A 57,671-nucleotide genomic window follows, 5' to 3' on the forward strand; every position below is an offset into this window, starting at 1 on the left:
TTCATAACTGTATCTTTTTAGTTGTCTTGCCATATTCATCCCCTAATTTCTATCTTTTTCTACTATAAGATTATCAAATGAATAGGACACTTTCTAAAATTGTCTACTTTACTGATACAATAACAAATAGAACAATAAGAAATTGGTCACTCATAAAATTCGATGAGTGACCAATTTTGATAGAACGGTAAAAGACCGGGAACACAAAAAAATCATTACGGATGCTAAACTTTCTAATACTTCCCCAAAACCTCCCAAATCGGTTTATTCCGTTTCTCCATTTGTGCATATCTTTTTTCAAACACGTCACGTTCAGATTCAGAAAAAGATGTCTCTACTATTTTCTCACTAAAATTACGTAAGGCAGCTTGTACTCTATCCTTCATTTTCTCTACTGTCAGATTTGTTTGAAGTAGTTTAGATAAAGAAGCCATCACATTTGGGTCAACCTCAGGATAGGTGAATTTTGTTTCTTCCTCTTTTTTGCTAATTCGATAAAAATCTCGAATAAGGTTTGCCCGTTCGTAACTATTTCCTTCTACATCTAAATAAATTTGCACGGCTGCACCATCTCGTACTCTTCGTTGAGAGATTCCAGCGAATTTCTTTCCGTTAATACTTAAGTCATAATCACCAGGGCAATAGGAATGAACAATTTCATATGCTTCAATCTCATTCGTTAAATCTTGAAGCATATATTGGACAAAACTTACCATTGCTTCATAGCAATCATGAATAGAAACCTCATGGATCCCCGGAATAACGAGAGAAAGATTTAAGACCCCGCCATCTAAGGCAACGGCAAGTCCGCCAGAATTTCGTATCACCACGTTGTATTCTTTATCAGCCAAAAAACGAACCCCTTCGTCAATATACGGAAGTCGAGCATCAGGTATCCCTAAAACAATCGTTTTTGGGTGAACCCATAGCCGCATAACAGATGGAGAATCGCCATTGCTTACGGAAGTTGCTAAAGCATCGTCTATAGCAAAGGAACTTAAGGCTGTATAAGGTTTTCCGGAAAATGTTTCTATCTCGGAATGATCTATATATCTAAATGTCGTTTGCTGAATTACTTCTTTCCAATTTTTCATTTTCTGCACCTAACCCTTTTTATAAGTCCAGACTCAGTGCCCAGCGACTAGCAAGACTTCCCTCATCTCTGTATGTCGTTAAACGGACACTTCCTCTTTTCCACTAAGTATTATATAATATATATTAAAATTGTCGAAAAGAAACGGATGGAGAAAATGGCATATAAGGATCAGCAACTGTCGGAAGAAAAGGTTTTTAAAGATCCTGTACATCGGTATGTTCATGTTCGGGATCGAGTTATATGGGATTTAATCGCAACACCAGAATTTCAGAGACTGCGTCGAATAAAGCAACTTGGAACAACGAATTTGACTTTTCATGGGGCGGAACACAGTCGCTTTAATCATTCTCTTGGTGTATATGAAATTGTTAGAAGGATAATCAATAATTTTGAAAATCAATCACATTGGAATAAGGAAGAGCGGTTGCTTTGCTTATGTGCTGCTTTATTACATGATTTAGGACATGGGCCATTTTCACATTCCTTTGAAAAAGTATTTAAGCTTGATCATGAATATTTTACCCAACAAATTATAATTGGCGACACAAATATCCATAAAATATTGGAAAGAGTAAGTCCTGGCTTTTCGAAAGAAGTAGCTGACGTCATTGCAAAAACATATGAGGACAAGCTTGTCGTAAGTCTTATCTCCAGTCAAATTGATGCGGACCGAATGGATTATCTGCAGCGTGATGCGTATTATACAGGGGTAAGCTATGGCCATTTTGATATGGAAAGAATTCTAAGAGTAATGCGGCCGATAGAGGATCAAGTTGTCATTAAGTCAACGGGAATGCATGCGGTCGAAGATTATATTATGAGTCGATACCAAATGTATTGGCAAGTATATTTCCATCCCGTGACAAGAAGTGCGGAAGTTATCCTTTCTAAAATTTTACATCGCGCAAAAGAGTTGTATGAATCCAAAGAATTCACATTTAAATTAAAACCTATCCACTTTATTTCTTTTTTTGAGGGTAAGGTAAAGTTAGATGAATACTTAAAATTAGATGAATCGATTGTTTATTTTTATTTTCAAGCGTGGCAAGAAGAACAGGATGAGATTTTACGAGATTTATGCGAACGATTCATGAATCGAAGGCTATTTAAATACGTGGAATTTAATCCAAACTTACAAATGAAACAGTGGATGGAACTATATCAATTATTTCAAAACGCTGGTATAGATCCAGAATATTATCTGGTTGTCGACTCCTCATCCGATTTGCCATATGATTTTTATCGTCCAGGTGAGGAAGGGGAACGCCTGCCTATTCACTTAGTGATGCCTGATAACTCATTGAAGGAATTGTCTAGACATTCCGATATTGTAGAAGCGATATCAGGGAAAAAACGTACGGATCACAAATTATATTTTCCAAAAGACCGCTTGGATGCATTAGAAAATGAAGAACTTAAAAATAAGATTATGGAAATTTTATATGGCCAAGGAGAGGTAAGAGATGTTAGATAATCATGCAAAGTTAATGCAGTTTTTTTCAGTTGCCGAAAATGTAACGGGACGGAAAAAGTTGCAAAAGATGATTTATATCTTGCAAAAATGTAATATTCCATTTGAAGAAAAATATAATTTTCATTTTTACGGTCCTTATTCGGAGGAATTAACTTTACGGGTGGAGGAACTTTGTAATCTAGGTTTTCTCCATGAGATAAAAGAAGATAAAAGCAATTATTATCAATATAATTATACAATTACGGATGATGGTAAAGAATTTTTGCAGCAATTTGCATTAGATATGCCTAATTACGAAGAAAAGGTAGAAAAATTAAAAGAAAAAAGCTCGCGTTTCCTTGAATTAGTAGCCACTATGTTTTACTTTGATTATTTACCAATAGAAGAGATGATAGGAAAAGTTCATAAAGTAAAACCAAAACAAAACTATAGTGAAGAAGAAATAAAAGAAGCAATCCAGTTTATGAAAGAAATCACGCTTAACTAAGACCTATGTAGGATGATGCTGTATCCTGTTCGGTCTTTTCTTTTTTTGAGCCTACGCAAGAAGTCAGAACAGAGTGTATTTGGAATGCGAACGATTTGTATAAATTATAGTTTGCAATAAGTGAAACGAAGTATGAACTCTGGTAAAATTAGTGAAAATAGGAATAGAATAGACGCGAGTAAAAAGGGAGGATTTCTTTTTATGAGTAATGATAAAGATAAGAAAAATGCTTTTACCATTATTAAAGATGACTCGACGGATGGTCATGGTGGCTATGGCGGCGGAGTAATAAGTTTAGAAAACATGTCATCTGTTATTGTCGATCCGAATGAAAATGAAGCGTATGTCGATATGGATGCGATGCATGCACGTAGTAAAATAGAGCGTCGTGTAAAATGGACTCACGTAAAAGAAGAAGTACCAAATGGAAAGTTATACTGGATTGTCTGGGTGAATGTGGAACGTACTGAAAAAGGCAAGTTTTATAGTGGGGTAGCGGCAAGTGAAATTCTAGTTGATCGTGAAAATAAAAGAGCCTATAAATTCATGCCAGAGCATATTAAACATATGGAAAGCTCTTTAAAAGGTAAAGTTATGGTAGACCACATGGATGACCATTCCAGAAAACTATTAAAAGATTATCTAGAGAACTTTGATAAGGAAATGTGGGAACTATCATCTGACGAGTTGAAAGAAGAATTATCAAAGTAAGAAAATATGAATATTTTGTGAACGTATTGTACTTTGTGATGGAAATTTGTAAAATAGGCTTACACGGACAAACATGTATTACTAGGACAAAAAAGAAACTGACAACGATATCGTTGTCGGTTTCTTTTTTTGCCCACTTTATCAAGTTCCGAATAAGGAATCGAAAATTCTCTTAAAAGGCCCATCGTTACTATCTTCTTCTTTTGGTTTCATATCATGGGGAAAATGATCTGTACAATACTGTTTAGGTTCAGAGCCTTTTTCAAAATACATGACACGACTAACCTTGCAATACGGTGTGGCAAGATTGCCTGTTTGTGGATCGATTGCAACCCCAACAACTCCATTCGGTACTTCAAATGACTTTTCAGGTAAACCTTCATGGGCTTTTTCCATAAAGGAAGCCCAAACCTTTTTCGGATATCCTGATTCTGCTACTACTTCCATCACGCGATTATCATCATATCCGCCCCAAACACCGGCCACTAGCTGAGGACTAAATCCAATCATCCAACTGTCTGATTTTGTTGATCCTGACTTTCCCGCATACACGCGAGATAATTGATTGGCAATGGGAGCACCGGTTACAGAGGCATAGCCATCCAGTTGTCGATCGAACACTCCGGTCATCAAATCTGCAAGTATAAAGGTTTGCTTAGGATCAAGGACTAAATCTCCTAGATTATTATCTTTTTCGTAAATCGTTTTTCCATCACGGTTTATAATCCTTTCAATTGTGTAACTATTGATTTCATGGCCACCATTCGCTATCATTCCATATCCTGTAACCATTTCTTCTAAGGAAACGGAAGCAGATCCTAAAGCTAGTGATGGGACTTCTGGAAGTTCCCCAGATAAACCGAATCTTCTCGCAGTATTTACGAGCTTTTTAGGGGTTAGATATAAATTGGTTTTTACAGCATAGATATTATCTGATAATGCTAGAGCTTGTGCTAATGAAATAGGTTCGTAAGCATAATAGTCATTAAAGTTACTTGGACGATATACTTCTCCGTCCTCTAGCTCGAACGCAGTCGGTTTACTCATTAGCATGGTACTTGGGGTATATCCATTTTCTAAAGCAGCATAGTATAAAAATGGCTTGAAAGTAGATCCAGCCATTCTTCTTGCATTAACTGCACGATTAAATGGACTTTCTGAATAATCACGTCCTCCTACCATTGCTTTAATTGCTCCAGTTTTTGGATCCATAGCCAATGCACCAATTTGCATTTCACTTGCTTGATCTATCGTTTTGGAGACAGAATCTTCTAATCCAATTTGCATCTCACTATCGAGAGTAGTATATATTTCAAATCCACCGGAGCGAATTTCTTCTGTATCCAGTTCTAATATTTTTGCAGCCTCTTTCAAAACGGCATCTTGGAAATAAGGCCCAATCGAATCGTTGTCTTCCTTCTTCGTCTTAGAGTAAGCAAGGGTGGTTGTTTTGGCATTCTGATATTCGTCAGGTGAAATCATATTGTTCGTTAACATTAACTGTAATATTTGTTCTTGACGTTGTTCAGCATTTTCCTTATCATTTAACGGAGAATAATAGGTCGGTCCCTTTGGTATTCCCGCTAACATGGCCGCTTCGGCAACATCCAGGTCTTTAGAAGATTTATCAAAGAAATAGTTACTTGCTGCTTCAATTCCATAGGAACCATGTCCGTAATAAATGGAGTTCAAATATCCTTCCAAAATTTCACCCTTGGAGTAATACATTTCCAAACGAACGGTATAAAAGGCTTCTTTTATCTTTCGGTCCCAAGTTTTTTCATGGGAGAGGTAGAGGTTTCTAGCTAATTGTTGTGTTAATGTACTAGCCCCTTCTTTTAATGTTCCGGAAGTTACATTTTGAAAAATTGCACCAATAATTCGTTTATAATCAAATCCATTGTGTTCTTTAAAATGCTGATCCTCCACAATCAATGTTGCATTAATAATATGAGGAGACATATCGTTTAAATCAACCCAATATCGATCTTCCGCACTACGCTCTTCACCAATCACCTCATTGGAGTTATTGTAATAAATCGTATTCTCTTCATTCATAAGGGGTGGAGGACCTAATATAAAACTAATCGTATAGATTCCAATGATAGAGAGTAGAACAATGCCTACTAAAGTAGTGATTAATTTAAAAATAAGTCGGTATTTTCTAAGTCTGCTTTTATTCATCACAAAACCTCATCATTCTAGTTTAACGTGTGTATTACTACCATTATGGGAAAAGATAAATACAAATAAACATTGAAATACGAAGGGAATTAGCTTTAGGTTAGGCAAACGCTGGATGTGACCTTTCTTAAGACCTTCTAATTCATTTAAAAAAATACTTGTTTTTTTCAAGAATTTCTCTATAATTTAAAAACGATTTAAAAAACGGTTTTTTACGGAAAAATAGATTTCTACATTAGGAGATGAACGAACGTTGAGTATTTGGTTCACAGAAAAGCAAACGGACAATTTTGGGATTACTGCAAAAATAAAGCAAACCTTTGTTTCTGAACGAACAGATTTTCAAGAATTACAAATGGTTGAAACAGAAGAGTGGGGAAATATGCTCATTTTAGATGATATGGTAATGACAACGGAGAAGGACGAGTTTGTTTATCACGAAATGGTTGCACATGTTCCGTTATTCACCCATCCAAATCCGAAAAATGTACTTGTTGTTGGTGGGGGAGATGGCGGTGCAATACGTGAAGTGTTGAAACACCAATCGGTTGAGAGGGTAACGCTTGTTGACATTGATGGAAAGGTTATTGAGTATTCTAAGAAGTACCTTCCAACTATTGCAAGCGGCTATAATGATAAGCGTGTAGAAGTAAAAGTAGAAGATGGTTTTATGTATATCGCCGATAGTAAAAAAGCGTTTGATGTCATCATGGTTGACTCTACAGAACCGGTTGGCCCAGCAGTTAATCTTTTCACGAAAGGTTTTTATGCAGCAATTCATGAAGCTCTAACAGATGACGGTGTATTTGTGGCACAAACGGATAATCCGTGGTTTAAAGCGGACTTAATTAAACAGGCCTTCCACGATGTGCAGGAGATTTTCCCTGTAACGCGTTTGTATACGGCAAACATCCCAACTTATCCGAGCGGTCTATGGACATTTACGATGGGAAGTAAAATTCATGATCCGTTAAAAGTGAAAGAAGAACGTTTCTTTGAAATGGAGACAAAATACTTTACTCCAGAAATCCATTTTGCCTCTTTCGTATTGCCTAAATTTGTGAAAGATATGACGAAATAAGGGGAGAAACAGACGTGAGATTTGACGAAGCATATTCAGGTAAAGTTTTTATTATGTCAGGTTCAGACTTTGAAAAGGCAAAAGCTGTTATTTATGGAATGCCAATGGACTGGACGGTTAGCTTCCGTCCGGGTTCTCGTTTTGGTCCAGGACGAATAAGGGAAGCATCAATCGGTCTTGAAGAATATAGTCCTTATATGGATAAGCATTTAGAAGAAATTGATTTTTTCGATGCGGGGGACATACCTTTACCTTTTGGAAATGCAGAACGAAGCCTTCATATGATTCGCGATTATATAGACCAGTTATTACAGTTGGAAAAGTTTCCGATAGGGCTTGGTGGGGAGCATCTTGTGACATGGCCCATCATTCAATCGATGTATAAAAAGTATCCCGACATGGCATTTATCCATATCGATGCCCATGCTGATTTAAGAGAGGAATATGAAGGAGAGTCTTTGTCCCACTCTACTCCAGTAAGAAAGATTTGCGATTTAATTGGACCTGAAAATGTTTATTCATTCGGCATTCGCTCAGGTATGCGTGAGGAGTTTCAATTTGTAAACGAAAGTGGTATGCACATGTCTAGATTTCAAGTAGCCGAACCACTACGTAAAATTTTACCGACCCTAAGTGGTAGAAACGTATATGTGACGATTGATATAGACGTCCTTGACCCGGCATATGCCCCAGGAACTGGAACAGCAGAAGCAGGTGGAATTACCTCCAACGAATTATTGGAAGCCATCCAATTAATTGCTGAATCAGACATCAGCGTCATCGGTGCCGATCTCGTAGAAGTAGCACCAGTCTACGATCACTCTGAAAAAACAGCTATTGCAGCGAGCAAATTTATTAGAGAAATTTTACTTGGTTGGGTGAAGTAGTTAATCTGGAGCAACATATATTGAAAAAACATGCCTATTATAGCTATAATAGGCATTATATGACTTTAAGTAAAAGGGCGATAATATGAGTTCTGTTCAAAGAAATATAAAAGTTAAACTTCAAACCACTATTGATGACCAAGGTTCTAAGGAACATAATGAAATCAAAAGCACTGGGAAGTTTTATAGAAAAGGAAAAATGGACGTCCTTATCTTTGACGAGATAATGGAGAAAGAAATGAAAGTAAAAAACTTCATTACGATCCAAGAAGGCTCCGTCAATATTAAACGCACTGGCCTAGTATCAATGAATCAAAAATTTGATATCAACCGTCGCACTGAAAATGTATATAAACATCCACATGGTGCAATACATATGGAAACATTCACAAAAAAAATTGCGTATAAATTAAAAGACGAAGCCTGTGGGCAGCTCATTCTATCCTATACGGTAAAATTAAATGGACAGCCTGATGAACGGAAACACGAATTAATACTTAGTTTTAATGAGGAGGATTCCCAATGAATGTATTGGAACAAACAGAGGATACATTAAGACAGGAAATAGCAAATGCGGTAATCAATGCAAATCTAGCAACGAAAGAAGAACTTCCTGATATTGTATTAGAAAAACCAAAAGATAAAGCACATGGTGATTTTGCGGCAAATATCGCTATGCAATTAGCTAGAATTGCGAAAAAAGCACCTCGTCAAATTGCAGATGAAATCATTCAACATCTTGACCAATCGAAAGCATCTATTGAAAAAGTGGAAGTCGCTGGTCCAGGATTTATTAACTTTTTTATGAAAAATGACTTTTTAGGCGACATTATTCCAACGATTCTTGAAGCAGGAGAAACATATGGAAAAACGAATACAGGTAAAGGAGAAAAAATTCAAGTAGAATTCGTTTCCGTTAACCCTACTGGAGACCTTCACTTAGGACATGCCCGTGGTGCTGCATATGGTGATGTACTTTGTAATGTTTTAGATGCTGCGGGGTTCGAGGTTCAGCGAGAATACTATATTAATGATGCTGGAAATCAAATTGACAATCTTGCCTATTCTGTCGAAGCCCGTTATTTACAACAATTAGGAAAAGATGTTGAAATGCCTGAAGATGGTTATCATGGCCAAGCAATTATTGAAATTGCTAAAAAAATTGTTGCACAAGATGGTGATAAATGGGTAGACCGTAAGCAAGAAGAACGGATTGCATACTTTAAAGAATTCGGTTTACAGTCCTCTCTAGAAAATATTAAAAATGATTTAAAGGCTTTTCGTGTAGAGTTTGATAATTGGTTCTCTGAAAGATCACTTTATCAAGATAACAAAATTGCAGATGCATTGAAAAAATTAGATGAAGGTAATTATATTTATGAAAAAGACGATGCTACATGGTTTAAGTCAACAGAATTCGGTGACGATAAAGATCGTGTGTTAGTGAAAAAAGATGGAAGTTACACTTATTTAACACCAGATATCGCTTATCATAAAGATAAATTAGATAGAGGCTTTAACCAGCTAATTGACGTTTGGGGAGCGGATCATCACGGCTATGTACCAAGAATGCGTGCGGCGATACAAGCTTTAGGCTACCCATCTGAAAAATTCCATGTAAAAATTATTCAAATGGTTAACCTTTTCGAAGGTGGAGAAAAGGTCCGAATGAGTAAACGAACAGGTAGAGCGATAGCATTACGTGATTTAATAGAGGATGTTGGGGTAGATGCAGCACGTTATTTCTTCGTAACTCGTTCCAATGATTCCCAACTAGATTTTGATATGGATCTTGCACGTTCACAGTCCAATGAAAATCCAATCTATTATGTTCAATATGCACATGCTAGAATTTGTACGATGTTAGAACAAGCAAAAAACAAAGGATTCAACATAGAATCTACATATGATGCAGGGCTACTAACAGCTGAAAAAGAAGTAGATTTATTGAAGAAGCTTGGGGAATTCCCTCAAGTTGTTGCAGAAGCAGCAGAAAAACAATTACCGCATAAAGTGACACAATACGTATTTGATTTAGCTACTTTATTGCATAGCTTTTACAATGCAGAGAAAGTGTTGGATCAAGAAAATAAAGAACGGACAAACGCTCGTATTGCTTTAATGAAAGGTGTACGAACTACGTTAGCAAACGGATTAAAACTGATTGGAGTTTCCGCTCCAGAAAAAATGTAAGTAGACAAAGCTGTCATATCTGTAGAACTAGAAACATAAAGATATACTAGAAAACACTATTTCCTCATAATAAGGGATAGTGTTTTTTTGTTGTCTAATAGACTAAAAACTTTAAATTTTTTAATTTTGGTTTGACTGAGTGCTCATTCATCATATATTATAAGTATAACACGATAACTTCAAGATCTTTCAGATAAATGGAATCGCTAACATTAGCTTGGAATTCACTTACAAGGTTGGCGATTGTCTTAGCTATACTCATGCGGGAAGAAAGTTTTATACTTTCCTAACTGCTAAACAAAAGGGGGAGAACGAAATGGAAACATTCCTAATCATCAATTGGATAGCTTTTTTAGTAGTTACGATTTATGCACTTTTCCTATTTGCAAAAGTTGTAGCTACAAGATTAGCTTATATCAAACTTGGTAAGAAATCCAAGTTTGATGGCGAGGTGAAAATGCGTTTAAAACGTGTGGGTACCATTGTCTTTGGTCAGTCCAAATTACTGAAGGATAAAAAATCGGGAACTATTCATGTCATGATGTTCTACGGATTTATCCTTGTGCAATTTGGAGCGATTGACATGTTTGTCAAAGGGCTTTCTCCAGGAAACCATTTGCCATTTGGCATGTTCTATCCGGGATTTGTCTTTTTCCAAGAACTTGTAACATTAATGATTCTCGTTGCAGTTATTTGGGCGTTCTACCGTCGTTACATTGAGAAGATTGTTCGCTTGAAAAGGGGATTTAAAGCTGGACTTGTACTTATTTTTATCGGGACATTAATGCTTTCCGTTTTATTCGGAAATGGAATGGCGATGATTTGGCATGGAGCGGAAGCGGGTTGGACAGAACCTGTTGCAAGTGTCATTGCAACGATCTTCGGTTTCTTATCTCCAGAAGCGGCGGCAGTACTTTTTTATGTCGCATGGTGGGTACATACGATTACACTATTATCTTTCTTAGTCTATGTACCACAGTCCAAACACGCGCACTTACTTGCAGCACCAATTAATGTCTTCTTAAGTAAGAAAGTACCTGGTAAATTGGAAAAACTTGATTTCGATATGGATGAGGAATCTGAGGAAAGCGAAGAGGAAATTTCCTTTGGTGTTGGGAAGGTAGAAGACTTTGAGCAGTTCCAAATGTTGGACTTTTATGCCTGTGTAGAATGTGGACGTTGTACAGATGTATGTCCAGCAGCCGGTACTGGTAAAATGCTTTCCCCAATGGATATTATGATCAAGCTCAGAGACCATTTAACTGAAAAAGGGGCAGCAGTTACTGGCAAATCAGCTTGGGTACCAGCATATGCATTTTCTAATACAGCTGGAAATCAAGCAAGTGCTGGTGGAGAAGCAGCTGCAACGATTCAAGAAGTAAGCCTAATTGGTGACGTTATTACAGAAGCTGAACTTAATGCATGTACAACTTGCCGAAACTGTGAAGATGCTTGTCCAGTAACAAATGAGCATGTTGGAACAATCATGGATATGCGTCGCTACTTAGTGATGACGGAAGGAAAGATGGATTCTGATGTACAACGTGCGGTCATGAATATCGAACGTCAAGGAAACCCATGGGGATTATCGAAAAAAGACCGTATTAAATGGCGTGATGAAGATGAATCGATTTATGTACCGACTGTTAAAGAATTGAAAAAGGAAGGAAAAGAATTCGAATATTTATTCTGGGTTAGTTCAATGGGGGCGTATGATAGCCGCAGTCAGAAGATTGCTATCGCATTTGCCAAACTAATGAACAAAGCGGGAATTAGCTTTGCCATTCTTGGTAACCAAGAAGCAAATTCTGGGGATACAGCACGTCGTATCGGTAATGAATTCTTATTCCAAGAAATTGCTGAGAAAAATATTAAGACATTTGAAAAACATGGCGTGAAGAAGATTGTTACCATTGATCCACACGCTTATAATATTTTCAAAAATGAGTACCCTGATTTCGGATATGAAGCAGAGGTATATCACCATACGCAATTATTATATGACCTTGTGAAATCTGGAAAATTAGCACCAAAACGTGAAATTAACGAACGTTTAACATACCATGACTCTTGTTATCTAGGAAGATATAACGGCGTATACGACCCGCCAAGAGAAATCTTGCAATCTATTCCTGGGCTTGAATTGGTAGAAATGGATCGTAGTCGTGAAAATGGAATGTGCTGCGGGGCTGGTGGTGGCCTGATGTGGGCAGAAGATACAACTGGAAACCGTATCAACGTTGCACGTACAGAACAAGCACTAGCCGTTAATCCATCGATGATCTCAAGTGCATGTCCATTCTGTCTAACCATGTTAAGCGACGGAACCAAAGCCAAAGAAGTGGAAGAAGACATCAGTACCATGGATGTGGCTGAAATCCTAGCCCTATCTGTTTTAGTAGAAGAGAAGGAAGTAGTAATGGCATAAGTTAGTATGAAAGGGGGAAACAACATCCCCCTTTCTGAAAGTAAGGAAACTGAACGAATGCTCAGTCGGTCAAATTTATATATAAAAAGGGGAGTTTTAAGTGAAGAAAACCGTAATCGTTTCTGGAGCAAGAACACCTTTTGGAAAATTTGGAGGAGCCCTAAAAGCTTTAACTGCACCTCAACTAGGCGGAAAAGTGATAGAAGAAGCATTAAATCGAGCGGAATTAGACGGGTCAGAAGTAGATGAAGTCATTATCGGAACTGTACTACAAGGTGGTCAAGGACAAATCCCGTCTCGCCAAGCAGCAAGGGAAGCAGGAATCCCTTGGGAAGTAAAAACAGAAACGATTAATAAAGTCTGTGCCTCAGGATTAAGAGCTGTTACATTAGCCGATCAGCTTATTCGCTTAGGAGACGAAGAAGTGATCGTTGCCGGTGGAATGGAAAGTATGTCCAATGCACCATATTTCATGCCAGACGCAAGATGGGGGAGTCGAATGGGAGATAGTAAGATAAAAGATTTAATGATTCATGATGGATTATCATGCTCCTTTACAGGCGTTCACATGGGGACATACGGGAATTCCACAGCAGAAGAATTTAACCTAACAAGAGAAGCTCAAGACGAATGGGCATACCGAAGCCATATGAAAGCAATCGAAGCAATAGAATCTGGGAAATTTAAAGAGGAAATCGTTGCTGTTGAAATCCCGCAACGTAAGAGTAATCCAATTCTAGTAGATACAGATGAAGCTCCAAGAAAAGATACAACAGTTGAAAAACTTGCAACCTTACGCCCAGCTTTTGATAAAGATGGAACAATCACTGCCGGGAACGCACCAGGAATTAACGATGGCGCAGGTGCATTTGTTTTAATGTCGGATGAGAAAGCTGAAAGATTAGGGAAAACTCCATTAGCTACTATTATAGGTCATGCAGAAGTCGCGGTAGAAGCGAAGAACTTTCCACAAACGCCGGGGGTTGTTATCAATAGACTATTAGAAAAGACGGGGTATTCCATTGAGGATATAGATTTATTTGAAATTAATGAAGCATTTGCTGCTGTAGCATTAGCAAGTGGGCTAATAGCTAAGGTGGATCCGGAGAAACTAAATGTAAATGGTGGTGCGGTTGCACTAGGGCATCCAATAGGAGCTAGTGGTGCACGTATTATCCTAACGTTAATTTACGAATTAAAACGACGGGGTGGAGGACTGGGAATTGCTGCAATTTGTAGTGGTGGCGGTCAAGGAGATGCCATCTTAATTGAAGTGCCAAAACAATAATTCAAGTAAAGTATTAATCTATTTAAAAATTTGGAGGCAAAAAAATGAGCATTCAAAAAGTAATGGTAGTTGGTGCAGGACAAATGGGCTCAGGTATCGCACAAGTATTTGCTCAATCTGGCTATGAAGTTATATTAAATGATCTAAATCAAGAAGCATTGCAAAAGGGGATTCGCTTTATTGAGAAGGTTTTAAGTAAAGATGTTGCAAAAGGAAAGATAACGGAAAAAAACAAAGCGGATGCATTAAGTCGATTATCTACTTCTGAAAGGATAAAAGATGCTGGAGATTGTGACCTTGTCGTTGAGGCGATTGTGGAGAGTATGGAAGCGAAGATGAGTGTTTTTAAGGAATTAGATCAAATTGCTCCGAAGCATACCATATTAGCATCCAATACGTCTTCGCTTCCGATAACAGAAATTGCAGCGGTAACCAATCGTCCGGAAAAGGTAATCGGGATGCATTTTATGAATCCAGTTCCAGTGATGAAGTTAGTGGAAATTATTAGAGGGCTTGCGACGAGTGATGAAACATATAACACTATTGCTTATACTTCGAAACAATTAAATAAGATATCGGTGGAAGTGAATGATTTCCCTGGTTTCGTATCGAATCGGATTTTATTACCGATGATTAATGAGGCAATTTATACCGTCTATGAGGGGGTTGCCTCACCAGAAGATGTAGATACAGTAATGAAATTAGGGATGAATCATCCAATGGGACCACTTCAATTAGCCGATTTTATTGGATTAGATACATGCTTATCCATTATGGAAGTTCTTCACGAAGGATTGGGGGACAGTAAATACCGCCCATGTCCATTACTTCGAAAATATGTAAAAGCTGGGTGGCTCGGTAAGAAAACGGCTAGAGGATTTTATGAATATAGTTAATTGCACCTAATAGGGGGCTGTACAGATGGAGCTACGTTTTACAGAAGAACAAGAAATGATATGTAAGATGGTCCGTGGTTTTACTGAGAAAGAAGTAGCCAAAGAGATTGGTAGGATGGAAACAGAGGATCGATTTCCAAAAGAAATAGTTGAGAAAATGGGGAAACTCGGTTTAATGGGGATTTCCATTCCAGAAAAGTATGGTGGGAGTGGGATGGATTTCACTACTTATATCATTGCTATTCATGAATTGTCTAAAGTAAGTCCCGTATTAGGGGTAATACTATCGGTTCACTCTTCTGTTGGCACCAATCCGATTCTTAATTTTGGCACTGATGAACAGAAAAGGCACTACATTCCAAAACTAGCATCAGGGGAATATTTAGGGGCTTTTGCATTGACAGAGCCAGGTTCCGGTTCAGATGTGAAAAGCTTAAAAACAACCGCAAAAGATAATGGCGATCATTTCGTGTTAAATGGATCAAAAGTCTTTATAACCAATGGTGGGGAAGCGGATACGTATATTACTTTTGCTAGAACAGAGAAAGATGAAATTAGTGCCTTTATTGTGGAAAAAGACGCTAATGGACTGCAGATAGGGAAAAAAGAAAAGAAAATGGGGCTCCACGGTTCTAACACGGTACAGTTAAGCTTTGACAATTGTATCGTTCCAAAAAAACAGCTTTTAGGTAAATTAGGGGAAGGATTTAAGATTGCCATGTCTAACTTAAATGTAGGGCGAATTGGCATTGGCGCACAATCCCTTGGTATTGCAGAAGGGGCATTACAACATGCGATTGACTATGCAAAAGAAAGACAACAATTTGGCAAACCGATTGCAGCAAACCAAGGAATATCTTTTAAATTAGCTGATATGGCAACGGAAGTAGAGGCAGCGAAACTGTTAGTCTACCATGCGGCATCTCTAGTGGATAGAGGCCAAAATTGCGCTAAAGAGGCATCCATGGCGAAAATGTATGCTTCCAATACAGCTATGAGATTAGCAATCGAAGCAGTGCAAATCTTTGGCGGAAACGGATATACAGAAGACTTCCCGATAGAACGATACTTCCGCGATGCAAAGGTAACGCAAATCTATGAGGGAACAAATGAGATTCAACATATAGTTATAGCAAATCAATTACTAAATAACTGATTTATAGAAACGAGGGGGATAAATAGTGAATTTCCAATTAACAGAAGAACAACAAATGTTAAGAAAAATGGTCCGAGATTTTGCAGAAAACGAAGTAGAACCTACAGCAGCAGAACGTGATGAAGAAGAACGTTTTGATAGAAGCATATTCGACAAAATGGCTGAGCTCGGTTTAACAGGAATCCCTTGGCCAGAAGAGTACGGTGGGATTGAATCAGATTATGTGAGCTATGTCATCGCAGTGGAAGAATTGTCGCGAGTATGTGCCTCAACAGGAGTTACCTTATCTGCACATCTTTCCCTAGCAAGTTGGCCAATTTTTAAATATGGAAATGAACAGCAAAAGAAAAACTTCCTAACGCGTCTAGCAACTGGTGAAGCATTAGGAGCGTATGCTTTATCTGAGCCGGGAGCTGGAAGTGACGTTGCTTCAATGAAAACAGTCGCGAAAAGAGATGGCAACGATTACATCTTAAGTGGAAGTAAAGTATGGATTACAAACGGTGGAGTAGCAGATATTTATATTGTATTCGCAAAGACCGATTCAGATGCAAAGCATAAAGGGATTAGTGCGTTTATAGTGGAAAAAGGAACAGAGGGATTCTCTTTTGGTAAGAAAGAAAAGAAACTCGGTATTCGTTCATCCCCGACGACAGAACTTATTTTTGAAAATTGCCGTATACCGAAAGAGAACATGTTAGGTGCAGAAGGTGACGGATTTAAAATTGCCATGACTACACTGGACGGTGGAAGAAATGGAATTGCGGCTCAAGCCCTTGGAATTGCACAAGGTGCTCTTGATGCAGCCGTGAACTATGCAAAAGAACGTGAACAATTTGGTAAACCAATTGCAGCAAACCAAGGAATTTCTTTTAAACTTGCAGACATGGCTACCGAAATAGAAGCTGCAAGACTATTAACATATCAAGCAGCCTGGCTAGAATCAGAAGGTCTTCCATATGGAAAAGCATCGGCCATGTCGAAACTCTTTGCTGGAGATACCGCAATGAAAGTAACGGTGGAAGCAGTTCAAATCTTTGGTGGCTATGGTTATACGAAAGATTATCCTGTTGAGCGCTATATGCGTGATGCAAAAATCACACAAATTTATGAAGGTACCAATGAAATCCAACGATTGGTTATCGGAAGAATGGTTACTAAATAATTAATTGGTGATAAAGATAGGCGAATACCGATATTCCTGGAGTGAATGCTGATATCCCAGGATAAGTGCCGATATTCCTGGAGTGAATGCTGATATCCCAGGATAAGTGCCGATATTCTGGGGATGAATGCTGATATCCCGAGATTAGTACCGATATTCTGGTGGTGAATGCTGATATCTCGGGATAAGTGCCGATATTCCGGTGGTGAATGCTGATATCTCGAGATTAGTGCCGATATACCTGGGGTGAATGCTGATATCTCGGAATGAATACTGATATTTCAGAAAGGTGGCCGCCCGAAGACCTTTTTAGCAGATATAGGCCCTGTACTAGAAGTCTATTTGGGCTTCGGATAAAAATACAACAACCTTACCAAATGAACGAATAGATGTAATTTGAAAGGAAGTAAAAAATGCATGAAATAGTAGAACGGATAAAAAACAAGGAAGTGCGTGCATTAGCAAGAGCAATCACAATGGTAGAAAATGACCATTCTGACAAATTAGAACTTCTTAGTGATGTCTTTTCTTTACAAAAGCAAGCAATATATGTAGGGTTAACAGGCTCTCCGGGTGCTGGGAAAAGTTCCCTTGTGAATCGGTTAATCTCACAGATTCGAAAGGAAGGAAAAACGGTTGCTGTCATAGCGGTTGACCCAACAAGCCCATTTAGTGGAGGAGCATTACTAGGGGATCGGGTTCGAATGAATGAACATTTTATCGATGATGGTGTGTACATAAGAAGTATGGCAACACGTGGTAGCTTAGGTGGACTTGCGCGGGCAACTAAAGATGCCGTTCGAATATGTGATGCGTTTGGATTTGATGTTGTCATTGTTGAAACCGTTGGGGTAGGCCAATCGGAATTAGACATTATGAAAATAGTAGATACAACAGCTGTTGTCTTAACTCCTAATAGTGGAGATGTTCTACAAATTTTTAAAGCAGGAATCATGGAAATCGCTGATCTATTTGTTATAAACAAAGCGGATTTAGATGGGGTTAGAAAGCTGAAGCGGTTATTAAGGGAACTTGTCATGATGACTGCAACGGAAGATCATATGGTAGAGATTGTGAAAACAATAACCACCCAAAACGAAGGTATAGATGAATTATGGGAGAAAATCAAGAAACATCACGATTATTTATATTCGACACAAGAAGGAAAACGAAAAAGGAATGCTCAATTCGAATTAGAGGTATACGAGTTAATTCGAGAAGAAATTTGGCGCGAGGTGAAAACCTTTATTGAGCATGATCATGACAACCTTCCAGCAATGGAATCAAATAATGATCCGTACAAGCAAGCGAAAGATTTATTAGTGAAGTGGAAGGAGGCCAAAAAGATTGAATAAAAATAAAGTGGTATCAAACGTAAAGGACCAGGAACTTATAAAAAAACGACGGGACCAAATGATAAAAGGCGCTATTACGTTATTTAAAGAAAAGGGCTTTCATCGAACAACAACAAGAGAAATTGCAAAAGCATCTGGTTTTAGTATTGGAACACTTTATGAATACATTCGAACGAAAGAAGATGTCTTATATTTAACTTGTGATGCGATATATGAACAAGTCCGAGAACGAATAGAGAATGCTTTTGAATTAGAGCAGCCTTCCCGCGAGAGTTTAGTGAAAGTTATTGAATCCTATTTTTATTTAATGGATGAATTACAAGAGGAAATTTTAATTCTATATCAGGAAGCGAAGTCTTTAAAGCAAGAAACAAGAGGTTATATTTTGCAAAAAGAGCGGTATATGGTGAATATACTGGAAAAGGTAATTCTAAATTGTATTCCTGAACAAATAACGAAGCAAGAAGCGATTATTTTAGCGAATAATATTTTTGTTCAAGGTCATATGTGGGGATTTCGCAGATGGATTTTACAAAAGCAATTTTCACTTGAAGAGTATATTCATTTGCAAATCAATGCGATTTTAAAGGCCGCTGAAAAGTAAATGGAAGGGGGAAATACAGTGGAACAAGTAGAAGTATACCGTCCGAAAAATCCTGTTCGTTTTGTAACTGCGTCAAGTTTATTTGATGGGCATGATGCATCCATTAATATCATGAGAAGAATTATCCAAGCTAGTGGAGCAGAAGTAGTTCATCTTGGTCATAATCGCTCTGTAGAAGAAGTAGTTCACGCAGCAATTCAAGAAGATGTTCAAGGTATTGCGATTTCATCTTATCAAGGTGGGCACGTGGAATATTTTAAATATATGATTGATTTATTAAAGGAATTGGGAGCGAGCCACATTAAAGTGTTTGGTGGCGGTGGAGGAGTAATTATCCCAAGAGAAATTAAAGAATTGCATGACTATGGGGTTTCTTGGATTTTCTCACCTGAAGATGGTCGTAAGTACGGACTGCAAGGTATGATTAACAAAATGCTAGAATTATGTGATTTTATACCGCCAATTGATTTGGAGAAAGACATGGAGAAACTTCTTCAAGGTGATCGAAATGCAATGGCTAAATTTATTACATTTGTTGAATCGGAAGAAACAGACCTGGAAGAAAAGCAACGTGTAGTAAACAAGCTAAAAGAAAAAGCGGGACCAAATACACCTGTTCTTGGAATTACCGGTACTGGTGGAGCGGGAAAAAGTTCCTTAACGGACGAATTAATTCGCCGATTTATGAATGAAGTGTTAGATAAAAAGGTAGCAATTATATCCATTGACCCGACGAAAAGGAAAACGGGTGGGGCCTTACTAGGTGACCGAATCCGTATGAACGCTATTTTTAGCGACCGTGTTTATATGCGTTCCTTAGCGACAAGAGATTCTAGAACGGAATTATCCAAAGCGATTCAAGATGTCATTGATGTTGTCAAAGCCTCTGGATTTGACTTTATCATTGTGGAAACGAGTGGAATTGGGCAAGGAGACGCCGCTATAACCGACATTACAGACCTATCCATGTATGTCATGACGTCTGAATACGGGGCACCGACCCAATTAGAGAAAATTGATATGATTGACTATGCAGATTTTATCGTGATTAATAAATTTGAACAAAAGGGTTCTGAAGACGCCTTAAATCAAGTTCGTAAACAATATGAACGTAGCCGTATGTTATTTCAACAAGAGAAGGAAAAATTCCCTGTCTTTGGTACGATTGCTAGTCAGTTTAATGATGAAGGAACCAATGCATTATTTGCTGCTATAATCGACACGCTGAATGAACGTTATGAATGGAATGTGTCTGTTGATTTTGAAAGGAATCGAATTGCCGAAAAACATAATCGTATTATCACCAATGATCGTCGCCACTATTTACGTGAGATTGCAGATTACGTTCGTAAATATCACGAAGATGCTGAAAAACAAAGTACAATTGCTCGTAAATTATATCAATTAGATGGAGCAATAAAGACACTCGAATACGAAGAGGCAACGGAAATATGGAATAAAAATCAGGACAACGTGGAAGAAATGGCAGCGGCTACAGAAGTTAAATCCTTTAAACGTGAAGATGTTTTAACTAATTTAAAACAGTTATTGGACCGTTATGAAGAGCAATTAAATCCAACTGCGAAGAAGCTTTTAGATTCTTGGGATGCTTTAAAGGATAGATATAGTGGAGACAAAATGACTTTCCAAGTACGTAATAAAGAGATTGAAATGGATATTACGACAGAATCTTTGTCTGGTCTTAAGATTCCTAAAGTTGCTTTTCCGAAATATCAAGATTGGGGAGAGCGATTAATGTGGATGCTAAAGGAAAATGTACCTGGCGCATTCCCATTCACTGCTGGGGTGTTCCCGTTCAAACGAGAAGGGGAAGATCCTACCAGACAATTTGCTGGGGAAGGAACACCAGAAAGAACAAACCGAAGATTCCATTATTTATCTAAGAATGATGATGCCAAACGGCTATCTACTGCATTTGATTCCGTAACATTGTACGGAGAGGATCCAGCTTACCGCCCAGATATATTTGGGAAAGTTGGAGAAAGTGGTGTGAATGTTTGTACTTTAGATGATATGAAAAAACTTTATGCTGGTTTTGATTTAACAGATCCACTAACCTCTGTATCGATGACGATTAATGGTCCAGCACCAATCATTTTAGCGATGTATTTTAATACAGCGATTGACCAACAGGTGGATAAATTTAAAGAGGAACAAGGTCGTGAGCCTAGTAAAGAAGAATTAGAAAAAATTAAAGCAGATACATTATCCGTTGTCCGTGGTACGGTTCAAGCAGATATTTTGAAAGAAGACCAAGGACAAAATACATGCATTTTCTCTACGGAATTTGCGCTTCGAATGATGGGAGATATTCAACAATATTTCATTGATAAGAATGTGCGAAATTATTACTCTGTTTCGATTTCTGGTTATCATATTGCAGAAGCGGGCGCAAATCCAATTACTCAGTTAGCATTTACACTAGCAAATGGTTTTACGTATGTAGAATATTATTTAAGCAGAGGAATGGATATTAATAAATTTGCACCGAATTTATCCTTCTTCTTCTCAAATGGTCTAGATCCGGAATATACCGTTATTGGAAGAGTGGCAAGAAGAATTTGGGCGATTGTTATGCGTGATAAATATGGAGCGAATGAACGTAGTCAAAAGTTGAAATATCACATCCAAACTTCCGGACGTTCCTTACATGCCCAAGAAATTGACTTTAATGATATTCGAACAACTTTACAGGCGTTACTTGCAATCCAAGATAATACAAACTCACTGCATACGAATGCCTATGATGAGGCAATTACAACGCCAACGGAAGAGTCGGTTCGTCGTGCCATGGCAATTCAAATGATTATTAATAAAGAGTTTGGCTATACGAAAAATGAAAATCCACTTCAAGGTTCATTCATTGTAGAGGAGCTTACAGATTTAGTAGAAGAAGCGGTTTTACAAGAATTTGAACGAATGAATGATCGTGGTGGGGTACTAGGAGCAATGGAACGCCAATACCAACGTGGAAAGATTCAAGAAGAGTCCCTTTACTATGAGAGTAAGAAACACTCTGGTGAGCTTCCAATTATTGGTGTAAACACATATTTAAATCCAAACCCAACATCGGATGAGGAAATTGATTCCATGGAACTTGCGCGTGCCACTCAAGAAGAAAAACAACATCAGATTGTCGAATTGAAAAAATTTCAAGAAAAACATCAAGCACAAGCACCAAAAGCATTGGAACGGTTAAAAGAAGTAGCAGCTTCTGGAGGAAATATTTTTGAAGAACTAATGGATACCGTAAAAGTAGCTAGCCTCGGCCAAATCACCAAAGCACTATACGAAGTTGGCGGACAGTATAGAAGAAATATGTAAGGAATATAATGTAATAATGGCAAAAGGTGAAAAGTTTGAAAGAATACAGGGTACATGATCTCGATTATTAAAGTTGAGAAGAGTTATTTTCTCAACTTTTTTATGTTAAAATAAGGCATAAACCATACAAGTTTGATTATAATGTTAGGTATGTCTCTTGAAAAGCATATTGCATTGTAGTTAAATATAGTCATTACAAGTACATGTTCAAAAAGGAGGAACTTTTTGAACATCGTCTACAATGGTTAAATCTAGAAGGCATTTAAGCCATCATTATACAAGTCAAAGGAGTGCTAACCGTGAGCTTAAAAGATTATAGCCCGGAACAAATTGAAAATATGTCAATGTTAGAATTGGCAAGTATTATCTTAAAAGAAGAGAAAAAAGCCCTACACTTCAAGGACGTTTTTGACAAAGTTGCAGAAGTAAAAGGTTTTTCTGAAGCCGAAAAAGAAGAAAAAATAGCACAATTTTATACAGATTTAAACGTCGATGGACGATTCACAACATTAGGTTCTAATATGTGGGGATTAAAACGTTGGTACCCAATCGAGCAAGCAGACGAAGAAGTACATACTCCTAAGAAGAAAAAGAAAAAGGCAACGAAGAAAAAGCGTAAAGAAGAGGAAATTGATGAAGAAGAGGACTTCGAGGAGGAAGACGATCTTCTTGAAGATGAAGACATCGATGAAGTTTTCGACGACGAAGAGGAGGATCTGGACGAAGATGATGAGGAATTAGATCCAGACTTAGACGAATTCGATGACTTTGATGAGGATGAAGAAGAGATAGATGAAGAATTTGACGATGAAGAGCTTGATGACGAAGAAGAGGAAGAGAAATAAGCGGTGGGATTTTACTACCAGACTTTTTGAACAACCTCTAAAAACAATTATTGACTTTTATTGAACTAGTGAGTACAATTTTACTTGGGCTCTATTTGACAGGAACATAGCGTCTCCCTACTGGTTTTAAGGGAGGCGCTTTTTATTTTTTACTCAGTAACCTTAGAATCTGTATAGATCATTTTGGCTTTCCGTGTTTTTCTCATAATAAATACAGGGAAGGTTTTTTGATTGATTGCAGATTTTTTCCATTAGAACTCATTTTATTGTTTTATTAGTACAAAATAGGTTTAAGTAACAACCTAAGAAAGAGGGATGAATTTTGACGAAGTATATTTTTGTAACAGGTGGGGTTGTATCTTCACTTGGAAAAGGCATAACAGCTGCTTCACTAGGCCGATTATTAAAAAACCGTGGTCTGAAAGTAACGATTCAAAAATTTGACCCATACATTAACGTTGATCCGGGTACAATGAGTCCATATCAACACGGTGAAGTTTTCGTGACAGAAGATGGAGCAGAAACAGATTTAGACTTGGGCCATTATGAACGTTTTATTGATATTAATTTAAATAAATATAGCAATATTACAACGGGGAAGGTCTATTCTAGTGTGATACGAAAAGAAAGACGCGGCGACTATTTAGGTGGTACCGTTCAAGTTATCCCTCATATAACAAATGAAATTAAAGACCAAGTATTTCGTGCTGGAGAGGCAACGAAAGCAGACGTCGTTATTACGGAAATTGGTGGAACGGTTGGTGATATTGAATCTTTACCATTCTTAGAAGCCATTCGCCAAATTAAAAATGATGTGGGAAGAAACAGTGTGATGTATGTACATTGTACACTTGTTCCATATATTAAAGCAGCTGGAGAACTAAAAACAAAACCAACCCAACATAGTGTAAAAGAATTACGTTCTTTAGGTATTCAACCTAACGTTGTCGTACTTCGAACAGAAGAACCAATTAGCAAAGAAATGAAAGAAAAGATTTCCCTATTTTGTGATATTGATGAAAAGGCTGTTATCGAAATGCCTGATGCGGATACACTATACCAAGTTCCACTTACATTACAAGAACAAAAATTAGACCAATTAACTTGTGATCACTTTGGCTTAGATTGTAGTCCGGCAAATATGGAAGAGTGGAAAACTCTTGTTTCCAAAGTAAGAAATCTTTCTAAAACCGTTAATATTGGTTTAGTAGGTAAATATGTAGAACTTCAAGATGCGTATATTTCTGTTGTTGAATCCTTAAAACATGCTGGTTATGTGTACAATGCTGACATTAATGTACATTGGATTAATTCAGAAAGATTAACAGAAGATGGAATTAAAGAAGAATTGAAAAGCGTAGACGGAATTCTAGTTCCTGGTGGATTTGGTGATCGTGGAATTGAAGGTAAAATTTCTGCTATCCGCTATGCACGTGAAAATAACATCCCATTTTTCGGGATTTGCCTTGGAATGCAGTTAGCATCGGTAGAATTTGCTCGTAATGTTCTTGGATTAGAAGGTGCACATTCTTCAGAAATTGATCCACAAACTCCACACCCAATCATTGACCTTTTACCGGAGCAAAAAGGTGTAGAGGATTTAGGCGGTACACTTCGTTTAGGTGCTTATCCATGTAAATTAGTGGATGGAACGAAAGCAAAAGCGGCATATGATGGAGCGGATTTAGTGGAAGAACGCCACCGTCATCGCTATGAATTTAATAATGATTACCGTGAACAAATGGAAGAAGCAGGCTTTATTTTTTCTGGTACAAGCCCAGATGGAAGATTAGTTGAAACAATCGAATTAAAAGATCATCCATGGTTTGTTGCTTGTCAATTCCATCCTGAATTCACATCACGTCCAACAAGAGCGCAAAGCTTGTTTAAAGGCTTTATTGGTGCATCTGTTGAACAAAAGGAAAAGTAAAAATAGTCAAAGCCCTGAACAAATTGGTTCGGGGTTTTTGTTTAGGTTAAGATGTAAAAAATTAATTCGATACTTGTGCTCATGAATTCGTTAATCGAAGAGACTAATCTAGTAATCACGGCATTAACCCATTGATTTCTTGAATACCAGATTTTAAAGTGATTTTAAAACCAAAATTTTCTATTGTAACTAAATTACTAACGTGATAGTATAAGTACAAATAAAACCTTTAATTGGGTCCAGAGAGGCCAAAAGGGTGCACGGAATAGAAGTATGCTTTCTTATGCCCTTTTGTCTCTGAGACAAAAGGGCATTTTTAATATATTTGATTTAATCTCTTTTAAATCAAAGTTCTGTGAGACTTGAAAAGAGAATGGAAATGTTAGATAAGTTTCCATTCCCTCCCTTGCTTCACAAATGGAGTAGGAAGGTTTTATCCTTTCCTTTCTAAAAAAAACACATGATACGAATATGGAGGGAAAACGATGGATTATCGTAAAAAAACAGTAGTAGCATCCGTAACTGGTTTGACATTAGAAGGTATGGATATTATGTTCATATCATTTGTAATGTCTATGATTGTTGCTGAATTTAATATCGATCTTGCAACTGGTGGTTTTATTTCTTCCATAACAAATATTGGAATGTTGCTTGGTGGAATGATATTTGGGATTTTAGCGGATAAATTTGGCCGTGTGAAAGTTTTCACGTATACGATTTTCTTATTTGCAATTGGAACAGCATTAACTGCTGTTGCGACAAGTATAGAACAGGTATATATTTTTAGGTTTATTGCTGGGCTTGGTGCCGGTGGAGAATATGGAATTGGAATGGCATTAGTGGCAGAAGCGTGGCCGAAAAGCAAACAAGGAAGAGCCTCTTCTTATGTAAGTGTTGGGGCACAATACGGAGTGATTTTGGCAGCATTCCTAAGCGCCATGATCCTACCAACTCTTGGATGGAGGGCATTATTCTTAGTTGGTGTGATTCCAGTTATTTTTGCCTTTATCGTACGTAGAAACTTGGACGAATCTCCGGAATGGTTGAAAGCACAAAAAGATAATAAAGTGGAACAAAAGAAAGAAAAAGGTAAATTGATTCAATTGTTCTCTACACCAAGAATTGCGATTACAACCATTTCCTTAGCGATTATGGCAACTGTTCAGATTGCTGGATACAATGGCTTAATGATTTGGCTTCCTTCTATGCTCCAAGAATCGCAGGGGCTATCTGTATCAAGCTCTGCACTTTGGACGATTAGTACTGCGGTCGGTATGATTATTGGAATGTTGACCTTTGGAATGATTATGGACAAATTTGGTGCAAAGCGTGCCTATGGATTGTTTCTACTTGCCTCTGCTAGTGCAGTATTTCTTTACTCATTCGCAACAGGTAGTGCGGGTGTATTAATTGGTGGTGCGATCGTAGGTTTCTTCTCGAACGGAATGTTTGCTGGCTATGGAGCGTTAATAAGTAGTTTTTATCCTGCGAAAATTCGCAGTACTGCAACGAATACAATTTTCAACTTTGGACGTGCAGTTGGTGGGTTATCTCCAATTTTAGTTGGATTTATTTTACAACATTATAATATGACAATGGCAATGATTTACTTAGCGATTCTTTATATCATCTCCTTCCTCATCATGCTGAGCCTAAATAAAGAGAAAGCTAGCAGAAAAGGAAACGTGGTAGAAACTGTACAAAGTTAAATCATACTCAGGATTATGAAGGTATTACCGTGGAACGGACCCGTTATGACGAATCCAATTGGGTTAATATACAAAAGACACACAGTAAGCAAACTCGCTTACTGTGTGTCTTTTTTATTGTTTAGGAAACTATTGGAAACTATAAAATTTCTTGGTTGTGGATAAGTTTATGTTAAAATTTAACTATTACTGATGGAGAGAACAAAGATGATGAAAAAAGGTACAGGTGTTATAAAAGAAATACTAAAAGATCATTTTGCAGGATTTTGGGATTTGCACGATAGAAGGTTTCCCGAATCTTATCGTAATGATATAAAAGAAACTGTTGAGAAGACCATCAAGTGTGGTACCCGTGATATGGGCTTTGCACGTTATGAATGCTTAGGTTGTGAAGGTAATTCCTTACCTAAATTTGTATGTTTCACTTGTAAAAGTAGACTCTGTCATCGTTGTGGGAAAAAATATACGGATGATTGGTCGGATAAACAACAGGAAATGATTTTTAATGTACCTCATCGTCATATGGTATTTACTATTCCTCAAGAATTAAGGAATGTGTTCTTTGAAGATCGTAAAAAGCTTAATGAATTAAGTAAACAGGTGGCGGAAGTTTTTCAATAATTATCACAGAAGTAAAAAAAGAGGATTACGCTCGGGTATTATTACAGTAATACATACTTTTGGACGTGATTTAAAATTCAACCCCCATATACATGCATTGGTAACAGAAGGGGCATTAGATAATAAGAAAGAGTGGGTATCAAGTGGATATATTCCATATGAGTACTTAAGGAAATCATGGCAAAAAGTAGTGTTAGATTTAGTGAAAAAATGGTTTCCTGGGAATCAAAAAGTGAATGAATTGGTGAATGATTTATACCAAAGATACCCTAAGGGATTTTATGTAAATGCAGAAAAGAAAATAACAAACGCCAAAGGAGTAGCACGGTACATTGGGCGATATTTAGCACGACCAGCAATTGCGGAATACCGTATCGTAGAATATGACGGAGATACGGTCCATTATTGGTATGAAGATCATCGTACTGGTAAAAGAGTAGATAAAAAGATCCCCGTTTACAGGTTTATATTTGAAATACTACAACACGTCCCTCCTAAGCATTTTCGTATGGTTGGTAGATATGGATTGTATAGTAGAAGATCCCATCGAAAAGCACAACAAATATTAAGTTTATATGCGTTCATGAGGACAAAACAAATTTCATTATTACTGGAGACGAAAAGAAAAAAGAAAACATACCGTCAACGAATGATGGAGTCATTTGAAAACGACCCATTTCAATGTCCACATTGTGGAAGACAAATGGACCTTGTAGGAATATGGCATAGTGATTACGGATGGATTTATTACTACATGGAGGAAGTAGAAAAGGAGAGATGTAAAAAATATGGTATTGTCCAACAAAAAAGGACGGGATAATTCGGCAGAAAACTTAGGGTGGTTAAATGAAGACGATCCCTTTGGTTTGAATGAAGAAATAAAGATGGTGATTTTTAAATGTATTGATTGTAATAAAACCGATGAAGTTCCTGAATATATTATCGGTGAATTTAGTGTGGATAAAAAAGAGGGAGAAGAAGTAGAATTACATTGCCCCTACTGTAATGGCACCATGTTAGAAGCGAGAAATATCCCAAGTGATTAATTCTCACTTGGGACGTGATAAGGCGCGTTAGCGCTTTTGTTCTTGGAATTGATAAAATTTTTAATTTACTAGGGTAATTTGTAAATTTGGCAGGAAAATCCCACATAAATATAGAAATGGATGTACTGGGAGAAAAAATGTGGGTTTATGAAAGTTTTTGTTGATTTTGATATGAGGGGGGATTTTGTTGAGCCAGTCTAAAATTCTAATAGTAGATGATCAAATGGGGATTAGATTACTACTTAAAGAAATTTTGAAAAATGAAGGATACGAGATAGAGGAAGCGACCACTGGTAAGGAAGCGATAGACCAAATTAGTGTTAATAGTTTCGATCTAATGATTTTAGATTATAAATTACCAATCATGGATGGGACGGAAGTATTAGAAAAACTAGAGAAAGATAATGTGGAAATTCCTGCCATCGTGATGAGTGGCCTCGTGGAAAATATCGCATCAGAGGCGATGAAATCTAAGCTTGTTAAATCAGTTATTGCAAAGCCTTTCAATATAAATGAGTTTGTAGAAAAGGTTCATGACATTGTTAGGAATCAAGGAAAAATGAAGTGAACAGTAGTTTCTAAAAGCTTGCACCTAATGGGACAAGTTGGTATTCTATTTATGTAGTAAAAAAGTACAACTTATGTGAACGAATTCACTAGAGGAGGATATCATATGCCATTAGTATCTATGAAAGAAATGCTTGAAAAAGGAAAAGAAAATGGTTATGCGGTAGGTCAATTTAATATCAATAATCTAGAATACATTCAAGCAATCTTACAAGCGGCAGAAGAAGAAAAATCACCTGTCATCTTAGGAGTTTCTGAAGGTGCAGGGAAATATATGGGTGGATTTAATGTTGTTGTAGCAATGGTTAAATCTTTAATGGAATCTTACGGTACAACTGTTCCTGTAGCAATCCATCTTGACCATGGTTCAAGTTTTGAAAAATGTGCGGCGGCTATTCATGCAGGATTTACTTCTGTAATGATTGATGCTTCTCATGACCCAATTGATGAAAACATTGCTACTACTAAAAAGGTAACAGAACTTGCACATCTTCACGGCGTATCAGTTGAAGCTGAAGTAGGTACTGTAGGTGGAGAAGAAGACGGTGTTATCGGTGGAATTATGTACGCTGATGTAAACGAATGTAAACGTCTTGTAACAGAAGCAGGAATCGATTGTTTAGCACCTGCACTTGGATCTGTTCATGGCCCATACCAAGGTGAACCTAACCTAGGATTTAAAGAAATGGAAGAAATCTTAAACGCTGTACAAATTCCATTAGTACTACATGGTGGTACAGGTATCCCAACTAAAGATATTCAAAAAGCAATTTCATTAGGAACTGCTAAAATTAATGTAAATACAGAAAACCAAATGGCACAAACTGCTGCCGTTCGTAAAACATTAGAAGAAAAACCTGATTTATATGACCCACGTAAATATCTAGGACCTGGTACAGAAGCTATCAAAGAAACTGTTATAGGTAAAATGCGTGAATTCGGTTCATCTGGTAAAGCATAAAACAACATATTGCGACGAATGGATTGGGAATACCCCCTATCCACTCGTCGTTTTATCGTATATAATGTTAAATGATGTATAAACTTTTCTGAATAGGAGTGAAATTACATGCAATTTTTTATTGATACAGCTAATATTGATGAAATTCGTGAAGCAAATGCACTTGGTGTTTTAGGTGGAGTAACAACAAATCCTAGTCTTGTTGCAAAAGAAAAAGGTGTTGATTTCCACGATCGTCTAAAAGAGATCACTGCAGAGATTACAGAAGGTTCTGTTAGTGCAGAAGTTATTTCTTTGGATTCTGAAGGAATGATTGCAGAAGGTAAAGAACTAGCAGCAATTGCACCAAACATTACTGTAAAACTTCCTATGACTTTAGAAGGGCTTAAAGCAACAAAAGCTTTAACAGATCTTGGAATTACAACAAATGTTACATTAATTTTTAACGCAAACCAAGCATTACTTGCTGCACGTGCCGGTGCCACATATGTTTCACCATTCCTAGGACGTCTAGATGATATCGGTCAAAACGGTATGACTTTAATTCGTAACATCGCTGAAATTTTTGATATTCACGGAATTGATTCAAAAATTATCGCTGCATCTATTCGTCATCCAATGCATGTTACGGAAGCAGCCCTAAATGGTGCAGATATTGCAACGGTACCATTTAATGTATTAGCTCAACTTGTCAAACATCCATTAACAGATCAAGGAATTGAGAAGTTTTTAGCTGACTGGAATAAATAATTTGTGGAAAATTGAATGAAATAAAGGCTTATCGTAAATGATATAATTAGAGCGAATAGATTATTCGCTCTAACTCTTTCTTATCTCCTTTGTCATACATATGAAAATGGAGGAAAATGACCTCTAAAAGAAGTTGTTCAAAAAGTCCGGTGAAAATGACACTTCGACGTTTCTAGTTGGCAAGACTCACCGTTCCTCACGTATTAACTGAATACGTTCCGGTAACGGGAGCTGCGCCTCCTTGAACTGCGACGCACAGGACGTGCTAGTGTCGGCGTTGCAACAAATCTTTACGGTGGGGCGAGTAATCGGAGCCCCAGGACGTTGCGATTTAGCCGACCTCGGTCCTTTTCATCCTCCTTTTTGAACACGCATAAAGCGAGGGTTACACATGCAAAAAATATTAATTGAAGGTGGCCATAAGCTAAATGGCCAAGTAAGAATTAGCGGTGCGAAAAATAGTGCAGTAGCTCTTCTACCAGCTTCGATTTTAGCGAATTCCCCTGTAACAATTGAAGGATTACCAAATATCTCAGATGTCCAACTATTAAGTGACCTTTTAGAAGAAATTGGTGGGGACGTAAGTTGGGATGGACAAACGATTATGATTAATCCGGAAAAGATGGTGGACATGCCTTTACCAAATGGAAAGGTAAAGAAATTAAGGGCTTCATATTATTTTATGGGCGCCATGTTAGGAAAGTTTAATAAGGCGGTAATTGGACTCCCGGGTGGTTGTTTTTTAGGGCCACGACCGATAGACCAACATATCAAAGGTTTTGAAGCACTTGGCGCAGAGGTAACTAATGAACAAGGTGCGATTTATTTACGTGCAAAAGAACTAAGAGGAGCAAGAATCTATCTTGATGTCGTTAGTGTTGGCGCAACGATTAATATTATGCTCGCAGCGGTTCGAGCAAAAGGGAAGACGGTTATTGAGAATGCGGCAAAAGAGCCTGAAATTATTGACGTCGCAACATTATTAACGAATATGGGTGCAAAGATTAAAGGTGTCGGTACCGATGTGATACGGATTGAGGGAGTACCGGAACTTCACGGTTGTAGACATACGATTATTCCAGACCGAATTGAGGCAGGGACATACGCAATAGCTGCTGCAGCACAAGGTAAAGAAGTGATTATTGATAATGTCATCACCAACCATTTAGAAGCTTTACTTGCAAAGCTTAGAGAAATGGGGGTACGTGTGGAGGAAAGCGATGAACAATTATTGATTGCTCCAAGAAACACACTAAAAAGTGTTGACATTAAAACTTTGGTTTACCCAGGCTTTCCAACGGATTTACAACAACCTTTTACGGCGCTATTAACAAAAGCTGAAAATACTGGTGTTGTAACGGATACTATCTATTCTGCTCGACTTAAACATATTGATGAGTTAAGACGTATGAATGCTGCTATAAAAGTAGAGGGTGGTTCCGCCATTGTAAGTGGTCCTACAAAACTTCAAGGGGCTAAAGTGAAGGCTTCAGACCTTCGTGCGGGAGCCGCTTTGATTGTCGCAGGTTTAATGGCCGACGGAATAACGGAAATAACTGGTGTAGATCATATTGATAGGGGATATCAACGTATAACTGAAAAACTAGGCGACCTTGGTGCGAATATTTGGCGGGAAGAAATGGATGAAGTAGAAATTACCCAATTTCAAAATTTATAATGAAAGAGGTTGTTCAAAAGTACGGTGAAAATGACTCTTTGGTACTAAGGGTCTTCGACTAAGTTCCGTCACGTCGTCTTTGAAAAAGAAAAGCATTTTTTCTACATGTGACGTGCAATCGAAGAAGCCTTTTCTAATACTCAAAGCTACGACGCATCGAACTGTGATGCGGAGGAAACGAATTAAAAGAAGGCCAACTAAAAACAGCCTTTGCGGCTAACGTGGGCATACCCCTGTGTAGAGGCAGCGTTTATAGGACATTGCGCCGTTAGCAGACCACGATCCTTTTCACCCTCCTTTTTGAAAACGCACTTAAAAAGAAGCAAAGGCGTAAGCCCCCTTAAAGGCCAGGAAAGAGACGTCTGTCGTAATGACTGTACTAGCATGACCTGTGCATCATAGTAACGTATGACTGATCCACGTCAGGTGGTCCGATGATGTTGCGCATAGCGGCGGTTTTAATCGGACATTTTCTTACCGTAGAGATAAAGGAAGTATCGCCTGTCGCTGGATCCGGACGTGGCTATTTGCATGATAAAGCCTTGATTTTTATACTTTCATTTCTATTGAAAAAGAAGATAATAAAGGGTTCATTTTATATTTTTTTACAAAATTAGAAGGATTTTAAAGAATTTTATCGAATTAATTAAGTAGCTAGTAAATGTATAGTAATCTTATTTAATGGAGAGAATTGAGTCAAACAGTAGTAAATATGTAAAGGGCAGTACATGACGGGAAAAGACTTCTGAAGAAGCCAAAATTAGTCTTCTAATAAAGGATAGTAAGGGGGAGCTAGACCTTCTCTAGCTTCCTTTCCAATTATATGAAAACTATGAAACTGATATTTTTCCACAAAATTAATGAATACCCCAACGAAAAAGTATTGAATTAGAGTAAATTTAAGGGTAAGATTGTATTGTTTAACTTTAAACAACGAAAAAGGAAATAAACACCGATTAGGTTTCTTCATTTTTACTTCCATATTATTTTCTTCGCAAAGGGCTTAACCTTCTCAAAAAGAAGTAGAATAAATCATTTTTAGCGATTAGAGAGTATAAAACTTTCTTCATGTATAAGTACAACGAGGTATTCGCCAAAGTCTATGCAAATACTAAGTCTTCTTTCGTATTAGTAAAGAATAAAATTAAGCGCTAGCTAGGAAGTATTTTGTCATAAAGAATTAATGATCAAGTAATGAAAAGCTACTATGCTCGTCGTGTTACAAGGTTATTCAGAGAATCAGTAATCCTCTAAAGGAGCTAGAGGAAGGTATGTTCATGAGTAAATCCAAGGGGACCTCTAAACAAAGCAAATGCGAGTTTCTCTAAATGTCTTTTAATAATATAAATGTAAGCCGTCTTTTTTAATGATAGTTTGACTTTTCAAAATAATAATTCATCTTAAGCAGAAGATGGTAAAGGAATGGACGAGGGTGAAAATATGTCAGCATTAACAATCTCTCAATTAGAGACGTTAACTTTAAAAGAATTATATGCACTGGCAAAGGAATATCGAATTTCTTATTATGCTAAATTAACAAAGAAAGAACTCATTTTTGCTATTTTAAAAGCGCAAGCTGAAAAAGATGGGTACTTATTTATGGATGGTATATTGGAAATCATTCCTTCAGAAGGCTTTGGTTTTTTAAGGCCAATCAACTATTCTCCAAGTGCGGAGGATATTTATATTTCGGCATCACAAATCCGTCGTTTTGATTTGAGAAATGGGGATAAAGTTTCTGGGAAGGTAAGACCCCCGAAAGAAAATGAACGTTATTATGGGTTATTACATGTAGATGCGGTTAACAGCGAGGACCCTGAGACAGCCAAGGAACGGGTTCATTTTCCAGCATTAACTGCTTTATATCCAGATCGCTTTATGCAATTGGAAACAGACAATAGACAATTGTCTACACGCATTATGGATTTAATGACTCCTGTTGGTTTTGGACAACGTGGATTAATCGTTGCCCCACCTAAAGCTGGTAAAACGGTGCTACTTAAACAAATTGCAAATAGCATTACTAAAAATCACCCACAAGCAAAGTTAATTATCTTGTTAGTGGATGAGCGTCCAGAGGAAGTTACGGATATTGAACGTTCTGTAAGTCCTGACGTTGATGTAGTAAGTTCGACGTTTGATGAGATACCAGAAAGTCATATCAAAGTATCAGAGCTTGTACTGGAAAGAGCGATGCGTCTCGTAGAACATAAACGTGATGTCATTGTTTTAATGGATAGTATTACACGTTTAGCTCGTGCATACAACTTAGTTATTCCTCCAAGTGGTAGAACATTGTCGGGAGGAATTGACCCTGCCGCGTTCCACCGTCCAAAGCGTTTCTTCGGTGCGGCAAGAAATATCGAAGAAGGTGGAAGCTTTACGATATTAGCTACAGCCTTAGTTGATACTGGATCAAGGATGGATGATGTAATCTATGAGGAATTTAAAGGTACAGGTAATATGGAACTTCACCTAGACCGCCACCTTGCAGAAAGAAGAATCTTCCCAGCAATTGACATTCTGAAATCCGGTACACGTAAAGAAGAATTACTTATTCCGAAAGAAGATCTGGATAAAGTATGGATGCTGCGTAAAACAATGCAAGATAACCATGACTTCCTAGACCGTTTCTTGAGAAAACTAAAATCAACTAAGTCTAATGAGGAATTCTATCAAGTCATGGATGAGGAAATGAAGAGAAAAGGAATGAGACGTTAGTTCCATTTGCGATAAGTACAATGAATGGGGTAGTTCCTAATTAAAGAAATTTTACGGATCCCCTTGCAAACAGGAAACGACACTGGTATAATTCATAGATGTGAGTTTAGATATTCGAGTCTTAAATAGGTATTTTTAAAAAGGAACTTTAGTACTTTTTTAAAACCCTTTTAAAATAACTCTGTTTCCAAGGGATTCAGGGCATAAGGAGTGGAAAAGCATGAAAGAAGGAATTCATCCTGAGTACAGAAAAGTAGTATTTCTAGATACTAGCTCAGACTTCAAATTCTTGACTGGTTCAACAAGATCTTCTAATGAAACAATTGAATGGGAAGATGGTAACACTTATCCTTTAATCAAAGTTGAAATCAGTTCTGATTCACACCCATTCTACACTGGTAAACAAAAAGCTGATAAAGTCGGCGGACGTGTGGATCGATTCAAGAAGAAATATAATATGAAATAAGAGGGAAGCTCTATCTTAATGAGTGGAACTAGCTTGATAAAACCGGAATAGTTCATTCCAACTATCAAAAACAGGCAAAATACCATTATTTTGCCTGTTTTCGCTTTTTTGTAGAAAAATTTCCATAAAGATTCTTTAAATTAACCTAATTCGTGGTAAACTAATAAAGGTTTGTAATAATAAAAAGTGAGGTTCTCTACCATGTATGTAATGAAACAAAGTGGCTGGATTGAAGTAATATGTGGCAGTATGTTTTCTGGGAAATCGGAAGAACTCATTCGCCGAGTTCGTCGTGCTACTTATGCTCATTTAACGGTGCAAGTGTTTAAACCTGCTATAGATGATCGTTATAATAAAAAGGATATCGTTTCGCATAATGGAATGTCTACCGTAGCCCAACCAATTAACCAGGTAGAAGAAATTTTTGACCACATCAATCCGAATGTCGATATTATTGCTATCGATGAAGCACAATTTTTTGATAATTCTATCGTTGAAGTTGCGGAACAGCTAGCAAATAAGGGTGTTCGTGTGATAGCAGCCGGATTAGATACAGATTTTCGTGGGGAACCATTTGATCCGATGCCTGAATTAATGGCTGTTAGTGAATCGATTACAAAATTAAATGCCATTTGCCCAATATGTGGATCACCAGCGAGTCGCACGCAACGCCTGATTAATGGCAAACCAGCTTCTTTCGATGATCCCATTATTCTTGTTGGGGCATCTGAATCCTATGAACCAAGATGTCGTCATCATCATGAAGTCCCAAAAAAGCCGATAAATAAAATATGGAAAAGCATGTTAGAGGTAACGGAATAAAGCATTTAAAAAGAACCCTATAGCGTAGACGTTAAAAATGTCTGGGCTATAGGGTTCTTTTTAAAGGGCTCTCAAATTTAATATAATTAAAGTTGCTCGTAAATCCATATTGCGACTTGTAATGACAAAGCATCTTCAAATTTCCTGGGATCTAAACCTGTTTGTTCACTAATCTTGTTAAGTCGATAGATTAATGTATTTCGATGGATAAATAATTCTTCGGCTGTTTTTTGAATATGAAGGTTATGATTGAAAAATGCCTTCAAGGTTTTTATGTTTTCTTCGTTTACTTTTTCCAAAATACGCTTGGCAAACCTCTTGGATAATTGCTGATTCATTCGGTAAATTAATACCTTTGTTTCTAATTGAGCATAGGATACAATTTCCTTATTACGATCGCTAACTTTCAAGGCCAAATCACAATCTAAATAGGACTCCCTGAAATCTTTTAATTTATCAAAGGGTAAGCTATAGGACAAACGAAATTGAATATGTAAACCTTTTAATACCTGATAAACAGTAAGAATTTTTTTATCGATCTCTGCTTCACTTATGTTTGTAAATGCAATACATAACTTATTGACATGAATAACTCCAATGAATCCCCTTTTAGGATGGCATGCATTTTCTAAACTTTCTATAAGGGTTTTATTGGATACAATAGAGGAACGCTCTTCTATTTGAATGATGACTGTTACGAATGTAGGAATGAATTCAAAATCTAGTTTACCAATTAAACGATCTATATCATGATAAGATAGTTCTTTCTTTAATAATTGCTCTAGAAGCATATCTTTTGTTGTTTGTTTCCATTCTGACTGTGATGCGATGTACTTTTGATTAATCATTAATTCGGTCATCATTTTAACGAGTTCACCAATTTCACTAATTTTCTTTGGATCCCCAGTTATTCCGATAACCCCGATTATCTTCTCTTGAAAAACAATAGGCAGATTTATCCCAGGTTTAGCCCCTGATAATTTATCTTCTGGGTAAATAATTATTGTTCTACCATCTTTTATAACTTCTAATGCGCCTGCATGTATTTGATTTAGCCTCGATGGGTCACAGCTGGCGATAATCTTTCCGTTTCTGTTCATGATATTGACATTTCGATCTACTCTTAGGGAAGCCTCTTGAACAATGGTTTCTGCCATTTCTCTTGTTAACATATCGACGCATCCTTTACAATTGGCAAAATAAACAAAATCTATTACAACTATTCTTACTATTTCGTATGTTATAACGATGGATTATTTTCGTCAAGATTTTTATAATGAATATATTGAAGGCGTTTACTTTGCGGGGTGAGGTTAATGAAGGTTGTTATTGCACCAGATTCTTTTAAAGGAAGCCTAAATGCTATCGATGTGGCGAGTTCTATTAATCAAGGGGTGAAGAAGGCTTACCCGAATGCGGAGACGACATTAGTTCCTGTTGCGGATGGTGGCGAGGGGACGATGAGTACTTTAATAGCAGCAACAAATGGTATAACAAAAAAGACAACCGTAATTGGTCCTTTGGGTGAGAACTTGGAAGCAGAATATGGAGTACTTGGGGATCATAAGACCTGTGTGATTGAGATGGCAACTGCATCAGGGCTAGATTTAGTACCTAAAGAAAAACTATCTCCTTTGCGGGCGACAACATATGGAACAGGGCAACTCATTAAGGACGCATTAGATAATGGGTATAGATCTTTTATTCTTGCTGTTGGAGGATCTGCGACAAATGATGGTGGAATGGGTATGCTTCAAGCACTTGGATTGAAGGTTTTAGATCGAGATGGGAATGAGATCGGATTTGGTGGAGGTGAGCTGGGAAAGGTTCACTCTATCGATTTACAGACATTGGATAGGCGAATCCCAGATTGCTCCTTTTTAATCGCATCCGATGTACAAAATCCTTTCATAGGACCAAATGGAGCCTCCCATGTCTTTGGGCCACAGAAAGGTGCCAAACCGAATGAAGTGAAGATCCTAGACGATAACCTTAGCCATTGGGCGGATGAAATTGAAAAGGCAACGGGAATTCACCTTCATAACCTGCCCGGTGCAGGTGCTGCTGGGGGGATAGGAGGAGCATTTCTAGCCTTCTTTCCGGCAAAGATGAGGCCAGGTATTGAAGTAGTTTTGGAATATTGCCAGCTAGATAAAGCTTTAGAAAATGCTGATGTAGTGATTACTGGAGAGGGAAAGGTAGACTTTCAAACCGCTTCGGGAAAAACCCCATTAGGAGTTGCAAAGGCAGCCATGAAGAAAAACGTTCCAACCATTATTGTAGCAGGTTCGGTGGGGGAAGGAATCGATGTTCTTTATGATTATGGAATTGTTAGTATCAATAGTATTGCTAAAGAACCAATGACTTTAGAGGAATCCATGAATCATGCTGCGGAGTTACTTGCTTACAGTTCCGAACAAGTTATTCGTTCCTATTTCTATCTAGCAACGAAGGGGAGGTCATTTCTATGCAAATAAAAGCTGCGATTGAAAAAGTTCCGGGTGGATTAATGGTCGTGCCACTTTTATTGGGTGTAACATTAAACACGATTGACCAAATGCATTTATCTGCAGTGATGAATGTTCTAAAATGGCTCGGGGCACCACAGACTGAAGAAGGATATTATGAGTTTTTACGAATTGGTGGGTTTTCCCAAGAACTTTTTAAAGATAGTGCTTTAGTTCTTATCGCACTTTTTCTATTTTGTGTTGGAAGTCAAATGAACCTAAAAATGGGACAAAGGGCTTTGAAAAAGGGTGCAATCGTAACAACAACAAAATATTTATCTGGTTTAGCAATCGGAATGGTATTCGGATATTTCTCTGATCCCATGAATGGAATATTTGGGCTATCAACACTTGCACTCATTGCGGGGATGACAAATAGTAATAGTGGAATGTATGCGGCACTTACCGGCCAATACGGTAATCGTTCGGATGTAGGAGGGTTATCCCTACTTGCGATAAATGATGGACCTTTCTTAACGTTAGTTGGTTTAGGAATTTTAGGGACATCTTTCCCAATGGTAGCATTTCTTTCTGTGTTATTACCAATTGGTATTGGAATGCTGTTAGGTAACCTTGATCCAAAGATTCGTGAATTCCTGGCGCCAGGTGAAAACCTTCTTATCCCATTTTTTGCATTTTCCCTGGGTGCTGGAATGAATCTGGCTAATTTCTTTAATCCCGAAGTACTTGTTGGGGGATTAGTTCTATCAGCACTTACCTTTTTTGTAACTGGTGGAATGGGAATTCTTGCGTTTAGATTATTTGGTGAAAGAAGTTATATAGCGCCTATTGCGGAAGCGTCAACGGCAGGAAATGCTGCAGCAACACCAGCAGCAGTAGCAGCTTCTGCATCAGTTGCAGTCAGTACAGGTGCAATGACCGCTGCAGAGTTTGAGGCAATTCAAGCGATTGTACCAATTGCCACAGCACAGATCTCTATTTCAACCATTACTACAGCACTCCTTTGTCCGCTGGCTGTCATTATTATGGATAGATATCATAAAAAGAAAGGGTTGGATCCAACTAGAGAGGACCTTGGATTAAAACAAAAGAATAAGGAAACAGCATAATTATCTTACAATCTAATTTGTAAGCGCTGTAGTATACTAGATATAGAATGACAACAAGGTAGGGATATAAATGAAAAAAGAATTATTATATGGAAGAGAAGGGCTTATACTAGATTTACCTGATCAATCTTTAGAAATTGAACCGAAAAATCTAAAGAAATTAGATAATGAAAAAGAAGCGATACGCAAGGCATTAAGAAATCCGATAGGGACAGCAGCTTTAAAGGAATCGGTACAATCAACAGATACGGTGTCGATAGTTATTAGTGACATTACAAGACCTACTCCAAATCATATATTAGTACCCTTATTAATAGAGGAATTAGATCATGTACCGTTGGAGAACTTCGTCATCATCAATGGAACTGGGACACATCGAGAACAAACACGAGAAGAATTTATCCAAATGCTTGGGGAATGGATCGTTGACAATATTCGAATCGTAAATAATAACTGCCATGATAAGGATACACTTGTCAAAGTTGGAGAAAGTAGATTCGGTTGTGATGTTTATTTAAATAAAGATTATGTGGAATCAGATTTTAAAATTGTAACAGGATTCATTGAACCACACTTCTTTGCTGGTTTTTCCGGTGGGCCTAAAGGAATCATGCCAGGAATCGCGGGATTAGAAACAATCATGACATTCCATAATGCTAGAATGATAGGAGATCCCTTAGCAACTTGGGGAAATATGGAGAATAATCCAGTTCAGGATATGACACGTGAAATTAATGGTATGTGTAAGCCGGACTTTATGTTAAATGTTACGCTTAACCGGGAAAAGGAAATTACAAATGTCTTTGCTGGTGAGCTTTATGAGGCACATAATGTTGGTTGTGAATTCGCAAAAGAACACGCTATGTATCGATGTGAGGAGAGATTTGATGTCGTTATTACGTCAAATTCTGGTTACCCACTTGATCAAAACCTGTATCAAGCGGTAAAAGGGATGAGTGCAGCGCATAAGATTGTGAAAAAAGGCGGCTCGATTATTGTTGCTTCGGAATGTTCAGATGGACTCCCGGATCATGGTAATTTCTCTAAGATTTTCGGAATGGCCAATAGCCCGCATGAATTATTAGAAATGATTAACGATCCAAAATTTAAGATGATGGATCAATGGCAAGTTCAGAAGCAAGCAGTTATTCAAACATGGGCTGATGTTTATGTTTATTCCAAATTAACGGATGAACAGGTTAAAGGTGCCATGCTTAAGCCAACACATAATATTGAAAAAACATTGGAACTGTTAAAAGAAACGTATGGAGAAGATATGACAGTTGCCGTCCTTCCGCTTGGTCCATTAACGATTCCTTATGTGGAAGAGTAGACAATATATCAAACGGGTAGTATGAAAAAGGACTGGATGAATCGAATATGGTAGTTTAAGCTTAAGGAAAAGAGGGCGGATAATAGCCCTCTTTTTTGGTTTGTGTAGGGAGATAGAGCTCCTTGTTTCAAAGCGTGGCAGAAAAATTTTGTAACGAATTAACACATTTTGGGATATATAGCTGATTAGACTTTTTTAGAAGCTTGTTGGTAATCAACTGATAATTATCCTACATACGAAAGGAGGTAACTTGTGGATAAAGACAATATATATCAGGATTATGCGGACTTTATTTTTAGATATTTATTAACCCTGACAAATGATGAACATGCTGCCGAGGAATTAACGCAAGAGACGTTTTATCAAGCAATTAAGTCCATTGATAACTTTCATGATAATGGAAAGGCGAAATTTTCCACGTGGTTATGTGCCATCGCAAAAAATGTTTGGCTGCAAGAAGTTAATCGTACAAAGAAAAAGCACCAGCTTGTGAACTCACTGAGCGATGAAAGTACTTTATTTTATAATCTTGAAGAAGAATATTTTAGAAATGAAGACAAAATTAACTTTTTTAAAAAGGCACACCAGCTTAGTGAAACAAAACGTGAAATACTTTATCTCAGGTTATTAGGTGATTTATCTTTTAAGGAAATTGGCTCCATTTTCGGAGAAACAGAAAACTGGGCACGAGTAACATTTTATCGTGCCAAACAACAAATACGAAAGGGTGATACGAGTTATGAACCATGAAGTTTTTAAGGATTTAGTACCGAGCTATATGGAAAACTTAACGAGTGAAGAGACCAATAGACAAATGGAAAAACATATGGAGCAATGTGTGGATTGTCAAGAGTATGTAAAGGAAATGCAGGAAGACTTTCTGATAGAACGTACCAATGAACAAAAAGATCAGAAGAGGAATATCGATTATTTTAAAAAGATACGATCCAAAAATAGGAAAAAGATCTTCACCGTTGCAGGATCACTACTAGCGCTTTTTCTTATGATATCCATTGGTTATTATTTTCTATTTGTCCACATGTGGATAGCGGATGAAAATAACGTGCAAACAACTGTTCAAAAACAAAATAATATAGCTACGCTGAACTTTAAGTCAAAAAAGGACAACCGTTATCTTTTAGCTATGGAACAACAAGAGAATCAGGATTATACCGACTTGATTATTATTTATGAAAACTGGAATATCTTTGCGGATAAAAACTGGAATATCCACTCTGAGTTGGCCATTGCCCAACAAGGCGGAACTGACATTACGTATACTTTCTTAGATGAAAACACATTATTACTGCCAAATGGTAAGGAAAAGAAACTAACAGACGAAGACAAAATAACCATTCAATATAAAGACAGTACGGAAGAAATACGATTAAAGGATTTGTACCGTGCAGGGAGTAATCATTAAATAATGAAGGTTAGGCTATCGTGAAAGACTCATTCGGCCACTCATCCCATCGATGAGTGCCCTTTTTCTTTGGTTATTTCCGACTTCGGTCACTCATCCCATCCATGAGTGCCCATTACCTTTGGCTTTTTCCGACTTCGGTCACTCATCCCACCTATGAGTGCCCATTACCTTTGGTTATTTCCGACTTCGGTCACTCATCCCGTCGATGAGTGCCCATTACCTTTGGTTATTTCTGACTTCGGTCACTCATCCCATCGATGAGTGCCCATTACCTTTGGTTATTTCCGACTTCGGTCACTCATCCCATCGATGAGTGCCCTTTACCTTTGGTTATTTCTGACTTCGGTCACTCATCCCATCGATGAGTGCCCTTTTTCTTTGGTTATTTCCGACTTCGGTCACTCATCCCATCGATGAGTGCCCATTTCCTTTGGTTTTTCCCGGATCATTCACTTACCCCTCCCAATTGTACATTCTTATATAGTCGAAAGTGTACATGCTTATCTTGACTTCAGGAAAAACGAAGGAACGCAATCGTGGGACAGGCTATCACAGCTGAACCAAACGCTCAATCACTTTCCAAAATACTTTGACCCCAACCCACTGTGTATAATATAATATTACTGGTAATCAGAAAGAGGTGTACGTGATGATTGATCGTTTACAGACATTAGAAGATCGTTATAATAAGTTAAATGAACTTCTTAGCGATCCAGAAATCGTGAATGATACAAAGAAGCTTCGTGAATATTCGAAGGAACAGTCGGATTTGTCGGATGTTGTTCAAGCATACCGTGAGTATAAAGATATCGATAAACAATTAAAAGATGCAAAAGAAATGCTAGAAGAAGACTTGGATGATGAGATGTATGAAATGACAAAAGAAGAAATCCAGGAGCTTTCTACTGCAAAAGAAGAGTTAGAAGAAAAAATGAAAATCTTACTTCTTCCTAAAGACCCGAATGACGACAAGAACGTATTCATAGAAATTCGTGGTGCTGCAGGTGGGGATGAAGCTGCATTATTTGCTGGTGATCTTTATCGTATGTATTCTCGCTATGCGGAGAATCAAGGTTGGAAGATAGAGGTAATGGAGGCGCACACAACAGGTGTTGGTGGATATAAAGAAATTATCTTTATGGTTAACGGGAATGGTGCATATTCCAAATTGAAATTCGAAAACGGTGCACACCGTGTTCAGCGTGTTCCTGAAACGGAATCCGGTGGTAGAATTCATACTTCAACAGCAACAGTTGCGGTGTTACCGGAGGCTGAAGAGGTAGAGGTGGAAGTGCATGATAAAGATATTCGTGTGGATACATTTGCATCTAGTGGTCCCGGTGGGCAAAGTGTTAACACCACAATGTCAGCCGTTCGTTTAACACATATTCCAACAGGTATTGTTGTTTCGATTCAGGATGAAAAATCCCAAATCAAGAACAAAGAAAAAGCAATGAAGGTGTTACGTGCGAGAATCTATGATAAGTTCCAGCAAGAAGCCCAAGCTGAATATGATGAAACGAGAAAATCAGCAGTTGGTACGGGGGACCGTTCAGAACGCATTCGTACGTATAATTTCCCGCAAAACCGTGTAACCGATCACCGAATCGGATTAACGATTCAAAAATTGGACCAAATTTTAGAAGGAAAATTAGACGAATTTGTGGATGCCTTGCAAGTAGAAGAACAGGCGAAAAAGTTAGAGCAAATTGGTGAATAAGATGAGTGAAAAATTATACGAAGTCCAAAATTGGGCTTCTCTTTTTTTAGAAAACCATAATCGAGAACCAAGGGTTGCGGAAATATTAATTCAACATCATTTAAATATATCAAGAAGTCAATATTTCATGATGATGCAGGATGAAATTCCAGAAGAAAAAATAAAACGAATAAAAGTGGATATCCAAAGGCATGCAGAAACTGGAATTCCGGTCCAACATATAATCGGGTATGAGTGGTTTTATGGACGGAAATTTGCAGTGAATGAACATGTGCTGATCCCAAGACCGGAAACCGAAGAGCTTGTCGAGCATGTAATTAATAAAGTGAAAAACGAACCTTTAACAATTGCTGATATTGGAACGGGAAGTGGAATTATAGCAACCACTTTAAAATTAGAATTGCCGCAAACAACTATTTATGCATCGGATATTTCCGAGCAAGCTTTGGAAGTAGCGAGAAGAAATGCAGAAACATTATATGCGGAAGTAAACTTTTTAAAAGGAGATTTTCTACAGCCATTTGTGGAAGGGAACATCCATATTGACGTACTTGTATCCAATCCACCTTATATAGCGAAGTCGGAAGAAAAACTATTAGCGGATACGGTGAAAAACTTTGACCCGTCCCTAGCATTATTTGCCGAAGAAGAAGGACTTGCAGCTTATCGAACCATCATTGAACAAGCTAGACAAATTCCTAATCTGAAAAGGATGGTTTTTGAGATAGGACATGCACAGAGTACTGCTGTACATCAATTAATTCAAACAAACTTTTCTGAAAGTAAGATACAAATCATACAAGACATCAACGGAAAAGATCGAATCGTATCTGCATGCCTATAAAATGAAAAGAGGGGTGGCAAACCAAGTTAGGTTTGCCACCCTCTACATTATAATAATTTAACTGCCCGTTCTATATTTTCTGCTCTTGTAATCGCGGTAATAATGGACACACCGTCAGCCCCTGCCTCCATGACAGAAGCGGCGTTTTCTGTAGTAATTCCACCAATTCCGACGATTGGAAGACTTGGAAACTCTCTTCTTAATGTGGAAATCCACTTCAACCCAACAGCGGCTTTAGCGTCTGTTTTGGTTGATGTGTGAAAAATAGGCCCCGCGCCTATGTAGTCTACATAAGCAAGCGGACTGTTTTCAAGTTCATTTGCGTTAGAGACAGAAAGGCCAATCCATTTATTAGGAAAAACCCTTCTTAAATCCTGAGCAGATTGATCATCTTGTCCAACATGAATCCCATCCGCATCCAACAAGTCTACAAGCTCTACATCGTCATTGACGATAAACGGAATGCCTGCTTTATGGCAAACAGCTCGTAACTGTTTACCTAACTCAATTTTAGCTTCGCCTTTTAGAGAACCTTCTCCTTTCTCACGAAATTGAAAGGCGGTAATCCCAGCTTCAACTGCAGCTTCTAGTATTTCAACCGGATTTCTCGTGCAATTCTGACTGCCCATGATAAAATATTTCCGTAAACTTTTCTTGATGGAATCTGGCATTTTATTTATGCTCTCCTTTCTAGGTCTTCCGGTTCTAATGAAAGAGCATCGATAAAATTTGGTAAGAAGGTTCCAGGACCATGAACATCCGGACGAGAAGCAGCGTATTCCGCTGCTAATCCATAAAATTGTACGGCTGTTAATGCTTGTTCTAGAGTCGGATGATTTGTTGTTAGACAAGCTGTGATGATGGAACCGAGTAAACAACCAGCACCTGTTACTTTCGTTAAAAATGCATGCCCTGTTTCATTTTGAATGATTTGATTCCCATTACAGATGGTATCAATCTTTCCTGTAACAATAGCGGCTGTGCGATACATCTCAGCAACCTTTTGCGCAATCTCCTCCGTATTTCCATCATCGATTGATTCAACCCCTTTTGATTGCCAAGGAATGTGAGCAAGATTGGCAAGTTCTCCCGCATTTCCTTTAATCACCGTTGGCTGTACTTCGGCTAAGATTTGCTTCACAATGTCTGTTCGAAAGGCTGTTGCGGCAACACCAACTGGATCAAGCACGACTGGGATTCCTTTTTCATTCGCAGCTTTACCAGCGAGGATCATTGCTTTTACTTCCGCTTCTGTAATCGTTCCAATATTGATGAGAACCCCATCTGAAGCTTGAGCCATGTCATATGCTTCTACTTCGGATTTTGCCATGATAGGTGCTCCGCCAAATGCTAATAGGCCATTCGCAGTAAAATTCATGACAACTTGATTTGTCAAATGATGAATGAGTGGTGTTTTTTCTCGAATGTTTTGAATGATAACTGGATTCATTGCTTCACTTTCTCCTTCCTAATTGCCCAGTGATTCGTCGGTCCATGACCAGAACCTAAGGTAAAGGAGTCGGCAATTGCTGCTGTGACAAAATGTTTTCCAGCCTTTACCGCTTCATATAAATTTAATCCCTGACTTAAATAGGCAGTAATCGCAGCTGAATACGTACAACCCGTTCCGTGCGTATTCTTCGTGTCAATTCTCTCCGATGAAAATGTGTGAAGGCTTGAACCATCATAAAGAAAATCTGTTGCTTCTCCCTCCATATGCCCACCTTTGACTAAAGCGGCCCCGGCACCAAACCTCTCCACTAATACTACTGCAGCTTGCTTCATATCATCCGTTGAATCAATCTTTTCCCCTGTCAAAAATTCCGCTTCTGGAATATTCGGTGTCACAAGTGATGTGAAAGGTAAAAGGCGCTCACGTAAAAAGTCACGAGCCTTCGCTTCAATTAAAGCATCTCCACTTGTTGCAACCATAACGGGATCCATTACATATGGGGCACGGATTTGTGGGATCTTTTCCGCAATTACTTTCATCATATCTATGTTTGCAATCATTCCTGTCTTAAATGCAAGGATTGGTATATCCGAAATAACAGCATCTAGTTGTTGTTCAATCATTTCTAATGGTACGTGGTGAATTGCTTGTACTCCTGTTGTATTTTGGGCTATGACAGATGTGATGACAGACATGCCGTAGCTTTGTACTTCTTGGAATGTTTTTAAATCTGCCTGGATTCCAGCTCCACCACTAGGGTCTGTTCCAGCGATTGTGAGCGCTGTTGCAACTTTTTCCATTACTGTGTCACCGCCTTGTTACTAGGCCATTCCTCACATGTATAAGACATTTCCCAAAATGCTAATTCAAGTTGACAGCTTTTACGAAAGGCATCCTTCATCCGTAACTTCTCTTCCGTGGAAGCATTAGCTGCAAAAGCGTCTAATCGTTTCCGCATTTGCTCTGTCTCGTGACCGGATTCTGCGTAAAAGTGAATCCATTTATAGAAAGGATGGTCCTTCGTTGGCTGATATTTTTTTATTAATTCCTGTCCAATTTCCAAATACGTCCAAGGACAAGGCAATAATGCACTTAAGGTTTCACCTAAACTCCCCATATTAGCATGGTAGAGCATATGCTTAATATAATGATCTCCTGATGGTGGGAGTGGGTGACCTTGGAGATCTTCAAAACGAACTCCTATATAATCTGAGAAGTTTAGATGTGGCTGGACTTCATCATACAGTGTAAACTGAATTTGCTCATGAAAATATGCCATATCCTCTCGGTTTGTAGATTTGGAGAGTGCGATACTATACACCTGTACAAATGCATTTAAAAATTCAAAATCAGCTTTAATATAATGTTCAACCGCTTGTTTAGGAAGTTCCCCTTTTCCTATCCCTTGAACAAAAGGGTGATTAAAAATAAGTTGATAAATATCGTCGTTTTCTTTTCTTAATTCGTCTGTGAAAGTCATTGAAAAAGCCTCCTTGTTTTTGTTATGCAGAAAAAAATTTTAGCTCGTGTCCGTTTGTGGATCGTGTGCATTAATTCGTTAATCGTGCGAGTGAATTCGTTAGTCGCTCACTTAAATTCAGTAATCGTGTCAGTTAATCCGTTAATTGAGCACGTTAATTCGTTAATCATGAGCGTGAATCCATTAAATGAGCTCAATTATCCGTTAGTTTGTGTACCAAATATCAGCATTCGTACCTTAGTAGTTCATAGTCAAATCCGTATGATATTTTTAATCTTCATTCGTGATACGATAAACATACCGATGATCGCTCCGGTTGTACTGCTTACAATAAATGGCGGTACAAACGCTAGAGCACCAACCGAATTTCCCATAAAGATATAGGCAAATGGCACAGCGAAGAGTGCGCCGATAAATCCGCTACCAATACTTTCTCCAAGAGCTGCTAATGCATGTTTTCCTGACATTCTGTAAAAGTAAGCTGCCAAAAATGCACCAATCATGCTTCCGGGAAAAGCTAATAATGTTCCAAGGCCAAGTAGATTACGAAGCAGACTAATCATAAAAGCAATAATCACTGCTGGTCCCGGTCCAAGTGTCACAGCTGCGACAATATTAATGGCGTGCTGGACAGGATATGCTCTCGCAATGCCTGCCGGAAACCAGACAAGTTGAGATGTAAGTGTCCCCATTGCAATAAGCACAGCCATCGTAGTTAATAAACGTGTTCGATTCATCCCATTCCTCCCTAGATTACTAGAGGTAGTAAAAGCGTATATCCATTTTTACCCACCAAAAAAGCCAGATTCTTATTGAACCTGGCTTGATAAGCTGAAATAGGTGGACAAATGAAAATGGAAACGTCCGACTACTTCCCTCCGCTGGTATTATCCAGATCAGGTCCATAAGAGTCGGGAAGTGCTTGCTTCCCTCTCAGCCCACACCTTTTGGGCTCCCCTAGTAGTAAATTTTATATAAAATGAAGCACTTACAAACTAACCTTAACAAAAAAAGTTATTGTTGTCACTAGATTTAATCTAGAAGATTACCAATTTCCCCTGTTTGGAATGTATACCAGTAGAATTTATTGACAAAACTTTTAGTATAGCAAACTATTAATCGGAGGACTTTATATGAAAAAAAACATTTTAATAGGCATTGGTTTTCTTGTTTGTCTATTTATTTTTATACCAACAGTTCACGCGGATAGTGGACAGTTATACAAAGTTAATTCAGAAATAGTAGAGTTACGGAATGCACCAGACCAAAATGGAACTGTTCTAGCTGAACTAAAAAACGGTACAGAAGTTACTATTTTTCAGGAATCATATGGTTGGGGGAGTACATTTTATAATGGAGAACAAGCATGGGTCGCATTACATCAACTTGAAGCGGTGAATGAGACACAGGTAGAAGAGAAAGATGTTGAACAGCCGGAAGCAAAAGAATCGCAAAACCAAACGGCTGCACCTTTGGAAAAAGATACGGCGTCCAGTGATTCTGTAGAGAGTGGAAAATTGTACGAAGTGAAAGTACCTGCCTTAAGATTACGCACCTCCCCTGATAAAAATTCAACGATTATTATTGAATTAAACATGGGAACAGAAGTTACTATTTTTCAAGAATCATCTGGTTGGGGAAGAACATTTTATAATGGAAAAGAAGCATGGATGGCATTAGAATTCCTAGATGAAAAAAACAAATCTACAGAGTTCACGATGTCAGAGGTAAGTGAAGAAGCTGATCTGCAACAAACAACAGAAGTTACCGAAAGAGAAGAGTTAGAAGGAGAACTAGTCCCACCATATGAGGATGAAGAATTGGATGAAGAACGTGATGAAAAAGAAGAATCTGTTGTTGAAACGAGGGAACAGGAGGAAAACCAAGAAGCTCAAAGGAAGCAAAGTGACGGCAAGACTTTGTCTGGTTATCATTTTGTTATTGACCCAGGTCACGGTGGGAAAGATACCGGTGCGGTTCGAACAGAGGTATATGAAAAAACATTAACACTTTATACGGCGAAAAAAGTTGAAGAACAATTACATAATAAAGGAGCTTCCGTTACATTAACCAGGTCGGATGATACATTTATTCCATTGGAGGAACGGGTACAAATTAGTAACTCCACTAATACGGATGTATTTGTTAGTCTTCACTATAATGCATTTGAAGACCAATCTGTACGTGGAATCCATACCTTTTATTATGGTGGGGGTGAGAATCAGAAGCTTGCCGATACCGTTCATAAAGCACTGATCAATGATGTAAAGCTCCATGATCGTGGAACGAAACACGCTGATTTTAAAGTGTTAAAAGATAACAACCAATTGGCTATATTGCTTGAACTTGGTTTTATCAGTAACTCTGAAGAACGGAAGCTTGTCCAAACAGGTAAGTACCAAGAAAAAGCTGCCAAGGGGATTGTCGCTGGATTGGAAGACTATTTTAATTAGGTTTTGTAATTGGCAACAGATTATAAAAAAATTCTAATTAAATTAGTAGATTACTAGTTTAAAATACTTCCCTCCTGTCCATAATAGAATTAAGAGAACAGGGGAGGAAAATAAAGATGAAAAAATTATTATTTACCGCATTTATATTTATTATATTATTTTTTACTTTTCCAAACACAGGTACTAGTCAAGGGAAAGGAATAGATCAGGAGTATCAAGTGATTCCAGATGAAGCGATTCGTCTTCGTATTTTAGCAAATAGTGATGACGATAAGGATCAAGAATTAAAACGTAAAGTTAGGGATGAAGTAAACAAAGAAGTATCTAGCTGGGTTGAATATATGACAGATATTGAAGAAGCACGTCAATTAATTCAAAATAGATTGCCGGAAGTGGAAGAAATTGTAGCCAACGTAATAGAAGAAGAAGGATTTGAAAATGAATTCACGGTTGAATATGGCAAAAATGTAGAATTCCCAACAAAACTCTATGATTCTTACTTATATCCTGCGGGAAAATATGAAGCAATTTTAATTACCATTGGAGAAGGGAAAGGGGATAACTGGTGGTGCGTATTATTTCCACCGCTATGCTTCCTAGACTTCTCATTTGGAACGAGTGTGTCTGCAGCGGATGCAGAAGAGGCAGAAGAATTGGAATTAGAAGAAGAGCAGGAAGAAGAAGAAAAGGAAGTAAAATTTTTCTTATTTGAATGGTTAGGATGGTCATAGTTCCTCTATTTCGTGCATAGGATGATAGAAACAGAAAGAATCAATCTATTACATTTAATAGAAGGGGTGACGAACATGCATATTATACCGGCAAATGAAGTTTCAGATGTGATGTTAGAGGACTTTTTTAAGCGGAATGAAAATCTAGATAGGAATAGTTTAGTGGAAAAGGGATTCGTGGTAAAAATTAATTCCAAAATTGAAGGTTGTTTTATTTTAGATGAAATGGATGAAAAAGATGCTTATTGGTTAAAACAATTATATATTACAAGAACCGAAGCAAATAAATTACCAGTATTACTGGAATCTATTTTAACAATCGCAAAGTCTTTGAAAGCAAAAAGTGTTTATGTACACAGTCATCAACCAGTTGTGGATATATTATTGGAAGCGCTGCAATTCCATCCACAAAAAGATGCGAGTTTTGTGGACAAATATCCACTTAAAAAAGGAAGTTGGTGGACATATAACGTTTCTTAATAATGAAGATGGGGTTGTCCACTGATGGAAGTCAACTTTATAGGAAGAACGGACCGAATTGTATGGAAAATTTTAAAAACATATGCACACAATCCACAAGCTCTTGTGCATAACTTGTTAGAAAACTGTTGGCAATTCGACATATATGTGTATAAAACGACAAATGTAAGTGAAAAGAGTTTAAATGATGGGAAAGCCCTTGTGGATAATTTCTTCGTGCTTTATTATTTTCCCTCATTCCTCTAAAATATAGAAATAGAGAAAAGAGGGAACTAGTGATATGGAAACAAAACGATGGAATGTAACGATAAACGAGTCAATGGATAAGGATGCAATAGAGGAGGCTGCGGCGCTACTAAGATCGGGTGAAACAGTGGCTTTCCCTACTGAAACCGTATATGGTCTTGGTGCGGATGCGACGAACGAAAATGCGGTAGCAAAGATTTTTACAGCGAAAGGCCGTCCACAGGATAATCCACTAATTGCACATGTTGCGACAAAGGAACAATTAAAAAGACTTGTGGATAATATTCCACCATATGCTGAAAAGTTAATGGATCTTTTTTCACCAGGTCCAATAACATATATTTTACCAACAAATGGGACATGTGCGGAAAATGTCACGGCAGGATTATCCACAGTAGGAGTTCGAATTCCGGATCACCCTGTTGCTAGGGAGTTATTGAAAACATGTGATATCCCAATTGCAGCACCTAGTGCCAATGTTTCGGGAAAACCTAGTCCGACATTAGCGGATCACGTATGGGAAGATTTGCAAGGTAAAATATCCGGATTATTAGATGGCGGTGCGACTGGTGTAGGGGTAGAATCTACTGTCCTCGACTGTACACAAGTTATCCCCATTATCCTTAGACCAGGTGGAGTGACGAAAGAGCAATTAGAAGAAGTAGTCGGAACGGTAATAGTGGACCCATCCCTTGCGAATAAAAACGAAAAGCCAAAAGCACCGGGAATGAAGTATCGCCACTATTCCCCAGAAGTACCTATGTGGTTAGTCAAAGGATCTGTGGAAAAAATTCAACAGTTAATTAATGATGAGCGTGAAAAAGGGAAAAAAATAGGAGTGCTCGCTAGTTCACAAACATCTGCAAAACTTGAAGTTGAAGATAGCTATCCACTTGGGGATAACATCCATGAAATTGCTACTCATCTATATGATGGATTACGTAAATATAAACAGGGTGATGTTGACCTTATCATTTGTGAAGCTTTTTCCGATTCAGGGGTTGGTCAGGCGGTCATGAATCGATTACAAAAGGCAGCAACAGAATATATAGTAGAAGGAATTTGATAAGAGAATATAACTTCATATACCATCCACTCATATTCCCCCTAGGACATGCATATAGTTTACAAGCATGCTCTAGGGGGTTAATTTATGACTGGATCCTACATAGAAGAAATAATTTCCTTTCTTTTTATGGCATTTGCTTTAGGAATGGATGCTTTCTCGGTAAGTCTTGGATTGGGAATGCAAAAGTTGCGACTAAAACGAATTGCTTTAGTCGGACTAGCAATTGGAGTATTCCACATCATGATGCCATTAATCGGAATTATTTTAGGAAAATTTATATCTGGTGCGATTGGAAACTTTGCAGTACTAGCTGGGGGTGTGTTGTTACTAGGAATTGGGATTCAGATGATCATTAATGCCTTTATTCATGACTCTAAGCAAATGTTAGACCCTAAAGGATTTGGGTTATTAGCAATTGCTTTTACCGTGAGCTTGGATAGTTTTTCAGTTGGTTTAGGTTTAGGAATGTACGGTGCCAAAACTGCGATTGTTATCATCACTTTTGGTGTTATAAGTATGTTACTTACCTGGATTGGGCTCCTTTTAGGACGAAAAGTGCACGGATTTTTGGGAATATATAGTGAAATACTTGGTGGAAGTATTTTATGTGGGTTTGGTTTGAATTTATTAATAGGTTAAGGATTCTTGTTAAGGCAAGGGTCCTTTTCTCTTTAGAGGGTGTTCAAAAGGTCTCGTAAAAATGACATTCGATGTTTTTTCAATAGGAAATAATGGAAAATCTATTACTATCGCCCGTGTCCGAGCTCGGTTCTTTTTATCCTTTTTTTGAAAGCGCCTTTAGTTAGGTTTTTGACAAAAATTTGAACAATGTTGGATTAGAATGTGATATATTTGAATTATGAGATTGTGAAAAGGAGAACAAAATGGAGGTACCATTATGAAAATTTTATTTGTATGTACGGGAAATACATGTCGTAGTCCGATGGCAGAAGCCCTATTAAAAAATAAACTGCCAGAAGTCGAGGTGCAATCAGCAGGCATCTTTGCGGGTTATAATCAGCGAGCAAATGATAAGACAGTTCAAGTATTAAAAGAACATAATATTGATATAGATCATAAGTCTCAACCAGTGACAATACCATTGTTAACATGGGCGGATGTTGTGTTAACAATGACCTCACAGCATAAACAATCTTTGATTATGGATTTTCCAAATCAACAAGAAAAGTATTATACGCTAAAGGAATTTGTACTTGATTCCGATAAAAGAGTATGGGATGAATTGAAAAAGGCGTATGCGGTCTTAGAAGAGAAACGTTTGCAAATCAAACAGCAAAATAGCAAACTACCAGAGTATGAATTAGAAATTTTAACGGATCAACTATTACAAGAAGATATTGCAACGATTCGCAGCTTGGAAGCTAGCTTAATTAATTACGATATATCGGATCCGTTCGGTGGAAGTTTGACCATTTACCAAAATACTTTAAAGGAACTAGATCAATATATTGACCTACTAATTCAGAAGATAAAACAATAATCGGGGGAGCAACTTATGAGGAGAAAGTATCGCTTTAGTTTACGCTTGAAATTGGTTTTATTCATTACGATATTAGCTATGATTACGTATGGAACAAGTGCCTTTTTCATTTATATTTTATATGACTATGTACGAATGTATATACAGATACCGTTGCATTGGTATACCATTCTCACCTTATTTGGTGGAGTATTTTGGTCTGGTCTTTTAGCCTTTTTTGCAGCCTTTCTTATTACAAAACCATTGGAAAAGTTGTCAGAAATCGCCTCAGAGGCAGCGAACGGAAATTTAAATCAGGAAGTTCCCATTCCAAGCTCAGATGATGAAATCAGGGATCTAAGTGTTTCTGTGAATACGATGCTTAAAAATCTAAACCAAATCGTTCTTGATATTAATAAAAACTTTCAATATACAAACGAAGCGGTATTACTAATGAAAGAGACCTCCAATCAATCCACTGAGCATTCTCAAGCAATTAGTACGGCTATAGATGAGATTTCTAGTGGAGCGGAGCAATCAGCTGGGGCGATTCAAAGTACGGCAGAGTCTGTGGAAATGGCTACGGATTTGGCTGCGAAGGTTCAAGATAAGGCTAAACAATCTAAAGAAAAATCAATTACAATGCTACAAACATTAAAGGAAAGTAAACTTGTTTTTCACCAATTAGTAGATGGGATTAATCTACTGGCAACTGAACAAGTTGCTTCATTAAAAGATGTTGAACATTTGCAGCGAAATGCAAAACAAGTAGAATCTATTGTTTCTATGGTTGGAGAAATCGCTGGGCAGACAAATCTGCTTGCACTAAATGCATCGATTGAAGCGGCTAGGGCTGGCGAGCATGGTCGGGGCTTTTCAGTTGTTGCAGAGGAAATTCGCAAGTTAGCAGACGAAAGTGCGAAGGCGGTAGAAAACATTTCTAGCTTAATTTCTTCTATTCAACGTGATGTTCAACTTGTTGTAAATAAGATCAATGGGAATGTTGAAGTTGCGAAGAAAGAATCAAATAATGGGAAAAAGACCAATGAAGCGATTAGTCAAATGGAAGAATCCGTTAATGACGTTGCGGAGGAAATTGGTAACATATCGGGATTAGTAGATAATCAATTACAGCTAATCCAAAATACAGTTAGACAATCACAAGAAGTTGCGGCGATTGCCGAAGAAACTTCGGCAGGAGCAGAAGAAGTTAATGCTGCCGTACAAGAACAATCTGCTATAATAGATAAAGTAGAACAATTGTCTTATAATATAGAAGTGCATGCGCAACAATTAAATCAACAAATACATCAATTTCAAGTGAAAGAGGATGTTTAAAAAGTCCGGTAAAAATGAGGCTGTTTCAAGGCTAGACCTTGGGACAGCCTCATTATAAAATGAATTTTAAAATAGTGGAGAGGTGAACGATGTGGGGAATGACATTCAAAACATTCAACAAAATATAAGTGAAATTGTTCAGGAATGGGTAGAGAGTGGACATCTTCATGATGGAGATATCTTTGTCATTGGTTGTTCAACGAGTGAAGTTGCTGGGAAACATATAGGAACTTCTGGTAGTGAGGAAATAGCAAGTGCTATTTTTACAGGAATGAAGGAGTTGAAGGAAAAAACCGGAGTTTCGTTGGCCTTTCAATGTTGTGAGCATTTAAATCGTGCCCTTGTGGTAGAACGGAAAACATTACAAGCCTCTAATTTGGAAGAAGTTGCTGTTGTCCCAGTACCAAAAGCAGGTGGCTCTATGGCTGCATTTGCCTTTAAACATATGGATGATCCTGTCGTTGTCGAACAAATTACAGCAAATACGGGAATCGATATTGGGGAAACGATGATTGGAATGCATCTGAAACATGTTGCGGTTCCATTACGTTTAAAACAACGCTTTATTGGTGAAGCGAGGGTTACGGCAGCATATTCAAGACCAAAATTAATTGGTGGAATCCGGGCAAATTATGAGAATACAAGAGTAAAATAAAAAGGAAATACTGTTTTTTCGTGGTTAATGTGCGGATTTTTATGAAATGGATGAATCGTCATTGTCTATATTATAAAATTACTATTTAAAAATCGAACAATACACGTTACAATAGAAACATAATTTTTAAAAAAGTGAATGATGGAAAAAATCTCACTAGGAGGCTAAAGAAATGGACCAGGTAATCAAGCACGATCCGGAATTATATCAAGCGATTAAAGATGAAGGGCAACGTCAAAAAGATAAAATTGAACTAATTGCATCAGAAAACTTTGTATCGGAAGCTGTAATGGAAGCGATGGGTACAGTTTTAACGAATAAATACGCGGAAGGTTACCCAGGAAAAAGATATTATGGTGGTTGTGAATTCGTAGACGTTGCAGAAGACATCGCACGTGACAGAGCCAAAAAATTATTCGGTGCTGAACATGCTAACGTGCAACCACATTCAGGTTCGCAAGCAAATATGGGTGTATACTTCGCTGTTTTGGAACCAGGTGATACAGTTCTAGGTATGAATTTAAACCATGGTGGTCACTTAACACATGGAAGCCCTGTTAATTTTAGTGGAAAACTTTACAATTTTGAGGAATACGGTGTAGACAAAGAAACAGAACAAATTGATTACGATGCGCTTTTAGAAAAAGCAAAAGAAGTGAAACCGAAATTAATCATTGCTGGTGCAAGTGCATATTCTCGTATCATTGATTTTAAAAAGTTCCGCGAAATTGCAGATGAAGTTGGAGCATATTTAATGGTGGATATGGCACACATTGCTGGATTAGTTGCAGCAGATCTTCATCCCAACCCAGTACCATATGCTGATTTCGTAACGACAACAACTCATAAAACATTACGCGGACCACGTGGTGGTATGATTTTATGTAAAGAAAAATATGCAAAAATGATTGATAAATCCA

Annotated in this window: 52 protein-coding genes and 1 riboswitch (1 of these 53 running past the window's edge); of the genes, 44 read left to right on the top strand and 8 right to left on the bottom strand. The window is 37.7% G+C overall.

The features are described 5' to 3' along the window. Positions 1 to 233 precede the first annotated feature (233 nt). Positions 234 to 1,094, bottom strand: a complete 861-nt coding sequence (locus KM885_RS03585) for a lipoate--protein ligase family protein (RefSeq protein WP_047186656.1) — start codon at positions 1,092 to 1,094, stop codon at positions 234 to 236. 156 nt (positions 1,095 to 1,250) lie between these two features. Between KM885_RS03585 and KM885_RS03590 the strand changes: the two genes are divergently transcribed. The 3 genes from KM885_RS03590 to KM885_RS03600 all read left to right on the top strand — a co-directional run bounded on the left by KM885_RS03590 (position 1,251) and on the right by KM885_RS03600 (position 3,768). Beyond that, on the top strand, positions 1,251 to 2,570 hold the full coding sequence (locus KM885_RS03590; RefSeq protein ID WP_060668882.1) for an HD domain-containing protein: 1,320 nt from the start codon (positions 1,251 to 1,253) through the stop codon (positions 2,568 to 2,570). Beyond that, complete coding sequence (locus tag KM885_RS03595) at positions 2,560 to 3,057, top strand: YwgA family protein (protein ID WP_047186658.1); 498 nt, start codon at positions 2,560 to 2,562, stop codon at positions 3,055 to 3,057. The genes KM885_RS03590 and KM885_RS03595 overlap by 11 nt, the downstream gene beginning before the upstream one ends. A 201-nt stretch (positions 3,058 to 3,258) precedes the next feature. Next, the gene (locus KM885_RS03600) at positions 3,259 to 3,768 is read left to right on the top strand and encodes a YwhD family protein (RefSeq protein ID WP_216883533.1); all 510 of its coding nucleotides are present in this window, start codon (positions 3,259 to 3,261) and stop codon (positions 3,766 to 3,768) included. Positions 3,769 to 3,909: 141 nt separating this feature from the next. On the opposite strand, the gene KM885_RS03605 is transcribed toward KM885_RS03600, so the two are convergent. Next, positions 3,910 to 5,952 carry a transglycosylase domain-containing protein gene (locus tag KM885_RS03605; RefSeq protein WP_204797964.1) on the bottom strand — a complete coding sequence of 681 codons (2,043 nt, stop codon included), beginning with the start codon at positions 5,950 to 5,952 and terminating at the stop codon, positions 3,910 to 3,912. Between the two features lie 253 nt (positions 5,953 to 6,205). Between KM885_RS03605 and speE the strand changes: the two genes are divergently transcribed. The 25 genes from speE (at position 6,206) to KM885_RS03730 (ending at position 36,466) form a co-directional block, all read left to right on the top strand. Beyond that, positions 6,206 to 7,033 carry a polyamine aminopropyltransferase gene (speE, locus tag KM885_RS03610; protein WP_060668879.1) on the top strand — a complete coding sequence of 276 codons (828 nt, stop codon included), beginning with the start codon at positions 6,206 to 6,208 and terminating at the stop codon, positions 7,031 to 7,033. Between the two features lie 14 nt (positions 7,034 to 7,047). After that, positions 7,048 to 7,920 (top strand): agmatinase, encoded by an 873-nt coding sequence (gene speB / locus KM885_RS03615; RefSeq protein WP_216883534.1) that lies wholly within the window; start codon positions 7,048 to 7,050, stop codon positions 7,918 to 7,920. A gap of 85 nt (positions 7,921 to 8,005) precedes the next feature. Then, complete coding sequence (locus KM885_RS03620; RefSeq protein ID WP_047186663.1) at positions 8,006 to 8,446, top strand: YwiB family protein; 441 nt, start codon at positions 8,006 to 8,008, stop codon at positions 8,444 to 8,446. Continuing rightward, on the top strand, positions 8,443 to 10,113 hold the full coding sequence (argS, locus tag KM885_RS03625; RefSeq protein WP_204797965.1) for an arginine--tRNA ligase: 1,671 nt from the start codon (positions 8,443 to 8,445) through the stop codon (positions 10,111 to 10,113). Before KM885_RS03620 ends, argS begins: the two co-directional genes overlap by 4 nt. A gap of 316 nt (positions 10,114 to 10,429) precedes the next feature. Further along, entirely contained in the window at positions 10,430 to 12,541 is a 2,112-nt protein-coding gene (locus tag KM885_RS03630) for a (Fe-S)-binding protein (protein WP_047186665.1), read from the top strand. 100 nt (positions 12,542 to 12,641) lie between these two features. After that, on the top strand, positions 12,642 to 13,829 hold the full coding sequence (locus KM885_RS03635) for an acetyl-CoA C-acetyltransferase (RefSeq protein ID WP_060668876.1): 1,188 nt from the start codon (positions 12,642 to 12,644) through the stop codon (positions 13,827 to 13,829). 44 nt (positions 13,830 to 13,873) lie between these two features. Next, positions 13,874 to 14,725: a 3-hydroxybutyryl-CoA dehydrogenase gene (locus tag KM885_RS03640; RefSeq protein WP_047186667.1), complete on the top strand. Its 852-nt coding sequence runs from the start codon at positions 13,874 to 13,876 to the stop codon at positions 14,723 to 14,725. Positions 14,726 to 14,750: 25 nt separating this feature from the next. Continuing rightward, positions 14,751 to 15,881 (top strand): acyl-CoA dehydrogenase, encoded by a 1,131-nt coding sequence (locus KM885_RS03645; protein WP_145524041.1) that lies wholly within the window; start codon positions 14,751 to 14,753, stop codon positions 15,879 to 15,881. 25 nt (positions 15,882 to 15,906) lie between these two features. Further along, complete coding sequence (locus tag KM885_RS03650) at positions 15,907 to 17,046, top strand: acyl-CoA dehydrogenase (RefSeq protein WP_216883535.1); 1,140 nt, start codon at positions 15,907 to 15,909, stop codon at positions 17,044 to 17,046. A gap of 413 nt (positions 17,047 to 17,459) precedes the next feature. Next, positions 17,460 to 18,401 carry a methylmalonyl Co-A mutase-associated GTPase MeaB gene (gene meaB / locus KM885_RS03655; RefSeq protein WP_047186670.1) on the top strand — a complete coding sequence of 314 codons (942 nt, stop codon included), beginning with the start codon at positions 17,460 to 17,462 and terminating at the stop codon, positions 18,399 to 18,401. Beyond that, positions 18,394 to 19,005 carry a TetR/AcrR family transcriptional regulator gene (locus KM885_RS03660; protein WP_047186671.1) on the top strand — a complete coding sequence of 204 codons (612 nt, stop codon included), beginning with the start codon at positions 18,394 to 18,396 and terminating at the stop codon, positions 19,003 to 19,005. The genes meaB and KM885_RS03660 overlap by 8 nt, the downstream gene beginning before the upstream one ends. Continuing rightward, entirely contained in the window at positions 19,006 to 22,350 is a 3,345-nt protein-coding gene (locus KM885_RS03665) for a methylmalonyl-CoA mutase family protein (protein WP_216883536.1), read from the top strand. Between the two features lie 299 nt (positions 22,351 to 22,649). Then, positions 22,650 to 23,195 carry a DNA-directed RNA polymerase subunit delta gene (gene rpoE / locus KM885_RS03670; protein WP_047186673.1) on the top strand — a complete coding sequence of 182 codons (546 nt, stop codon included), beginning with the start codon at positions 22,650 to 22,652 and terminating at the stop codon, positions 23,193 to 23,195. Between the two features lie 322 nt (positions 23,196 to 23,517). Then, positions 23,518 to 25,125, top strand: coding sequence for a CTP synthase (locus KM885_RS03675; protein ID WP_047186674.1), 1,608 nt, complete (start codon positions 23,518 to 23,520; stop codon positions 25,123 to 25,125). 485 nt (positions 25,126 to 25,610) lie between these two features. Continuing rightward, positions 25,611 to 26,834: an MFS transporter gene (locus KM885_RS03680; protein ID WP_216883537.1), complete on the top strand. Its 1,224-nt coding sequence runs from the start codon at positions 25,611 to 25,613 to the stop codon at positions 26,832 to 26,834. Between the two features lie 207 nt (positions 26,835 to 27,041). Further along, positions 27,042 to 27,455, top strand: coding sequence for a transposase zinc-binding domain-containing protein (locus KM885_RS03685; RefSeq protein ID WP_216883538.1), 414 nt, complete (start codon positions 27,042 to 27,044; stop codon positions 27,453 to 27,455). 49 nt (positions 27,456 to 27,504) lie between these two features. Beyond that, the gene (locus KM885_RS03690) at positions 27,505 to 28,275 is read left to right on the top strand and encodes an IS91 family transposase (protein WP_420874568.1); all 771 of its coding nucleotides are present in this window, start codon (positions 27,505 to 27,507) and stop codon (positions 28,273 to 28,275) included. Continuing rightward, a complete protein-coding gene (locus tag KM885_RS03695) occupies positions 28,244 to 28,501 on the top strand; it encodes a hypothetical protein (protein WP_047185117.1) in 258 nt (85 codons plus the stop codon). The genes KM885_RS03690 and KM885_RS03695 overlap by 32 nt, the downstream gene beginning before the upstream one ends. 187 nt (positions 28,502 to 28,688) lie before the next feature. Beyond that, the gene (locus KM885_RS03700; RefSeq protein ID WP_225344061.1) at positions 28,689 to 29,069 is read left to right on the top strand and encodes a response regulator; all 381 of its coding nucleotides are present in this window, start codon (positions 28,689 to 28,691) and stop codon (positions 29,067 to 29,069) included. 105 nt (positions 29,070 to 29,174) lie between these two features. After that, positions 29,175 to 30,029, top strand: coding sequence for a class II fructose-1,6-bisphosphate aldolase (gene fba, locus KM885_RS03705; protein WP_047186684.1), 855 nt, complete (start codon positions 29,175 to 29,177; stop codon positions 30,027 to 30,029). A 108-nt stretch (positions 30,030 to 30,137) separates the two neighbouring features. Continuing rightward, a complete protein-coding gene (gene fsa, locus KM885_RS03710) occupies positions 30,138 to 30,779 on the top strand; it encodes a fructose-6-phosphate aldolase (protein ID WP_204797980.1) in 642 nt (213 codons plus the stop codon). A 391-nt stretch (positions 30,780 to 31,170) separates the two neighbouring features. Next, the gene (locus tag KM885_RS03715) at positions 31,171 to 32,457 is read left to right on the top strand and encodes a UDP-N-acetylglucosamine 1-carboxyvinyltransferase (protein WP_047186686.1); all 1,287 of its coding nucleotides are present in this window, start codon (positions 31,171 to 31,173) and stop codon (positions 32,455 to 32,457) included. Between the two features lie 1,440 nt (positions 32,458 to 33,897). Then, entirely contained in the window at positions 33,898 to 35,178 is a 1,281-nt protein-coding gene (gene rho, locus KM885_RS03720) for a transcription termination factor Rho (RefSeq protein WP_047186729.1), read from the top strand. Between the two features lie 220 nt (positions 35,179 to 35,398). Continuing rightward, complete coding sequence (locus KM885_RS03725; protein WP_047186689.1) at positions 35,399 to 35,644, top strand: type B 50S ribosomal protein L31; 246 nt, start codon at positions 35,399 to 35,401, stop codon at positions 35,642 to 35,644. 201 nt (positions 35,645 to 35,845) lie between these two features. Next, positions 35,846 to 36,466: a thymidine kinase gene (locus KM885_RS03730; protein ID WP_047186690.1), complete on the top strand. Its 621-nt coding sequence runs from the start codon at positions 35,846 to 35,848 to the stop codon at positions 36,464 to 36,466. A gap of 86 nt (positions 36,467 to 36,552) precedes the next feature. Here KM885_RS03730 and KM885_RS03735 read toward each other — a convergent pair whose 3' ends face one another. Next, positions 36,553 to 37,638 (bottom strand): CdaR family transcriptional regulator, encoded by a 1,086-nt coding sequence (locus tag KM885_RS03735; RefSeq protein WP_047186691.1) that lies wholly within the window; start codon positions 37,636 to 37,638, stop codon positions 36,553 to 36,555. A gap of 144 nt (positions 37,639 to 37,782) precedes the next feature. On the opposite strand from KM885_RS03735, the gene KM885_RS03740 reads away from it, so the two are divergent. The 7 genes from KM885_RS03740 to prmC all read left to right on the top strand — a co-directional run bounded on the left by KM885_RS03740 (position 37,783) and on the right by prmC (position 45,366). Beyond that, positions 37,783 to 38,943 (top strand): glycerate kinase, encoded by a 1,161-nt coding sequence (locus tag KM885_RS03740; protein WP_216883539.1) that lies wholly within the window; start codon positions 37,783 to 37,785, stop codon positions 38,941 to 38,943. Continuing rightward, complete coding sequence (locus KM885_RS03745) at positions 38,934 to 40,043, top strand: 2-keto-3-deoxygluconate permease (protein ID WP_216883540.1); 1,110 nt, start codon at positions 38,934 to 38,936, stop codon at positions 40,041 to 40,043. The genes KM885_RS03740 and KM885_RS03745 overlap by 10 nt, the downstream gene beginning before the upstream one ends. A 70-nt stretch (positions 40,044 to 40,113) precedes the next feature. Continuing rightward, entirely contained in the window at positions 40,114 to 41,376 is a 1,263-nt protein-coding gene (gene larA / locus KM885_RS03750) for a nickel-dependent lactate racemase (protein WP_216883541.1), read from the top strand. A gap of 252 nt (positions 41,377 to 41,628) precedes the next feature. Next, entirely contained in the window at positions 41,629 to 42,126 is a 498-nt protein-coding gene (locus KM885_RS03755) for an RNA polymerase sigma factor (protein ID WP_047186694.1), read from the top strand. Beyond that, complete coding sequence (locus KM885_RS03760; RefSeq protein ID WP_216883542.1) at positions 42,116 to 42,799, top strand: zf-HC2 domain-containing protein; 684 nt, start codon at positions 42,116 to 42,118, stop codon at positions 42,797 to 42,799. Before KM885_RS03755 ends, KM885_RS03760 begins: the two co-directional genes overlap by 11 nt. Before the next feature lie 652 nt (positions 42,800 to 43,451). After that, a complete protein-coding gene (prfA, locus tag KM885_RS03765; RefSeq protein ID WP_047186696.1) occupies positions 43,452 to 44,522 on the top strand; it encodes a peptide chain release factor 1 in 1,071 nt (356 codons plus the stop codon). A gap of 1 nt (position 44,523) precedes the next feature. After that, positions 44,524 to 45,366 carry a peptide chain release factor N(5)-glutamine methyltransferase gene (gene prmC / locus KM885_RS03770; protein ID WP_216883543.1) on the top strand — a complete coding sequence of 281 codons (843 nt, stop codon included), beginning with the start codon at positions 44,524 to 44,526 and terminating at the stop codon, positions 45,364 to 45,366. Positions 45,367 to 45,413: 47 nt separating this feature from the next. Here the strand turns inward: prmC and thiE are convergent, their stop codons facing one another. The 5 genes from thiE to thiW form a co-directional block, all read right to left on the bottom strand. Continuing rightward, complete coding sequence (gene thiE / locus KM885_RS03775) at positions 45,414 to 46,037, bottom strand: thiamine phosphate synthase (RefSeq protein WP_204797988.1); 624 nt, start codon at positions 46,035 to 46,037, stop codon at positions 45,414 to 45,416. A 5-nt stretch (positions 46,038 to 46,042) separates the two neighbouring features. Then, a complete protein-coding gene (gene thiM / locus KM885_RS03780) occupies positions 46,043 to 46,816 on the bottom strand; it encodes a hydroxyethylthiazole kinase (protein WP_216883544.1) in 774 nt (257 codons plus the stop codon). Continuing rightward, positions 46,813 to 47,619, bottom strand: a complete 807-nt coding sequence (gene thiD, locus KM885_RS03785; protein ID WP_216883545.1) for a bifunctional hydroxymethylpyrimidine kinase/phosphomethylpyrimidine kinase — start codon at positions 47,617 to 47,619, stop codon at positions 46,813 to 46,815. Before thiD ends, thiM begins: the two co-directional genes overlap by 4 nt. Beyond that, the gene (gene tenA / locus KM885_RS03790) at positions 47,619 to 48,299 is read right to left on the bottom strand and encodes a thiaminase II (RefSeq protein WP_060668178.1); all 681 of its coding nucleotides are present in this window, start codon (positions 48,297 to 48,299) and stop codon (positions 47,619 to 47,621) included. Before tenA ends, thiD begins: the two co-directional genes overlap by 1 nt. Positions 48,300 to 48,550: 251 nt before the next feature. Continuing rightward, complete coding sequence (thiW, locus tag KM885_RS03795; protein WP_047186702.1) at positions 48,551 to 49,036, bottom strand: energy coupling factor transporter S component ThiW; 486 nt, start codon at positions 49,034 to 49,036, stop codon at positions 48,551 to 48,553. Positions 49,037 to 49,155: 119 nt separating this feature from the next. After that, positions 49,156 to 49,268, bottom strand: a riboswitch (TPP riboswitch). 164 nt (positions 49,269 to 49,432) lie between these two features. Here thiW and KM885_RS03800 point away from each other — a divergent pair. The 9 genes from KM885_RS03800 to KM885_RS03840 form a co-directional block, all read left to right on the top strand. Continuing rightward, the gene (locus KM885_RS03800; protein WP_052771794.1) at positions 49,433 to 50,752 is read left to right on the top strand and encodes an N-acetylmuramoyl-L-alanine amidase family protein; all 1,320 of its coding nucleotides are present in this window, start codon (positions 49,433 to 49,435) and stop codon (positions 50,750 to 50,752) included. A 116-nt stretch (positions 50,753 to 50,868) separates the two neighbouring features. Further along, entirely contained in the window at positions 50,869 to 51,483 is a 615-nt protein-coding gene (spoIIR, locus tag KM885_RS03805; protein WP_047186703.1) for a stage II sporulation protein R, read from the top strand. A 75-nt stretch (positions 51,484 to 51,558) separates the two neighbouring features. Further along, positions 51,559 to 51,963, top strand: coding sequence for a hypothetical protein (locus KM885_RS03810; protein ID WP_145523402.1), 405 nt, complete (start codon positions 51,559 to 51,561; stop codon positions 51,961 to 51,963). A 280-nt stretch (positions 51,964 to 52,243) separates the two neighbouring features. Continuing rightward, positions 52,244 to 53,275 carry an L-threonylcarbamoyladenylate synthase gene (locus KM885_RS03815; protein WP_204797992.1) on the top strand — a complete coding sequence of 344 codons (1,032 nt, stop codon included), beginning with the start codon at positions 52,244 to 52,246 and terminating at the stop codon, positions 53,273 to 53,275. A gap of 87 nt (positions 53,276 to 53,362) precedes the next feature. Next, on the top strand, positions 53,363 to 53,917 hold the full coding sequence (locus tag KM885_RS03820) for a manganese efflux pump MntP (RefSeq protein WP_204797993.1): 555 nt from the start codon (positions 53,363 to 53,365) through the stop codon (positions 53,915 to 53,917). A gap of 259 nt (positions 53,918 to 54,176) precedes the next feature. Continuing rightward, positions 54,177 to 54,779 carry a low molecular weight protein arginine phosphatase gene (locus tag KM885_RS03825; protein WP_047186708.1) on the top strand — a complete coding sequence of 201 codons (603 nt, stop codon included), beginning with the start codon at positions 54,177 to 54,179 and terminating at the stop codon, positions 54,777 to 54,779. A 15-nt stretch (positions 54,780 to 54,794) separates the two neighbouring features. Continuing rightward, positions 54,795 to 56,096, top strand: coding sequence for a methyl-accepting chemotaxis protein (locus KM885_RS03830; protein WP_060668174.1), 1,302 nt, complete (start codon positions 54,795 to 54,797; stop codon positions 56,094 to 56,096). 103 nt (positions 56,097 to 56,199) lie between these two features. Next, positions 56,200 to 56,751 carry a TIGR01440 family protein gene (locus tag KM885_RS03835; RefSeq protein WP_216883598.1) on the top strand — a complete coding sequence of 184 codons (552 nt, stop codon included), beginning with the start codon at positions 56,200 to 56,202 and terminating at the stop codon, positions 56,749 to 56,751. Between the two features lie 172 nt (positions 56,752 to 56,923). Next, positions 56,924 to 57,671 carry the 5' portion of a serine hydroxymethyltransferase gene (locus KM885_RS03840; RefSeq protein ID WP_047186710.1) on the top strand. 491 nt of this gene lie beyond the right edge of the window, so the window shows 748 of its 1,239 coding nt (coding positions 1–748); it begins with the start codon at positions 56,924 to 56,926; the stop codon falls past the right edge of the window.

This window comes from Oceanobacillus caeni, from assembly GCF_019037185.1.
Classification (GTDB): Bacteria; Bacillota; Bacilli; order Bacillales; family Amphibacillaceae; genus Oceanobacillus; species Oceanobacillus caeni.

Bases quoted from the DNA above. Each gene is read 5' to 3' on its own strand.
- KM885_RS03585 (WP_047186656.1), bottom strand. From the start codon at position 1,094: ATGAAAAATTGGAAAGAAGTAATTCAGCAAACGACATTTAGATATATA.
- KM885_RS03590 (WP_060668882.1), top strand. From the start codon at position 1,251: ATGGCATATAAGGATCAGCAACTGTCGGAAGAAAAGGTTTTTAAAGAT.
- KM885_RS03595 (WP_047186658.1), top strand. From the start codon at position 2,560: ATGTTAGATAATCATGCAAAGTTAATGCAGTTTTTTTCAGTTGCCGAA.
- KM885_RS03600 (WP_216883533.1), top strand. From the start codon at position 3,259: ATGAGTAATGATAAAGATAAGAAAAATGCTTTTACCATTATTAAAGAT.
- KM885_RS03605 (WP_204797964.1), bottom strand. From the start codon at position 5,952: ATGAATAAAAGCAGACTTAGAAAATACCGACTTATTTTTAAATTAATC.
- KM885_RS03620 (WP_047186663.1), top strand. From the start codon at position 8,006: ATGAGTTCTGTTCAAAGAAATATAAAAGTTAAACTTCAAACCACTATT.
- argS (WP_204797965.1), top strand. From the start codon at position 8,443: ATGAATGTATTGGAACAAACAGAGGATACATTAAGACAGGAAATAGCA.
- KM885_RS03630 (WP_047186665.1), top strand. From the start codon at position 10,430: ATGGAAACATTCCTAATCATCAATTGGATAGCTTTTTTAGTAGTTACG.
- KM885_RS03640 (WP_047186667.1), top strand. From the start codon at position 13,874: ATGAGCATTCAAAAAGTAATGGTAGTTGGTGCAGGACAAATGGGCTCA.
- KM885_RS03645 (WP_145524041.1), top strand. From the start codon at position 14,751: ATGGAGCTACGTTTTACAGAAGAACAAGAAATGATATGTAAGATGGTC.
- meaB (WP_047186670.1), top strand. From the start codon at position 17,460: ATGCATGAAATAGTAGAACGGATAAAAAACAAGGAAGTGCGTGCATTA.
- KM885_RS03665 (WP_216883536.1), top strand. From the start codon at position 19,006: ATGGAAGGGGGAAATACAGTGGAACAAGTAGAAGTATACCGTCCGAAA.
- KM885_RS03680 (WP_216883537.1), top strand. From the start codon at position 25,611: ATGGATTATCGTAAAAAAACAGTAGTAGCATCCGTAACTGGTTTGACA.
- KM885_RS03685 (WP_216883538.1), top strand. From the start codon at position 27,042: ATGATGAAAAAAGGTACAGGTGTTATAAAAGAAATACTAAAAGATCAT.
- KM885_RS03695 (WP_047185117.1), top strand. From the start codon at position 28,244: ATGGTATTGTCCAACAAAAAAGGACGGGATAATTCGGCAGAAAACTTA.
- fba (WP_047186684.1), top strand. From the start codon at position 29,175: ATGCCATTAGTATCTATGAAAGAAATGCTTGAAAAAGGAAAAGAAAAT.
- fsa (WP_204797980.1), top strand. From the start codon at position 30,138: ATGCAATTTTTTATTGATACAGCTAATATTGATGAAATTCGTGAAGCA.
- KM885_RS03715 (WP_047186686.1), top strand. From the start codon at position 31,171: ATGCAAAAAATATTAATTGAAGGTGGCCATAAGCTAAATGGCCAAGTA.
- rho (WP_047186729.1), top strand. From the start codon at position 33,898: ATGTCAGCATTAACAATCTCTCAATTAGAGACGTTAACTTTAAAAGAA.
- KM885_RS03725 (WP_047186689.1), top strand. From the start codon at position 35,399: ATGAAAGAAGGAATTCATCCTGAGTACAGAAAAGTAGTATTTCTAGAT.
- KM885_RS03730 (WP_047186690.1), top strand. From the start codon at position 35,846: ATGTATGTAATGAAACAAAGTGGCTGGATTGAAGTAATATGTGGCAGT.
- KM885_RS03735 (WP_047186691.1), bottom strand. From the start codon at position 37,638: ATGTTAACAAGAGAAATGGCAGAAACCATTGTTCAAGAGGCTTCCCTA.
- KM885_RS03740 (WP_216883539.1), top strand. From the start codon at position 37,783: ATGAAGGTTGTTATTGCACCAGATTCTTTTAAAGGAAGCCTAAATGCT.
- KM885_RS03745 (WP_216883540.1), top strand. From the start codon at position 38,934: ATGCAAATAAAAGCTGCGATTGAAAAAGTTCCGGGTGGATTAATGGTC.
- larA (WP_216883541.1), top strand. From the start codon at position 40,114: ATGAAAAAAGAATTATTATATGGAAGAGAAGGGCTTATACTAGATTTA.
- KM885_RS03760 (WP_216883542.1), top strand. From the start codon at position 42,116: ATGAACCATGAAGTTTTTAAGGATTTAGTACCGAGCTATATGGAAAAC.
- prfA (WP_047186696.1), top strand. From the start codon at position 43,452: ATGATTGATCGTTTACAGACATTAGAAGATCGTTATAATAAGTTAAAT.
- prmC (WP_216883543.1), top strand. From the start codon at position 44,524: ATGAGTGAAAAATTATACGAAGTCCAAAATTGGGCTTCTCTTTTTTTA.
- thiE (WP_204797988.1), bottom strand. From the start codon at position 46,037: ATGCCAGATTCCATCAAGAAAAGTTTACGGAAATATTTTATCATGGGC.
- thiM (WP_216883544.1), bottom strand. From the start codon at position 46,816: ATGAATCCAGTTATCATTCAAAACATTCGAGAAAAAACACCACTCATT.
- thiD (WP_216883545.1), bottom strand. From the start codon at position 47,619: ATGGAAAAAGTTGCAACAGCGCTCACAATCGCTGGAACAGACCCTAGT.
- tenA (WP_060668178.1), bottom strand. From the start codon at position 48,299: ATGACTTTCACAGACGAATTAAGAAAAGAAAACGACGATATTTATCAA.
- thiW (WP_047186702.1), bottom strand. From the start codon at position 49,036: ATGAATCGAACACGTTTATTAACTACGATGGCTGTGCTTATTGCAATG.
- KM885_RS03800 (WP_052771794.1), top strand. From the start codon at position 49,433: ATGAAAAAAAACATTTTAATAGGCATTGGTTTTCTTGTTTGTCTATTT.
- spoIIR (WP_047186703.1), top strand. From the start codon at position 50,869: ATGAAAAAATTATTATTTACCGCATTTATATTTATTATATTATTTTTT.
- KM885_RS03810 (WP_145523402.1), top strand. From the start codon at position 51,559: ATGCATATTATACCGGCAAATGAAGTTTCAGATGTGATGTTAGAGGAC.
- KM885_RS03815 (WP_204797992.1), top strand. From the start codon at position 52,244: ATGGAAACAAAACGATGGAATGTAACGATAAACGAGTCAATGGATAAG.
- KM885_RS03820 (WP_204797993.1), top strand. From the start codon at position 53,363: ATGACTGGATCCTACATAGAAGAAATAATTTCCTTTCTTTTTATGGCA.
- KM885_RS03825 (WP_047186708.1), top strand. From the start codon at position 54,177: ATGAAAATTTTATTTGTATGTACGGGAAATACATGTCGTAGTCCGATG.
- KM885_RS03830 (WP_060668174.1), top strand. From the start codon at position 54,795: ATGAGGAGAAAGTATCGCTTTAGTTTACGCTTGAAATTGGTTTTATTC.